Origin of the sequence: Klebsiella sp. 10 (assembly GCF_018223925.1) — a bacterium.
GTDB lineage: Bacteria > Pseudomonadota > Gammaproteobacteria > Enterobacterales > Enterobacteriaceae > Klebsiella > Klebsiella pneumoniae.
In genome coordinates, this window is sequence record NZ_JAGRRB010000004.1 from 113,332 (window position 1) to 171,002 (window position 57,671).

Consider the following 57,671-nt stretch of genomic DNA (forward strand, 5'->3'; position numbering starts at 1 on the left):
CAACATCGATAAGCTGCAGAAACGTCTGCGCCGCAACGTCGGTGAGGCGATTGCCGACTTCAATATGATTGAAGAGGGCGACCGCATTATGGTTTGTCTTTCAGGCGGCAAGGACAGCTATACCATGCTGGAGATCCTGCGCAATCTGCAGAAAAGCGCGCCCATCTCCTTCTCGCTGGTGGCGGTGAACCTCGATCAGAAGCAGCCAGGGTTCCCGGAGCATATTCTGCCGGCGTATCTGGAGCAGCTGGGGGTTGAATACAAAATTGTCGAAGAGAACACCTACGGCATCGTCAAAGAGAAGATCCCGGAAGGAAAAACCACCTGCTCGCTGTGCTCTCGCCTGCGTCGCGGCATCCTCTATCGTACCGCCACCGAGCTCGGGGCGACCAAGATCGCCCTCGGCCATCATCGCGACGATATCCTGCAGACGCTGTTTTTGAATATGTTCTACGGCGGCAAAATGAAAGGGATGCCGCCGAAGCTGATGAGCGACGACGGCAAACACATCGTCATCCGCCCGCTGGCCTACTGCCGCGAAAAGGACATCGAGCGCTTCTCCCAGGCCAAAGGCTTCCCGATTATTCCGTGCAACCTGTGCGGTTCGCAGCCAAACCTGCAGCGCCAGGTGATCGCCGATATGCTCCGCGACTGGGACAAGCGTTATCCTGGGCGCATTGAAACCATGTTCAGCGCGATGCAGAACGTGGTGCCTTCGCACCTGAGCGACGTCAATCTGTTTGACTTTAAAGGCATCACCCACGGCTCAGAGGTGGTGGATGGTGGCGATCTGGCGTTTGACCGGGAAGATATTCCCCTGCAGCCCGCCGGCTGGCAGCCGGAAGAAGAAGACGCCCGTCTCGATGAGCTGCGTCTGAACGTAGTGGAAGTGAAATAACCCTCACGCGTCTCAGGCAGCCGCCTGAGACGCACTCTCCTGCCCTTACTTCAGCAGTCGTACGCGGCAGGATTTACCTTTGATCTTGCCATTTTGTAACTGCTTATACGCCTTCTGCGCCATATTCTGGCGGATCGCCACATAGACGTGGGCCGGGTGGACGGTAATTTTGCCGATATCGGCACCATCAAAGCCCATATCCCCGGTCAGGGCTCCCAGCACATCTCCCGGGCGCATTTTCGCCTTTTTCCCGCCGTCGATACACAGCGTCGCCATCTCCGCCGTCAGCGGCGCGATGGTGTTGCCCGTCGGCGCAGGCAGCCAGTTCAGGGAAAGCTGCAGCATGTCGGCCAGAATAGTGGCGCGCTGCGCCTCTTCCGGCGCACAGAAGCTGATGGCCAGCCCTTGTTCACCGGCGCGGGCGGTACGGCCGATGCGGTGAACATGCACCTCCGGATCCCAGGCCAGCTCGAAATTCACCACCAGCGCCAGGGATTTGATGTCCAGACCGCGGGCAGCGACGTCGGTCGCCACCAGAACCCGGACGCTGCCGTTAGCGAAGCGCACCAGCGTCTGATCGCGATCGCGCTGCTCAAGGTCACCATGCAGCGACAAGGCGCTCTGCCCGGCGGCGTTGAGCGCATCGCAGACCGCCTGGCAATCGCGTTTGGTATTGCAGAACACCACGCAGGATGCGGGCTGATGCTGGCTGAGCAGGCGCTGCAGCAGGGCAATCTTACCGTGGCGGGAAACCTCAAAGAACTGCTGCTCAATCGCCGGGAGCGCGTCGACAGTGTCGATCTCAATGGTCTGCGGATTGCGCTGCACCCGGCCGCTGATCGCCGCGATTGCCGCCGGCCAGGTAGCAGAGAACAGCAGCGTCTGCCGGTCAGCCGGTGCGAAGCGGATCACCTCATCAATGGCATCGCTAAAGCCCATATCGAGCATGCGGTCCGCTTCGTCCATCACCAGGGTCTGCAGCGCGTCAAGGGAGACCGTTCCCTTCTGCAGATGATCGAGCAGACGGCCCGGGGTGGCGACGATAATATGCGGGGCATGCTGCAGGGAATCTCGCTGGGCGCCAAAGGGCTGCCCGCCGCAGAGCATCAGAATCTTGATGTTCGGCAGGCAGCGCGCCAGGCGGCGCAGCTCGCCGGCGACCTGATCGGCCAGCTCGCGGGTCGGGCACAACACCAGCGACTGGGTCTCGAAGCGCGCCGGATCGATATGCTGCAGCAGACCCAGCCCAAATGCGGCCGTTTTTCCGCTGCCGGTTTGTGCCTGCACGCGCACATCTTTCCCCGCGAGGATCGCCGGCAGGGCGGCGGCCTGAACCGAGGTCATCGACAGATAACCCAGCTCGTTAAGGTTGGCTAATTGGGCGGCAGGTAAAACAGTCAGGGTAGAAAAAGCGGTCACAATGTATTCTCGTATTAAAAGGCAGACAATCTGCAGGCGCGTATCCTCGCAGATCTCCGCGCCTGATGCGACAATTTAATCGGCTCTTCGTCAGGCGGCGGATCGGGCTGGGGCTGCGGACGCGGTCGTGGATCGGGTAAAGGAGCCGGATCGTTCGGCTCGGGCGAGATAGGTATAGACTGGGCTGTCAGCTCTGAAGCGTAATACATAGAGGCCTCCCGGAGAGTGATACGGGCGTACCCGCAGGCGTCAACGGCCAGAAACCGTCGGGTGTCTTAGTAAGGGTAGAAGCTGGTCCGGAGAGCGCAAAAAAAAAGCCGACTCAACAAAGCCGGCGTCGTACGAATCAATTGTGCTATGCAGTAATTCAAAAAAGGAAGTAAGACAATATGGAGCGCAACGCCCATCGCTTGACGTTGCATTCACCTGCGAGAGAGATATTGCCCTGAATGGGTAGATGGTTTATTGATTTCGCTCAAACATTGCCGGGTTTTCCCGGCACTACAGCCGCTAAAAGGCGATTCTTTACAGCCATTTACTGCGATGTAACCACCACGCAACACCACCGATGACAACGACTAACATCAAGCAGAAAAGGCTAAACCCCAGATGCCAGCTGTTGCCAGGGATCCCGCCGAGGTTGACGCCGAACAGGCCGGTTAAAAAGGTGCTGGGTAGAAACACCATCGCCATCAATGACATGGTATAGGTCCGCCGCGCCAGCGACTCCTGCATAATCTGGGCGATCTCGTCGCTCATGATCGCCGTCCGCGCGATACAGCTGTCGATCTCATCCAGACCGCGCCCCAGCCGCTCAGCGATATCCTGCATTCGCCGCCGCTGATCGTCACTCATCCACGGCAGCCGCTCGCTGGCCAGCCGGGCATAAACGTCGCGCTGCGGCGCCATATAGCGGCGCATCACAATCAGCTGCTTACGCAGCAGCGCGAGAAATCCGCGCGGCGGCACCTGCTGATCGAGCAGGTCGTCTTCCAGGTCGATAATGCGATCGTGCAGTTGTTCGATAAACTCGCTGGCATGATCGGTCAACGCATCGCAGACCTCCACCAGCCAGCTGCCGCCGTCCGTCGGGCCATTACCTTCCTTCAGGTCGCCCAGCACATCGTCCAGCGCCAGCACTTTGCGCTGACGAGTGGAGACGATCAGCCGCTCATCCATATACAGGCGCATCGCCACCAGCTGGTCGGGCCGCTCATCAGTACTGCCGTTGATACAGCGCAGGGTGATCAGCGCCCCGTCACCGATCCGCGTCACCCGCGGCCGGGTGCTCTCCCCCGCCAGGGCATCGCGTACGTTATTGGGCAGCAACGGGGTGGCCGCCAGCCAGTCGGCGCTGTCGCTATGGGTATAGTTGAGATGCAGCCAGCAAGGCTTGTCTTTGTCGATAATATCGTCATCGGCGAGCGGCTTAACGCCCCCCTGCCCGTCGAGCACCCACGCGAAGATCGCGTCCGGTATCTGCAACTCCGAGCCTTTAATCGCGTCCACTCAACCTCCGTTAATCCATATCTGCTAAATTACGCGCCTTCTCTATAAGGTACGCGAAAGCGCGCATTCTTGCTTTTAATGACCCGGAAATACAGGCCTAGTCGCTTCATTGAAAAGCGCTTTCGCCCCGGTCGCGGCGCTCCCCTCATTTAACGTTAAAACTTAGTGAAATCAAGTTCTTCACGATTCAACACATACAGAGCGACGTTTTGCCGTTTATTTTGCAACTTCTTGCTGTATTATGCTGTTTATTGCGTTAATTTGCGGAGTCAATGGCCATGCATAAGCTCGCCAGGCAAAAACATATTCTCGACAGGCTTAGCGAAACCGGTCAGCTGAGCATCAGCGAACTGGTTGCAGAGCTGCAGGTGTCGGCCGATACCATTCGCCGCGATCTGAGCGACCTGGAACAACAGGGCGTGCTGCAGAAAAGCCACGGCGGGGCCATCGCCCTTAACGTCCCGGCCATGACGCGCCAGGGCAGAAACGCTCTTCTCACCCAGACCAAGCAGCGCCTGGGTCAGCAGGTCGCCGCGCGCATTCCCTCTGGCTCGACGCTGTTTCTCGACGCCGGAAGCACGCTGTTGGCGGTGGCAGCCCAGCTGAAAGGGCCGTTGACCGTGATCACGGCATCTCTGGATATCGCTCAGCTGTTCAGCGACCGTGCCGATATCCAGCTGATCCTGCTTGGCGGCCAGTGGGATAGTAAACAACGGCTGTTCGCCGGCAGCGCCACCCTGGCGCTGGTCACCCGCTACCGGGCCGATATCGCCATTCTCGGCGCCTGCGCGCTCCATGCCGGGCTGGGGCTGAGCGCCAGCCAGGAAGCTGATGCCGACGTTAAACGCGCCATGCTGGCCGCCAGCGCCGAGCACTGGCTGGTGGCGGACCATACCAAACTCAACCGCTGCGAACCGTGGCGGGTGGCCGGACTCAGCGACATTCACCATCTTTTTCTTGATCGTCCCTGGGCTGAGCTGGGGGATGACCCCGCCCTCTCTGTACATATTGCTGACGCTTAACAACGTGGAGAACCTGATGAGTAACAACACGATAAATATCGCCCTGATTGGCTACGGATTCGTCGGTAAGACCTTCCACGCGCCGCTTATCCGTTCGGTGCCGGGGCTGAACCTGGCGTTCGTCGCTTCCCGCGATGAAGAGAAGGTCAAACGCGACCTGCCGGACGTCACGGTGATCGCCTCCCCGGAAGCTGCGGTCCAGCATCCGGACGTTGACCTGGTGGTCATCGCCTCTCCTAACGCCACGCACGCCCCGCTGGCACGTCTGGCGCTGAACGCCGGCAAACATGTGGTGGTGGATAAGCCCTTTACCCTCGATATGCAGGAGGCCCGGGAGCTGATCGCCCTGGCGGAGGAGAAACAGCGTCTGCTCTCCGTCTTCCATAACCGCCGCTGGGACAGCGACTATCTCGGGATCCGTCAGGTGATTGAGCAAGGCACCCTCGGCGCGGTGAAACATTTCGAGTCGCATTTCGACCGCTTCCGCCCGGAAGTCCGCGTCCGCTGGCGCGAGCAGAACGTCCCGGGCAGCGGCTTGTGGTTCGACCTGGGGCCGCACCTGATCGACCAGGCGCTGCAGCTATTTGGTTTGCCGCAGTCGGTGCAAGGTAACATAGCCACCCTGCGCGACGGGGCGGAGATCAACGACTGGGCGCATGTGGTATTAAACTACCCGGCGCATAAAGTGATCCTGCACTGCAGCATGCTGGTCGCGGGCGGCTCGTCGCGCTTCACCGTGCACGGCGATAAAGGTAGCGTTATCAAAGCGCGGGCCGACCAACAGGAGAGCCAGCTGCTGGCGGGCGTGGTACCGGGCAGCGCCGACTGGGGCCAGGATGACGACCCGCTGGTTATCTATGATGCCTCGCTGCAGGCCCACGCGCAGGCTACCCCGCAGGGCGATCAGCGCCAGTACTATATGCTGATCCGCGATGCGCTGAAGGGCCAGATCGCCAATCCGGTGCCGCCGGTGGAAGCGCTGGCGGTGATGGCCGTTCTGGAAGCGGCGGTGCGCTCTGCTGAAAGTGGTATGGTGCAGACCCTGGACCTGTCCGACGACGAGCGCAACACGCTGCGCTAATCCGCCCTGTTCTCCGGTTACCTGCGCGGCCCGCAGGTAACCGCTACTTTTGCGCCACCTTAGAAAAAATCACTATCTATCCGCAGATTAACATTGCTTTATCCTGCTCCATGGCGCAAAGCACCGCTGGAAATTTCAGCCAATTGGGAGGAGGATAGAATGCAGATCGATCGTAATGAGAAAGAGGTTGCTGACGCTGTGGACGCGGCAACCGTACTACCGGACAGGAGAAGCGCATGTATTACACGTTAGGAGATACCACTCTCCATTTTTATCGCTATCAGTGCAAATTTTACGTCGCCCACTGGGAAGGGGGTAACGTGATGAGCGAAAAATTTAAATCGTTTATCGAACAGATCACTGAGAAGACCGGGCTGGATGCGAAACGCGTCGAGACCGCCGCGCGCGATTATTTTACTAACGTGGATTAACAGGCAGTGCTGTTCGTAAGAGACAAGCTGGTGCGGTAGCCGCGCAGGCTAACCCCACCTTTCACCGCCAGGACGCCTCGCGCCGCCTGGCGGCTTCTCTATTCTGCCAGCATTAAACGGTAGTCAGTTTTGCCAGAATGGCGGCGAAGGCGTCATTAACCTTATCGCCGGCGAGCAGTTTTTTACGCAACGTGAAGCTTCTGCCGCTGGAACGGATCAGCAGCCGGACTTTCGCATCATTATTGCTGCGTTCAACTACGGCAACATCCCGCAAGGGAATAACGTAGGTATCGGCATAAAGCCCCGGCGTAAATATCATCGACTCGCCGCTCACGCCAATCACCACCCGATTTTGCAGACGATAGCCATTGCACAGCGCAACAATACCGGCGGCAATAAATACTCCGCCTATCCCCATGCCAATCATTAAAATAATGATCCCGGCGATGAGCGCCAGCGCCCCTTGGGGATAAAAGCCTGAGGCATTAAAGGTTAATAGCTGCTGGTTATCAGCCTCGCCCACTGCCGTGGTTGATCGCCAGGGCGTAAATCCGGCGTTAATCCGCGTTTGCAAGCTGAACAGACTACCCACCAGAAAGATCACGCTGGCGGGCACCATCACGATGCCGCCAACAAACGCCAGGACGATGGCCAGATAAGGGTAGCGGCCTGACAGCATTATGCTGATCGCCTGAACCACCACGGCAATAAACAGGGCCAGCACCAGCCAGGACCATACGCCGTCCGCCCGACTATGGAAGTTCAGCTGTCCTTCATCAAGTAATAAATTTCGCGCGACAAAACAGATAATAATATTGACGAACAGGCCTATCCAGGCCAGCTTGTGCACATGCTTCATACCCTACTCCATTATGGTTTTTACTATTCCATTTCCAGGCATTATTAAATACAGTCTCAATGCCGGCTGGATAGTAGCAAAGCGGTACGCAAGATCAATAAAAAGCGCGCGGTCTCCTCACATTCTAATTTATATTCAGCGTGATATTGTTAGTTATCATTTATCGTAATTATATAAACCATCCTATATATTGGCGCTATATATTTTCAGCGCAATAATATCGCCCTGCCGCCAGGCAGGGCGTCGCAGATTAACGCTCCTCAAGCGCCGCCACCGGCGCCGGCGCGCTTTTCCTGCGCAGCAGATAGCCTGCAGCAAGGATCAGCAGCCATACCGGGATCAGGCAGACGGAGATGCGGATGTCCGGGGTCAGATACATCACCCCGAGGATCGCGGCGAGAAACAGCAGACACAGCCAGTTTGTCAGGGGATAGGCGAAACTCTGGAAAGCCGTTACCTTCCCCGCCCGCTGCATGGCGCGGCGGAACTTAAGATGAGTGATGCAGATCATCGCCCAGTTGATGACCAGGGCGGCCACCACCAGGGCCATCAGCAGGGCAAAGGCTTTCCCGGGCATCACATAGTTAATCACCACGCAAAGCGCCGTGGCGACGGCGGATACCGCCAGGGCGGTCAATGGGATCCCGCGGTGGTTCACCCGCAGCAGCGCACGCGGGGCGTTGCCCTGCTGAGCCAGGCCGAACAGCATCCGGCTGTTGCAGTAGACGCAGCTGTTGTAGACCGACAGCGCGGCGGTGAGCACCACCAGATTGAGGGCGTTGGCCACAATATTGCTGTCAATGGCGTGAAAGATCAGCACAAAGGGGCTTCCCCCTTCCACGACGTTCCGCCACGGGTAGAGTGACAGCAGGACCGCCAGCGACCCCACGTAAAACAGCAGAATACGGTAGATCACCTGGTTGGTGGCTTTGGGAATGGTTTTATGCGGTTCGTCGGCTTCCGCCGCGGTGATCCCCACCAGCTCAAGCCCGCCGAAGGAGAACATGATCACCGCCATGGCCATCACCAAGCCCGTGATGCCGTTAGGGAAAAATCCCCCGTCCTGCCACAGGTTGGCCACCGTCGCCGCCGGGCCGCCGTGACCGCTAAATAACAGATAGCAGCCAAAGGCGATCATGCTGATGATGGCGGCCACTTTGACAATCGAGAACCAGAACTCCAGCTCGCCATACACTTTGACGTGCGTCAGGTTGATGGCGTTGATCGCCACGAAGAAGATCGCCGCCGACAGCCAGGTGGGTACCTCCGGCCACCAGTACTGAATATAGATCCCCACCGCCGTCAGCTCCGCCATGCTTACCAGCACGTACAACACCCAGTAATTCCAGCCGGACATAAACCCGGCGAAGGGCCCCCAGTAGCGGTTGGCGAAATGGCTGAACGACCCCGCCACCGGCTCCTCTACCACCATTTCGCCAAGCTGACGCATGATAAAGAAAGCGATAACCCCGGCGATGGCGTACCCCAGCAGGACCGACGGGCCTGCCATACGGATCGTTTGCGCGATACCTAAAAACAGTCCGGTGCCGACCGCCCCCCCGAGGGCGATCAACTGGATGTGGCGGTTTTTTAACCCGCGTTTTAACTGATGCTCTTGCTGCGTTGTCATCTCTGACCTGCCCCTGTCTGTAAAAAGTCACGTTCGCCGGTAGCAACTTTCAGGCCAGCGGAGCGCCTTGCAGCGTCAGACAAAAATTAATTAATTGAAATATATTCAAATATTCTTTTTAAATCAGTTCCGGTAGCTGGTCATGTCGGCGCCGACCTGGCGCATCACACGCGAAAACTGGCCAGATAACGCACAGATCATGAGAAAAAGAGCGGATTAATGCATGAACCTGACCCGTTTTGGTGCATCCGGTTTGCCGCCGTCCGCTCAGGCTTCACGCCAGGCAAAAAACTGTTAGGCTGGTAGCCACTTTTACGTTCCGCTAGTGGCCACTATGTACAACATCGACGACTATGATCTGAAAATACTTACCCTGCTGCAGGCCAATGGCCGTTTAACCAATCAGGAGCTGAGCGAGCTTATCGGCCTGTCCGCTTCCCAGTGTTCGCGCCGCCGTATCGCCCTTGAACAGGCACAGCTTATCCTCGGCTACCATGCGCGTCTGGCGCCGGATGCAGCCGGGCAGGAGATGCTTGGCCTGATTGAGGTGCGTCTGCTGAATCACACCCCGCAATGCGTGGAGAGCTTTCATCAGATGCTCAGTGAAGTTGACGCCATTCTGGACGCCTGGAAAACCACCGGCGACGCCGATTATCTGCTGCGGGTAACGGTCCCGGACCTGCCCGGTCTGAGCCATTTGATCAGCCATATTCTGGCGCAAAACAAAGGGGTGGCCCATCTGAAAACCGCCGTCGTGCTCAACCGCCTTAAAGAGAACGGCCAGCTGATGCCGGGCACGACCCCGCTGCGCTGAACCGGGGCACAGTGCCCTGCGCTGGTGCAGACGCGGGGCCAGACAATGCGCGACAAGCGGCAAGTTCGCACAATTCACGCATTCGGAAACCATAAAACGCACGCCCCGTGCAATTTTCTCTTCCTGTCAGAACAACAGGTTAGGCTAAACCACGGGTATTTTTTCCGCAAACGCTCGCCAGGGCACGCTCCTCTGGTGCGATTTTTGCAAACAAGAGCTTATCCTTGTTAACGAAAAGATAGTGCTTATTTATGGATAATATCCTTTCCCCTGAAAAACTGACCCACACCTGGCTGGAGGATACCCTGGCGCTGCTGTTCGGCACGCTGATGATCTCCTTTGGCATTATTTTATTTCGCCAGGCCGGTGCCCTGACCGGCGGAACGGCAGGTATGGCCTTTCTGATCCACTATGCCACCCACCTGCCGTTTGGCGTGGTCTTCTTCGTCATTAACCTGCCATTCTACTGGCTCTCTGTCCGGCGGATGGGCGCCGCCTTCACGCTGAAAACCTTCTGCGCGGTCGGACTGGTGTCCCTGTTCTCTGACCTGCACGGTTACTTTATCCATGTCGATCGCCTGAATCCCTATTACGCCACCCTCTTCGGCAACATCATGGTCGGCATCGGCTTTGTGGTGCTGTTTCGCCATAAAGCGAGCCTCGGCGGCGTTAATATTCTGGCCCTCTATCTGCAGGACAAAAGCGGCATCCGCGCCGGTAAATTCCAGATGGTGGTTGACGCCTGCATCGTCACCGCCTCGCTGTGGGTAGTGAGCTTGCCGATGCTGCTGGTCTCTATCCTCGGCGCCGTGATTTTGAATTCGATTATCGCCATGAACCACCGTCCCGGACGCTACGCGGTGTAATGGCTTCACCTTTGACGGTCATTTCAGGAGTAACCACTGTGTTTCAGAACGTTGACGCCTATGCGGGCGATCCTATCCTGTCGCTGATGGAAGCCTTTCAACAGGATCCCCGGGCAGACAAAGTTAACCTCAGCATCGGGCTGTACTATAACGAGCAGGCCATTATTCCCCAGCTGGAGGCGGTCCGTCAGGCCGCTGACCGGCTGCAGAGTCAGCAGCAAAAGGCCAGCCTTTATCTGCCGATGGAGGGGCTGGCGCCCTATCGCCGCGCGGTCCAGACCCTGCAGTTTGGCGACAATCATCCGGCGTTGCGTGCCGGACGCATCGCCACCATCCAGACACTGGGGGGCTCCGGCGCGCTAAAGGTGGGCGCTGATTTCCTCAAGCGCTACTTCCCCGACTCCGCGGTCTGGGTCAGCGATCCAACCTGGGAGAACCACGTTGCCATCTTTGCCGGCGCCGGCTTTGAGGTACATACCTATCCCTGGTTCGACAGCGCCACCCGCGGGGTGAATTTCCCCGCTATGCTCGCCGCCCTCCAGCAGCTGCCGCCGCGCAGCATTGTGCTGCTTCACCCTTGCTGCCATAACCCGACGGGGGCCGATCTCACCCGCGAGCAGTGGGATCGCGTGATTGAGGTGCTGATCGGCAGGGAGCTGATCCCATTCCTTGATATCGCCTACCAGGGCTTCGGCCGCGGACTGGACGAGGATGCCTATGCCATTCGCGCCATCGCCAGCGCCGGGCTGACGGCGCTGGTCAGCAACTCGTTTTCCAAGATATTTTCGCTGTATGGCGAGCGGGTTGGCGGCCTGTCAGTGGTCTGTGACAATGCCGATATCGCCGGGCGCGTGCTGGGCCAGCTGAAAGCCACCGTGCGGCGCAACTACTCCAGCCCGCCGGGGTTTGGCGCCCAGGTGGTGTCGCAGGTGCTCAACGATCCCGAGCTGAATGCCCTGTGGCAGGAAGAAGTGGAGGCCATGCGCACCCGCATCAGCGCCATGCGCGTCGCGCTGGTGAAGGCCCTGCAGGCAGCCCTGCCGGCGGGGGATTTTTCCTATCTGCTGACCCAGCGCGGCATGTTCAGTTACACCGGCTTTAGCGCCGATCAGGTAGACGTTCTGCGTCAAGAGCATGGCATCTATCTGATCGCCAGCGGTCGGGTCTGCGTGGCCGGGCTCAACCACGGCAATATTGCGCGGGTAGCCAGCGCCTTCGCCGCGGTCTGCGCACGCTAGCCGGGTCAACCCCGGCGCGGTAGAGCGATTAATCGCGACGCAGCCGGCGAGCCAGGCGGGTCCCCAGCGTCTGAATAAGCTGGACAATAACAATCAGCACCAGGGCGGTGGTGAGGGTGGCAAAGGCGTCGAAACGCTGATAGCCGTAGGTGATCGCCAGGTCGCCAATTCCGCCGCCGCCCACCGTTCCTGCCATGGCGGTCGCACCAAGCAGGCCGATGGTCGCCGTGGTAAGGGCCAGAATCAGCGATGCCGCCGCCTCCGGCAGCATAAAGTGCCAGACAGTCTGCAGGGGGGTTGCGCCCATGGCGTCCGCGGCCTCGAGGATCCCCTCATCCACCTCCAGCAACGAGCTCTCCACTAGTCGGGCAATATAGGGGGCGACAAAGACGATCAGCGGCACGATGGCTCCCGCGGTGCCGATAGTGGTGCCCACCAGCAGTCTGGTAAAGGGCAGGATCACAATCAGCAAAATGATAAACGGCAGCGAGCGCAGCACGTTAATCAGCGGATTCAGCGCCTGATGCACCACCGGGTTGGCCACGATGCCGCCGGGACGGCAAACCACCAGCACAATCCCCAGCGGGACGCCGATCAGCGCGCCAAAGCCCAGCGAGACGGCGACCATAATCAGGGTGTCATGCAGCGCCAGCAGAAACTGATCGCCGGTGATGGCGGTATCAATAAGATCAAACATGGGTGATTTTCACTCCTGCATCGGCCAGATGGGTGATGGCGCGGTCGGTTTCGTCAGGCTCGCCGAGGAGTTGCACAATCATAAATCCCAGAATCCGGCCCTGAACTTCAGACATGCTGGCAAACAGGATATTCACCTCGACAGCATACTCGCGGATCAGGTGGTTAATGATCGGCTGCTGCGCCGTCGCGCCGATAAATTCGAGGCGTATAGCCCGGGCGCCGTTATCGCGCTGCAGGAGCGACGCCACCCGCTGCGGCAGACGATCGTGCACCACCGACTGCACGAAACTGGCCGTTACCGGATGCTGCGGCTGGGCAAAGAGGTCGAAAACCGTCCCCTGCTCAACGATACGGCCCGCCTGCATCACCGCCACCTTGTGACAGATTTTCTGGATCACCGACATCTCATGGGTGATCAGTACGATGGTGATGCCATACCGACGATTAATCTCCTGCAAAAGCAGTAAGATCTGCACCGTAGTGTGGGGGTCGAGCGCCGAGGTGGCTTCATCGCACAGAAGGACCGACGGGTTGGTGGCCAGCGCCCGGGCAATACCGACCCGCTGCTTTTGTCCGCCCGACAGCTCATTAGGGTAGCTGTGGATTTTGTCGCTCAGATCGACGAACGCCAGCAGTTCCGCCACCCGCGCCTGGATAAAGGCCTTGTCGCGCCCCTGTAAAATAAGCGGGATGGCGATGTTATGAAAAACGGTTTTCGAATTAAGCAGATTAAAATTCTGAAAGATCATGCCGATATCTTTTTTGATCGCCTGCAGGCGCTGGCCGCTGCAGGCCTGTAGCGGCTCGCCGTTTAACAGTACCTCGCCCTCGCCAGGCGTTTCCAGACGATTAATCAGCCGTAATAAGGTGCTTTTTCCTGCCCCGCTGTAGCCAATAATGCCAAAAATATCGCCTCGCTCAATGCTGAGATTAATATCCTGCAAGGCCAGAACCGGATGTCCTTTCCTGGAAAAGCTTTTACTGACGTGGCGAAATTCTATCATCGCGTTATTCATTTTAAATAGTCAGGCAGCAGGTAACCATCATACTGCGGATGGCTGAGAATATATTTTTTGAACTCGGCCGAGTGGTAGCCATCGATAATATCTTTGGCAAACTGCGCCTTCTGATTTTTACCGGCGACGGTCACGACATTAATAAAATGGCTGGTGGCTGCTTCCAGCTTTAATGCCGAGGTCAGGGACATACCGCTGGAGACGGCAAAATTGCCCTGAATCAGGCCATAGTCGACGTCCGGCAGAGCGCGAACCTGCTGGGCATTATCCATCTCTTTTAGGACAATTTTGTAAGGATTATCTACGATGTTACGCTGCGAAAAAGTGGCCGGATCGCTGTCTGGTTTAATTTTCACCCAGCCAAGGCTCTCCAGCACCAGTACCGCGCGATATTCATTTGACGGCTGGTTTGGTACCGACACGACGGTGCCCGCCGCCGGGGTCCCCAGGGTGGTCAGTTTCCCACCATACAGCCCCATCGGCGGCGTGGGGACCTGCACAATGCCCACGTTATCGATCCCCAGCCGCTCATTAATTGCTTTCAGATATACCGGATGCTGCATAATATTCGCTTCGATATCGCCGCGGGCTACCGCGTCATTCACCTGAATACCGTCGCTGAAATCCTTATATTCGATTTTATACCCTTTACTCAATAAATAGGGCGCGACGCCTTTCTCAAATTGTTCTTTATACGGCCCGGGGTTAAAGCCGACGCGGATAAGATGAGCGTCGGCGGCGGCATAAAAAGAGGTGGCCGACAACAGGGCGAGAGCGATCCCGCGCGCAACTGACTTGTTCATAAGGTATTTCCTGGAGGGTTGGCGATATTGAACGATTAAATCACAGCCGACTGTGGGTTGTAAGCCAGAACGCCGAATTTCCTTTTGCTAATTCCTCATTAACTTTTGCTATACCGACATATCTTAAAAACAAGAATCTTTTGCGTATATTGTTATTTAGCCAGCCGCTATAAATCCCTTAAAGATGGTTAATTATTCGTGATTTAAACCGGGAATGTTATGCCTGATTTTACTGCTTCGCCGCTGGTGGACGCCCTGGAAGAGAATCTGTTCAGCCTGCTGGAAAAACTGGCCGCGGAGGTCAACACCGAAGCGCTGCCGCTGATCGATCTTTCCAGCGGCAGTCCGGATCAACCCACCCCGCCGGAAGTGATCGACTCGCTGCAGAGCGCTATTCATCGTCGTGAAAACCATGGCTACCCGTCGTTCTGGGGCAAACCACAGGTCCGCGAGGCGATCGCCCGGTTCTATCGCCGGCAGTATGATGTGGAACTCGATCCGCACAGCGAAGTCGCCGTGTTTCAGGGGTCGCATATCGGTATAGGCGGCATCCCGCGGGCGCTGCTCAGCCCCGGGCAATACCTCATCTCCACCGATCCCTGCTATCCGATTTACCGCTCGGCGGCGCTGCAGTCCCAGGCGGCGTTTTATGGCCTGCCGCTCAGGGCGGAGAACCATTTCCTGCCGGATTTTAACGATCTTCCCCGGGAAGTCGCTGACAAGGCCGGGCTGGTGGTGCTTAACTATCCGCATAATCCAACCGGCGCCCTCGCCACGCCGGCGCTGTTCGCCAGCGCGCTGCAGTTTGCTCGTCGTCACCAGGTGCCGATCCTCCATGATTTTGCCTATGCGGCCATCGGCAGCGCGGCCAGCGATGCGCCGCTGAGCCTCTTCTCCCAGCCCGACGCGAAAGCATGGGGAGTGGAAACCTATACTTTTTCCAAGACCTTTAATATGGCCGGCTGGCGCTTCGGCTTCGCGGTCGGCAACGCCTCGATTATCCGGGCGTTTAAAAAGCTGCACACCCATAGCTACAGTACGGTGTTTGGCGCGATTCAGGATGCGGCGATCGCTGCGCTCAACCTGCCGGCCGAACGGATTGCGCAGCTGACGGCGGTCTATCATCAACGTCGGGAGTGGGTTCTGCGTCGACTGGCTGCGCTGCGCTGGCCGGCGCGTGACGCACAAGGCACTTTCTTCCTCTGGCTCGGCGTACCGCCCGGCTACCGTTCGCAGGAGTTTGCCCGTCTGCTGCTGCAGGAAGCGCATATTCTGGTGGCGCCGGGCACTGGTTTTGGCGCAGGGGGGGAAGGATTTATTCGCATCAGCCTGACCGCAGGGGACGAGGCGCTGAGCAACGCGCTGGACCGTCTTGCCCGGCTGGCGCTGTTTTAGTCCGCCGCCGGGAGAAGCAAAAACGCAACCCTGGCCGTCGGGGATTACCCGGCTGACGAGTCCATCACCGACAGCACGATTTTGCCCTCAAGATGCCCCTGCGCTGCTCGCTCATGCGCCATCTGCGCCTGCGCAAGGGGGAAAACGCTGTCAATTGCAACCTGGATGACCCCGGCGTCCAGCAGGTCGGCAAGCCGGGCGAGCTGCGCGCCGCTGGAGCGTACCTGGGTGGTTGAGACCGTCACTCCGCGCTGTCGCGCCTCTTCCGCCCCGGCAAAGCCGAGCGGAAAGATCGGGTACAGCGCGCCGCCGGGTCGCAGGGTACGCAAAAAACGGCCGCTGGCCGGCCCGCCCGGCGCATCAATGACCAGGTCCAGGTCACGCACCGTCTCTTCCACTGCGGTGGTTGTATAGTCGATAACGCTATCCGCGCCGAGCTGACGTAAAAAGGCTTCATGGCGGCCCGCGGCGACGGCAATCACCTCGGCGCCCTGCCACTTCGCCAACTGCACGGCGAAATGACCGACTCCCCCTGCCGCGCCGTTGACCAGGACGCGTTTACCCGCCAGCGGCACCGGCCGATGCGGCCCCGGCTGCAGCGGATTCGCCACCTCATGCCCGGGATCGATCATGAACTGCCAGGCGGTCAGGAGCGACATCGGCACCGCGGCAGCCTGCTGATGGCTCAGGGTTAGGGGTTTGCGAGCGAGGTCGCTGACCGGCACGCTAACGTACTCGGCGTAAGCGCGGCTGCCCCCTGCCGCCCCTTCGGGAAAACGCGCCATAGCATACACTTCGTCGCCGACCGCCACCTCCCGGACGTCATCCGCCCGCGCCACCACCACCCCGGAGAGATCGGTCCCGAGGATCAAGGGAAAGCGGACCTCGGGCCGCCACTCCGGGGGCAGCTGTTGATAGCCATCGCGCAGATAGCTGTCCGGCGGGTTCACGCCCACCGCGTGCACCTGTACCAGTACTTCACCGGCCTGCAGCACCGGCATGGGCGCATCCTCATAGCTCAGGACTTCCGGCCCGCCAAAGGCGTGCTGTTGAACAGCCTTCATCATCTGCGTCGACATCGCTTTCTCCTCATATGGAAATGCGTTATATTTAACGGAGCACTGTTCCGAATATATGGAGCAGTGCTCCGATTGTCAAGGAACGCCAATGAGAGCTGATGCCAGAAAAAATTATGATCTGTTGATCGACGTGGCCCGGGAAGTGTTTGTGGAGCAAGGCGCCGAGGCCTCGCTGCGCGATATCGCCCGCCGGGCGGGCGTCGGAATGGGAACCCTCTACCGCCACTTTCCCAACCGCGACAGCCTGCTGGAAGCCCTGCTCCGCAGCCGCTTTGCGGCGCTAACCGCCCGGGCTGAGTCGCTTCTGCGCGCCGCCGATCCTGCCGCGGCGCTGCTGGAGTGGCTGGCCGAGAGCGTGGCGTTTACCCATCAGCATCGCGGGATCATCGCCCCGCTGATGAGCGCCATCGACGATCCTGAATCCGCCCTGCACAGCGCCTGCGTTGCCCTGCGCGCCGCCGGTACGTCGCTACTGACCCGCGCGCAGCAGGCCGGGCAGGCACGACCAGATCTCAGCGGAGACGAACTGTTCGATCTGATCGCCGCGCTTGCCTGGCTGCGGGAGCAACCGTCCCATGCCCCGCGCGCAGAGCGGATTTTAGCGGTGCTGGCCGACGCGATCCTGACTGCCGGCTAGCGGCGGCTGGTCACCGACGAGACAGCGCGCCTGGCGGGTGACCAGAACGCCAGCCTTTAACGATCAAACGCCCAGCTGGCCGCGCTGGTCAGCGCCCGCTCGAAGGCGGGACGGCCGGGGCCTGCCAGCCAGCCGGCGAAGGTGTGCAGCTGCGGGTGCAGCTGGCGCAGGGCGTCGAGGTCGGCGTGCCCCGCCAGCCGCCCGTCGTCCACCAGCCTGGTCAGCTTATGCAGAAAAGGACTGGCGGCCAGCACCTCGTCGGAAAATCGCGAATAGGGGATCGGCCGTCCCGCCGCCGCGGAGAATAACCCCTCCAGCTGACGGCCGGTCACGCTGTCGCTGGCGATCTCGAACGTCTTGCCGGCAAACCGCGCCGGCGCGGCAAAAACCGCCGCGACAAGATGGCCGATATCCTCCACCGCCAGCACCTGCATTCTCCCCTCCGGCAGCATAAAAAATTGAAAACGACCTTCATCAAGGCCAAAACCGGGCATCACCAGCAGCTCCATAAAGGTGGCGGGCCGCACGATGGTCGCCGCCAGCGGCAGGCGGCGAATATGCCGTTCAATTTCCGCTTTGGTGTCATAATGCGCTACGCCGGTCGGCGTCTCCCCCGTCGCGCTGCCGGAGCTGTACACCAGATGCTTCACCCCGCACTCGACGGCGAGATCGGCGATGGTTATCCCGTAGCGTACCTCCTGCTCATCGGTCACCGTCCCTCCCGGCGAACTGGGCTGGACGCTGAAGACGCCGTCGACCCCGGCCATCGCCGACCGCATTGCCGCCCGGTCTTCAAAGGTTCCCACGACCAGCTCGGCTCCCCGCGCCGCCAGCGCAGCGGCCCCGGCGGAGAAAGGATCCCTGACCAGCGCCCGAACCCGCCAGCCGCGGTGCAGCAGCGCCCGCGCCACCGAGCCGCCCTGCTGACCGGTGGCGCCAAAAACCAACACGGTTTGCGCATTATTCATCACTGTTCCCCTTATCTGCAGCCTGTTTCCCGGCCTCTCGCCAGCGATAGTCACCTTGCTTATCCTTCTCCAGCCAGCCGCAGGAAGGCCCGGCAAAATGCCCGGTGAACCATTGAGCATGATGGCTTGCCCCCCACGCCATCATCTCCCGTCGCGAGACTTCCGCCTGCCGGGGATCGCCGCAGAACGCTGAATTCCACTGCGGATGGGCAAACTGGATCGGGGAATGCAGAAGATCGCCGGAGAAACAGGCGTAGTCATCTCCGGCGGCGAGGACCAGCGCGGCATGGTCCGGACTGTGGCCGGGGGTGGGAATAAAGTCGATCCGTCCGCCGACCCGCGGCCGGGTCGCCACATCGACGGTCTCCAGCTGGCCGGCCTCAATCACCGGCAGCAGGCTGTCAAGCCACAGCGCCCGGTAGCGTTCGCTGTTTTTCACCCGCGACAGCTCTTTTGCCGAGCACAGATAGCGGGCGTTGGGAAACAGCGGCACCCAGCGATCGTCCTGCCAGACGGTATTCCATCCGACATGGTCGGTATGCAGGTGAGTCAGTAGCACCAGGGTCACGTCCTCCGGGTTCACTCCTGCGGCGCGGAGATTCTCCAGATACGGCGTGTTAAGTTGATGATAGAGCGGATTGCCGCCGCGCTCCCGACCATTGCCGGTGGCGGTATCGATAACAATCAGATCGTGGGGGGTCTGCACCACCCAGCTGTGGATTGACAGCGCAATCGGCTGAATAACGGCCTCCGCCTCCGCTACCGGGAACGCCTCTGGATAGAGCGCTGCCGGCTGCAGGGAAATCTCGCGCTCCGGCACTTTGAAAATCAGGCTATCGCCTGTCTGGTAAGTTTGCATCACTCCCTCCGCGCGCATTGCGCTGGTTGATTTATCGGGGTGATATTCACTATGCTGCCGGGATAACCCACATTCAAATTGATTATCATAATGAACAAAATCATTGAAAATGATTTTAGTCGTATCGATCTGAATCTGTTGACAGTCTTGATGGTGCTGTACCGCGAAGGGAGCGTCACCCGCACCGCAGAGGTGCTGCATCTTGGCCAGCCGGCTATCAGCGGGGCGCTGAAACGGCTGCGAGAGATGTTTGACGACCCGCTGTTCGTGCGCAGCGCCAGAGGCATGCTGCCGACGCCGCGGGCGCAAGCGCTGATGACCGACCTGCAGCCGCTGATGGAAAACCTACATTCGGCGATGTTTGGCGCCGGAGAGTTCGTCCCGGCGCGCGCGCAGCAGCTTTTTCGCATCGGCCTCAGCGACTGGAGCGAACACTGGCTGATGCCCCCGCTGTTACCCGGGCTGATGCAGGAGGCGCCCGGAGTCTCACTGCAGTCGATAGCCGCCGACCCCTTCCAGGTTCGCCAGTTGCTGGAGGAGGAGCGCATTGATGTCGCGGTGTCTGTCAACAAACAGAGCCGTGGGGAGATCGTCAGCGAGCCGGTGATGTCCATGGGAGTCACCACCCTGTGGTCGCCGCAGCAGATCCCCTGCCGCGGTCCGCTGTCGGTGAGCGACTTTGTCGCCTGGGAACATGTGATGGTGGCCTATCGCGAAACCGGCCACGGTGAAATTGACCGCCAGCTCGCCAGCCAGGGGCTCGCGCGGCGCGTGCGCTTTGCCACGCAGAATTTCTCCACCTTTCCCCTGCTGCTGACCACCCTGCCGCTGTTCGCCACCGTCCCGCAGGGGCTGGCGCAGCGCTGGCAGGCGCAGTATGCGCTGCGCGCGGACGCTCCGCCGGTAGCGTATCCGGAATTTACGCTGTGCATTTTGCGGCACAAACGGCGGGCGCAGGATCCGGCGCTGAACTGGCTGGTGACGAAGTTAAAACAGGCCATGCGCGGCCAATAACCGGGCCGATGCCCCGGCATAGGCCTCGCTGTGCGGGGGTTGCAGCACACGCCTGCTCCAGTCATAAAACGCGCGCACCGCCGGCGGCAGATAGCGGTTTTGCGGATAGACCAGCGACAAGGGAAGATCAGAAGCGGCCTGCTCCAGACAGGCGACCAGCGCCCCGCTCTGCAGATAAGGTTGCGCCAGATAGCTGGCGACGCGGATCAGGCCCAGCCCCTGAATGCCGGCCTGAATGTAGGCATCGGTATCGTCGACCACCAGCGTCTCCCGCATGCGGATCGCGCAGTCGCCTTCATCGAGGGAGAAAAGCCAGTCGATGGTCCGCCCGGTACGGTGATTCAGGTAGCCCACCGCCCGATGCTGGTGCAGTTCGTCGATGCTCTGCGGCCGGCCGTGGGCCGCGAGCCAGGCCGGCGAGGCGAGGACCATCCAGCGGTAGCGGGCCAGAGGACGCGCCACCAGGGTGGTGGAATCTTCGATCCGCCCGGTACGGATCACGCAGTCGAATCCCTCCTGAATAATATCTTCCACGTTGTCGCTTGAGCAGAGGATCAGCTCCAGGTCGGGATACTGCTGCAAAAACTCGCCGATCCTCGGCAGAATGCAGTGGCGGGCAAGGGATTGCGGCATCCCTACCTTGAACCGCCCGGCGGGCTGAGCCGAGCGCCCGGGAAAGGAGGCTTCCATCGCCGCCATCTCGGCCAGCAGCCTTTTACACTCCTCATAATACCGGCGACCCTCCGCCGTCACGCTGAGCTTGCGGGTGGTGCGCTGGAGAAGCTGCGCCCCGAGCCAGGCTTCCAGCTCCTTCACCACCCGCGATACCGTGGAGCGCGGCTGCCCGAGCACCTCCGCCGCGCGGGCGAAGCTGTGGGCATCCACGACCGCAACATAGACCTGCATGGCATCCAGTTTGTCCATTTCGTTACCTCCCCCCCCCGGCGCTCATTATCCCAATATTACGAACAGTCTAACCCGAAACGCTGTACTTATCGAATGTCGACCGTCCCCCTACACTGAGCCTGTAGCCCGTCAACACAAGGCTTAACTGAGCAAGGAGTTAAAATGAAAACTGATAATTTTAATCATGCGGAAAAGGTATTGGTGCTGGGAGCGGGACAACTGGGCGCCGCCGTTCTTGATGCGCTGGTGCCTGCGGTAATCGAGCGCCAGGGCACGGTCTCGGTCATCGTCTCGCCGGCGGCCTGGGATGAAGCCGGCCAGCTGCGGTCGGCAAACCATCAGGCGCTGGCCGACGCCGGAGCCACCTTCCTCGCCGTAGACATCGCCGGTAGCGCCATGGAGACGCTGGCCGATCAGTTTCGCGGATTCACCACCGTGATTAACTGCATGGGGTTTGTCGCCGGTCCGGGGACACAGCTGAAAATTACCCGCGCGGTGCTGGCGGCCGGGGTACCCCGCTATTTTCCCTGGCAGTTTGGCGTCAATTACGATGTGGTAGGCAAAGGCAGCGGTCAGCCGGTCTGGGACGAGCAGTACGATGTCCGGACCCTGCTGCGCGCGCAGCGGGCCACGGAGTGGGTCATTGTCTCCACCGGGATGTTTACCAGCTTTCTCTTCGAACCAGACTTCGATGTAGTGAATTTATCCAACCGAACCCTTCACGCCCTTGGCAGCTGGGATACCCAGGTGACCGTCACCTCACCGGCGGATATTGGCCGCCTGACCACGGCGATTTATCTGCATCAGCCGCGGATCGTCAACGAGGTGGTGTTTGTTGCCGGCGAAACGACCTCTTACCGGCAGTTGGCGGATACCGTGGAGCGCGTAACGCAGCAGACGTTCAGCAAAGCCGTCCACACCCTGCCCGCCCTGCTGGAGCAGCTGCGGACAAACCCGGATGACGCCATGCTGCGCTATCGCGCCGCCTTCGCCCGGGGGGATGGCGTGTGGTGGCCGATGGGCGACACCTGGAATGCCCGCCACCAGCTGCCGACCCAGGACATTGCCGGCTGGCTGCAGACCGCGCGCTGATTTTCTCTCACAGGACAGAATGACGATGAACAAGTTAATTCCACTGATCGTATTGAGTTGTCTGCTGCCCCTGGCGGCAAATGCCAGAACCATCACCGCCACCGGCGATACCCTGGACCATGCGGAGAGCAAAATCCGCCAGCAGGCCGCCCGCGAGGGCGCGACTACCTATCGCATCACTGAAGCGCGAATGGGCAACAAAGTGCATATCACGGCGAAAATCGCGGACTAAAGCACCGGCGTCAGGCTCAGGGATGAGCTGCCGGCAGCCCGCGCGCCAGGTCAGGCGCTCATTTTTTCCCGTCGACGATCGCGGCCCGGCGGCGCGCCATACAGGCGAGCGTATTCCCGGGTGAACTGCGACACGCTGATATAGCCCACCTCCCCGGCAGCCTGCGCAATACTCATCCCTTCCGCCAGCATCAGGCGGCGGGCGTGGATCAGGCGTAACTGCTTCTGAAACTGCAGCGGCGACAGCGTGGTCATGGCGCGGAAATGACGGTGAAAGACAGAGACGCTCATCCCGGCGGCGTCGGCCAGCGCGTCGACGCTGACTGGCTGCATAAAATCCCGGCGCAGCATCGCCACCGCCCGGCGGATCCGCGCCGAATGGCTGTCTACGGCGCCCAGCGCCCGGATGGCCGGCCCATGGACACTCTGCAACAGCCAGTAATGCAGCTCCCGCCGCAGACCTTCCCCCAGCACCGCCAGCGCCCCCGGTTGATCAAACAGCCTTGCCAGCCGGTAAGCGGCATCCGTCACATCGGCGTTCATCGGTTCGATACCAACGCGGGGCGCCTCATCCGGCCCTGACGGCCCGGCCTCCTGCAGCTCGCGCAGGATAGCCAGGTCCAGCTCCAGCACCAGCGCGTAATAGGGAAAACGCTGACTGGCCTCGGTGATCTGGCTGGTAGTGGGAACATCCGCGGCAATCACCATCGCCTCGCCCGGACCATAGTCAAAGCTTGCCAGGCCGGTGGTCACGCTCTTACGCCCCTGGAGCAGCATGGCCACCAGCGGCCTGGCGATAGCCGCCTGCAGGTCACCAGGATGCAGGGCCCGCACCAGAGTAATACCGGGAACCGGGGTAACTGCCACCCCGCTGCTATCGACATGAGCATCGGCAAACCGGCGGCAGAGATCGAACAGGGCGTTGCGCATAAGATCCTTTCAGGCAAGTTTTAAAGCCTGAGTATGCGCTATTTCCCGGCAAAAGGGAGCGAACGGAGAGAAATGGGCAAAAAATAACAAGGATTGGGCAACCCGGCCCGGTGAGCCTCCCCTATTGTAAGGACTCCACACACCAGAGAGGACCGAACATGACTAAAATTGCACTTATTACCGGCGCCAACCGCGGCCTTGGCCGTCAGACCGCACTGGATATCGCCCGCCAGGGTGGGGATGTCATCGTCACCTACCGCGGCAGTCTCGAACAGGCGGAAGCGGTGGTCGCCGACATCCGCGCCCTGGGCCGCAAGGCCATCGCCCTGCCGCTGGATATGGCGCAAACCGCCAGCTTCCCGGCCTTCGCCGACAGCCTCGGCAGCGCGCTGGCCAGCGTCTGGGGGCGGGCCACTTTCGACCACCTGATCAATAACGCAGGGCACGGCGAATTCGCCCCGCTGGCCGAAACGCGCGAAGCGCAGTTCGACGGGCTGTTTAACGTCCACGTTAAAGGGGTATTTTTCCTCGTACAAACCCTGCTGCCGCTGCTGGCAGACGGCGGGCGGATCGTTAACTTTTCCTCCGGGCTGACCCGCGTATCCTATCCTGGCTTCTCCGCCTACGCCGCCGCCAAAGCGGCTGTGGAGATGCTGAGCGTGTACATGGCCCGCGAGCTGGGCGGGCGCGGCATCACCGTCAATACCATCGCCCCCGGCGCTATCGCCACCGATTTTGGCGGTGGGCTGGTGCGGGACGACGCAGAGGTAAACGCGCAGTTTGCCGCCATGACGGCGCTGGGACGGGTGGGCGTTCCCGAGGATATTGGGCCGATGATCGCCAGCCTGCTACGCGACGATAACCGCTGGGTAACCGCCCAGCGGATCGAGGTGTCGGGCGGACAAACCATCTGACGACTCAGGCTGGCAGGATGCGCTCCAGCGCCAGGCCTGCCAGCCGCACGGTCTCCAGAAGACGCGGCAGACTATCCCCTTCCCGCGCTTTCGCCGACAGGCCAAGCATCAGCGTATCCATATAGTCAGTCACCCGCAGCGCGTCCTGCGGGCGATGGCGGGCAATATACTGCTGGATTTTGGCTCTTGCCGCAGCATGCCATTCGCCTGCCGCCACCCGGGCATCAGCATCCTGACAATGTACCCCCTCCAGCACCAGGCAGCCGGCGGCGGCCGGATCGGCCACATAGCGGCGAGCCGCCTCCTGCAGTACGGCGATGAGCGACGCCGCCACCGGCTGGTCGTCTCGCAGCAGGGCATCGATGGGAATGGCCCCGGTCTGGCTGTAGCGCTGCAGGACGCGGGTATACAGCCCGAGCTTGCTGCCAAAAGCGGCATAAAAGCTCGGGGGGTTGATGCCGAAAGCCTGGGTCAGATCGGCCACGCTCACCGCGTCGTATCCTCGCGCGTGGAAGAGGCGTTGCGCCGTTTCAATGGCCTGTTCCGCATCAAACTGGCGGGGACGTCCCGGAGTACGCCCTGGTTTTGTAGTGGTCACTATATTAATCCTTGACAGCCTGTTTAGCCGCAGCATATTGTAATCATCACTACAATATCATGAGGTGCGGGATATGACAGCGTTTCACAACAAATCAGTGCTGGTTTTAGGCGGGAGTCGGGGAATTGGCGCGGCGATCGTCAGGCGTTTTGTCGCCGATGGCGCGTCGGTGGTGTTTAGCTATTCCGGTTCGCCGGAAGCGGCCGAGCGGCTGGCGGCAGAGACCGGCAGCACGGCGGTGCAGGCGGACAGCGCCGATCGCGATGCGGTGATAAGCCTGGTCCGCGACAGCGGCCCGCTGGACGTGTTAGTGGTCAATGCCGGGATCGCGCTTTTCGGTGACGCTCTCGAGCAGGACAGCGATGCCATCGATCGCCTGTTCCGCATCAATATTCACGCCCCCTACCATGCCTCCGTCGAAGCGGCGCGCCGCATGCCGGAAGGCGGGCGCATTATTGTCATCGGCTCGGTCAATGGCGATCGCATGCCAGTGCCGGGAATGGCGGCCTATGCGCTCAGCAAATCGGCCCTGCAGGGGCTGGCGCGCGGCCTGGCGCGGGATTTTGGCCCGCGCGGCATCACGGTCAACGTCGTCCAGCCCGGCCCAATTGATACCGACGCCAACCCGGAGAACGGCCCGATGAAAGAGCTGATGCACAGCTTTATGGCCATTAAGCGCCATGGCCGTCCGGAAGAGGTGGCGGGAATGGTGGCGTGGCTGGCCGGTCCGGAGGCGTCGTTTGTCACTGGCGCCATGCACACCATCGACGGAGCGTTTGGCGCCTGATACCCCAGGGCGGCGATGCGCGCTTTGCACCGCCGCCGCGGGAACGTCATCGCCTGTCAGGGATCATCAGGCCAGGCTATCGACCGCCATAAAAAAGCGATCTTCGGTAAGCATAAGCCGCGCTTCCGGGGACTGGTGCGCCTTGCGGATCATCCAGCCCTCCTCCGGGGCCAGGCTCAGATAAAACACCTCCCGGGATCCCGCGCCGTCGGGCGCCTCAAGACTCAGGGTCACGATCCCCATTTCCACGCCATCCAACAGCTGCTGCGGCACGATATTGACGCTGCGCTCGCCGTTTTGCAGACGAATGGCCGGGATATCGTAGCGGCAGATGCCGCTGTTGAGGCTGTAGCCAAGGGTACTCAGGTCGTGGAGATGGCGGGTCGAAATCACCACCTCAATACCGGTTCCATCAAACCACTGACTTATCTGCTGTGCCAGCGCCGCCATCTGCTGACGAAACCTGGCGATATCCGCGGCGGCCGACCCGTCGAGGGCCGCTGTCCGCCGCGGATTTTGCTGTTGCTGCAGTTTCTTAAAAAAACGTTCCCTCGCTGTCACGTTATCCCCCTGTGCTGTGATGAAACCGGTTGGGCTGGATGAAGATGGTTATCGCCCGTTCGCTGGTTACGAAGATTGAGGGCGAACTGGCGCGATGGCCCCGCCGCAAATGTTTGTTTTTTTTACGTTACTTCGCCGCTTCAGGCCTGAGCCGTAGCTGGTTGTGTTCGGCGGCGAAAATGCGCGGCTTGTCCGGATCCAATTCCTCACGCGCCAGCACCTGCTTCCAGGTATTTCTTTGTGTGTCCGGATGGCGGAACAGGCCGACAACCGCCACGAACGTCGCCTCCGCTTCCAGCGGCATATTCAGACTGGCGTCCCCTCCGGGACCGATCACCACATCGCGACTGGCGAGGAGATCGGCGGCGAGCAGAATATCCCCCTCCTCCAGCAGCTGCTGGTAAACCAGCCGGTCAAAGGTCTGGCGATCTTTAAGCTGATAGATGCGCACCACCACCGGTTCAGAGAGCGAGTGATTCTCTCTGGCATCGGTGTTGAGCGCTTCGCGCGCGGTAAAGTCCAGATGCAGCGTATTAATTTTCTTATAAAAAACGGCGTTGAAGGCAGACTTTGTTCCCTCCGAGACGCGCTGGGTGAGTCCGCATCCGCTCAGGCAAAGCGCAAGCAGGGGCAGCAGACAGGCGGTTTTAGTCAAACTTATACGTAACACGTCGGTTTCCTTGTAGAAAGGTGGCAGGCTGCAGGCCCGTATAGGTACCCAGCTCGGTGGTAAAGGTCTGAGGAATATCGTCCTCACTCTCGCCCTCACCCACGCCCAACACGCCGTTCATACCGAGCCAGAACGGCTCGTCCCCCAGCGGCGGGACAGCCAGCAGTCGGGTCGGCGCGGTCAGGGTGATGTTGGCCCGGAATCGCCAGCCGAGGTATACCCGCAGCAGGATGAGAAAGTCCCGAAACAGCGGGCCGTCAGGCTTCCAGCCCTGCGCCTCCGCGGGATTGTCGGTGGTAAGGGCGACGAGGAGCTGGCTGCTGGCATCCATCGCTTCGTCACCCAGCGGCGTATTGCCGTCCAGGAAGAAGTCGTCATCGCCGTAAAACCCCAGCGGCTGGCTGATCGCCACCGGACGCAGGCTGTACGGGCTCACCCTGACGGTGGTCTCCGGGGCCAGCAGGGTGACCAGCGCCTGGATCCCCTGCTGGGTTTTGCCCGGCTGACGCAGCACGCCGGTTAGCGCCAGAAAGCGCGACGCCGGCGAGGCGATATGCTGCGTCGTGCCGGGGATGCCCAGCCCCGCCAGGCCCAGTAGCGACTGCGAGAGACGATCGGTGCCGCCGGGCTCAAAGGTGGCGGGCCAGGAGTATTTCCGCCAGATGCGGTAAAACTGCGTCATGATCCGGTGGCTGAAGATATCCAGTAAGCCCTGCAGCGCTTCATGCCCTTCCCTGTGCTGGGCGATATCATCGAGATATGCCGTCGGGAGCGGCGAATCGACACCGTACAACCCCATAAAGGTGGTGCGAATGACCGGCGGCCTGCTGTCATCGGCCTCATCGTATTCCACGGCTTTCAGTTCGCTGGCGGGAAATCCCATTCCCGGATGCGGGTAAAAACGCACCGGATCGTCAGCCGGATGGCTGGTTCCCCCCATCAGCGGTTGGCCGGGACGCCGTTTTTCCAGAAGCTGGCAGAAGCGGTAAAAATTGATCCGCGGCAGGTCGGCCTCCAGTCGCGGGGTCAGCCGGGAATGCGGCGGCTGTGCTTCTCTTCCCATTCCAGTCGTTCTCCGGTTGGTTGCAGAATGATAATCAGGCGGTTGAACAAGTAGATGTCGGTGTAGAGCGCGAAGAAGCGGCTAAGCATCTCGCCAAACAGGCATATATCGCCTCGTCCGGCAAAGCCGTGACTGTCGAGGGTGACTTCAATCTGCACACCGCGCACCAGATGGCCCTGTGCAAAGCACTCTGTTGCGCGGTGCTTCACGTCGAGGATGGCTTCCAGACGCCGACGATTCATCTCGCTGTCGGTCCATTCATACAGCGCCAGGGTGCCGCGCAGGACCTCCGCGTTATCCATCAGGGAAAGAAAACTGCTGCCCAGATGGCTCAGCACCCGCCAGTGAAAACGGTCCTGGGCGGGGGGATAGCACGGCAGCGTCGGCGCGCAGAGGTTACGCACTGCAATACTGGCGGAAGTGGTTTTCATCACCGTATCGAGCACGGTGCTCTGCAGCGCGCGACGCGGCAGCTGGCCGTTGGTTCCGGTGAGGGTCAGCGACAGGCTTTCATCTTCCGGTACGGTATGATTATCAAAGGCTTCTCCGCCGACGATAAGCCAGGTGTTGTACAGCCCGGAGGGGCCACGGCGCACCCGGGTATGATAGTAATAGTCCGCCGCGTCATGACGCATCATTCCGCCTTTGTGGCGAAAACTTGAGAACGGCGCGTAAACCTGCTGGTGTGAGGAGATCACGGAATCGACGGTGTAAATTTCGGTGTGGCCGTCCTGCACGCGCATCGGGCGCAGCGGGTATTCGGTCTGCAGGGAATTGATGGTCAGCGGATCGGACTCCAGCGGAAACAGGTTGATCACTGGCACGCAGTGCAGGCGCAGCTGCTTTTCGCTGAAGCGGAAGTCATGTTCCCAGCGTTCCGCCAGCACGACGTCGATTTCAAACCACGCCAGTCCGGCCGGAAAAGCCACCGTCTCCAGCCCGCGCAGATCGATGAACATGAACTTTTCGCGGAAGGTAAAATACTCCAGCAGCAGCTGGTAACCGCGAAAACTGCGGCCATCTTCAGGCCAGAGGCCGTCATCCTCGCCAAATCCCAGCGCGCTGAAATACCCGTCCAGCGGCCTTCTGTCCACCTCATCGGGCATGCGCAGCCACATCCGGGCCACATTGAGGGTAAAGGCCTCGTGCATGGCGCAGGCCAGCGGCGCATCGGCGTTGCAGTACAGCGGGATATGACTGAGATCGACCCGGCGCCAGTCCGTCAGCTGGCTGCAGGTAAAGCGCAGCGTGATCACCGACCGGCCATCCGTATCGGTGGCCAGCTGGACGCGTTCCAGGGATAACGGCTGCAGAGCGATCGCTTTGGTGGTGGTGTACCGGCAGCGCGTGCCCTTTTCACCGATCGGCCGGGAAAGCACTTCAAAGCCTTTGGCCATCGTCATCGGCTCTTTCATTTCCGGCCAGTCGGGGGTGAACTCCACGACCGACATCGAGGGAATGGTACGTAAATAATGTGGCCACAGCAGACTGACCACGCCTTCGGTCAGCTCAGGCAGATCGTCATCGAGTTTCTCGCGCATGCGGCCCATCAGGAAGGCAAAACCTTCAAACAGGCGCTCGACAAAGGGGTCGCGGGCGCCCGCTTTGTCGAGATTGAGCATTGCCGCCTGCTCAGGATGAGCGCGGGCAAACTCTTCACCCGCTTCCAGCAGGTAGCGCATTTCAGCGTCGTAATAACGCAAGGTTAAATCGTCCATAAATCACCAGTATGAGTAATAGCTTTCAGATATGCAGAGAACCGCAGGTGCAGGGAGTGCAATGTGAATGATGCGTGAATTATGCGCACAGCACCGCGGCGCGAGCAGGATCCAGAGCGATGAGCCCGGCAAGCAATGACTCCATTTCTGGCAGCAAGCGATTTTTTTCTGCCTCACTGCGCCCGGCCTTGCCTCTGAGCAGCCGGAGTCGGCGGGCTTTGACCTCAAAGATAAGCTCCGGCTTCCATTGTTCGAGCGTCATTTCCCGGGCGCGGCTGTCGAGTTCCGCCAGCAGATGCAGCGCCATTTCATTTTTTCCGTACTGCTCGCTGACCCGCGCCATCAGTAAGCGCATCAGCCACCGATTGCGGCTGGTGGTATAGCCCGGCTGCGCCTGTAACCAGTTCAGCGCCGACTCAATACCTTCATCGTCCGCGCGGGTGAGCACTTCTGGCTCCAGCGACAGCACCTCATCAGCGCTGGTCGCCGCCATTACCGGCTCATCTTGCCATCCGGCCATCTCATCCAGGACACGTTCGTTAAGCCAGTTGAGCGTCACTTCATCGGCGAATGGCGTACCATCGTTAAACGCCAGGGTTTCCAGCCCCGGCAGACGAGCCAGCAGCCCTTTCATATCCCGGCACAGGATATCGGCCCGTACACTGTCAGCATCCAGTTTCAGCAACGCCTGCCAGGCGTACCACTGCACATCCAGCCACAGATGGTTGACGCCTTGCGCCAACAGCGTGTCCGTATGCTCCAGCAGTTCCGACCAGCTTTTCTGTAAATACAAACGCTTAAGATGGGCTTTACTCTCAGGCTTGGGAGGCAATAGCCGTGTCCGGCCGGAGGCATCCAGCGGCGGTAACTCCGTTAACGTATCCCAACGCACACTCTTCATCAGATGATGACCTGCCAGCCATCCGCCGGGACACTCACGCAGATATTTCGCCAGCACCTTAGCCTGATCGAGCAAATCACGACCTGACGTGACGGTATGCATTACCGGTGCGGTGTCCGTATGTTGGGGTAGCAGATCGTGTTCTTCGCGGCTGGTCTGCGGCACCAGACTGTGGGCTCCGCCGCTTTGCACCAGGCGGTTCTCCAGTATCTGATATAGCCCGGAAAGATCGGGGCGAGATGCTTCAGCCAAGCCGGAAAAAGTGGCTTCCGCCAGCAATAACGCCCCGATAATGACCTGCATAGTGGTCATGTCGACTTCCGGATAAAGAGACAGGCTGTCCGACATCCGGCGACTGCCAAGCCATTCCAGCGCTGATTTACAGCTACGTTCACGCTGGGGATGGAGCATAGCCCCAAACCGCTCAAGCATTGCCGCCAGCAGCGTAACGCCCTCCGCCAGACCGGTTTCGCCATCCTGCTGCAGACGCGCCCACACGTAAAAGGTGATCACGCGCAGATCCTTGCAGGTCTGAGTCAGCAGTTTTTCTGCCAGCTGGCAAATCAGTACGGTATCGACACCGGAGATCTTATTGACCTCCTCGCGGATACGCTGAAAATCATCGTCATAGCCCGGATCGCTCCCGGTGGGCTGGCTATCACTGATTGGCGAAAGCCAGGATTGCCACTGCGCCTGACGTGACCGGGCCTGCTGGCGCAGTACGCTTTCATCCAACTGACTGGCGGCAACCAAATTTTGTAAAATACTCATAATTCCATCTCATCCATGTCACTATTCCCTAACCCCGTCGTCAGGGCCTGTGCGCTCTCAGCCGCATCGACAGTGAAAATCTGATCCGGCAGGGTCAATCCGCGCAGCGCCAGAAGCGCCAACGGGCCGCTCCCAAGCTGGGAGCGCAATACCCACTGCAGGGTGCGGCCATCCGGGGCGGTGAAGCTCATCATCCACTGGCTGCGATCCAGCGGATGGCGTTTACCCTGCTCCAGCCAGCGAATAAAGCCCCAGGTACCGCTGTAGTCACCGAACAGACGCGTGCCCGCATTGACGGTGGTCCAGGTCAGCAGAGTGCCGGGTTTATACGTCTCCCCCGGCCAGCGGAAAGTCTGCCAGTCGGCCATCTGATTGAAATAGCGCAGCTTTTGGCCGTCTATCGTCAGCTGTGTCTCGACAACCTCCGGGGCAGGCCTGGCCTGTAACTCAAAGCTGATCCCCTGGCTGCCGTCGGTGAAAAGAATGTCGGACAGCTGGCTTAGCTGGTTGATCGCGCGCAGAAAGGCCGGATTAAAGACCAGGCCGTGACTGTTGACCTTATCCGGCACCCAGTGACTGCCTTCTTTATGCAGGACACCGTTCAGCTCCGTCGTGAGAAAACGTTCGATTCGCCCGCTGTCTTTGCGCACAAACTCAGCCAGCATCGGCAGGGAGGCGTCGCTTTTGCTGGCGGCAAACGGAAAGCGTCCGTCAAAGGCGGTGTGCCAGTTGGCGACCACCGAACGGCGCCATTTATCATTCAGACTGGTCGCCGATGGCAGAAGCACGGTTTCCCAGGCCTGAGTCAGCGGCTGCACAAACAGAGTATTACCGAAGCCACTCCACTCTTCGCCAAGGCTTGCCGAAATCAGGCTACCGTACTGTTGCGTGTCGGTCAGGTCGACGCTTTTCCCCTGGAAGACGGTCTGCGCCAGGACCTGCATCATTTCCTGCGGATCGGAGGCATTCGCAACCTGCTGCAGGCGCAGGCGCACGCGGGTGATACGGGTCAGATAGGTTTGCAGGCTCAGGGTGCTATCGGCCGACATGACGTTGCTGCCCGTGTTTTTCCCCATCAGCTGGAGCAGTGGGCCGAACGTGTCATCCAGAGGCCCCTGCGGGCCGGCTGCCGACTGGTCGATGACCGGCTTGTCTTTCCCGCCCACCAGATCTTTGGCCGATTTAATAAGGCTGTCCGACAGCCCCTCCCTTTGTTGCCCCGCCTGCCCCTGCCAGGCAAGGGTATTCATCAGTGCAATCAGCGGCGACTGGCGGACATCGCTTATCAGCGTGAGCTGGTCGGTAACATCGGCAATGGTGGTCGCCGGGTTGAGTCGCAGACTGTTGAGAAAATTCAGCCAGCTGCCGGCGAAATCGGTGAAGTAGCGTCGGGTCAGACGCGCTTTCAGCGCCTCCGGCGACAGGTCTGTCGACATCGTTTTGCGCGAATCGCTCAGCACCCAGTCGATTTCCTCCCGGCGCGAGCTGGCTGCCTTATCAATGGCCTGCTGAATGCCGCCTTCCCATGCCTGGCGGGTAAACATCCCCGGGACCACTTCATTGGTGGTAAACAGCCGGCGCGCGTCGGTGCCACTGGTCATGTCTTCAAGCGACACATCGGCAAAATTACGACGCACGGATTTGAGCATGTTCTCATATAAGGTGCTTTCGGCATTGCGGCGACCTAGCTGCTGCAACAGAACCTGACGGCTCTGACTCACCCGTTGCGCATCCGGGATGATCTTCCACTCTGGCCGCTCGGGCAGCAGGGAGAGATAAAAGGCCCACAAATCCGGCGCCAGACTTTGCCACAGACCGGTCGAGATCCCCATTCGCGTCGGCTGGACCGTTTTCATGGTCTGCGCGAAAAATGCGCCATCGGCTTTATCCGGACGAGCCATCATCAGCCAGGCTTTCAGCTGGTCATAGCCCGGTTTCGCCAGCCTGGCTCGTTGGTCGCTATTGGGGGCGGAGTTGACCAGCGCGTTGAGCGCCTGCTGCAACGCGGCATTGGCCGGGTCACGTATCAGGCGATGATTTGCCACACCGTACCAGGGTAGGACGGCGTTTAATAGTTGCTGATGATGGTCCAGACCAAAGCGCCGATACCAGGGTGCTCCCTTCTGCCCATCGTGCACGAGACGGCCGGCCTCATTGCGCAGGGCATGGAGGGCCGTCAGTTGATAGTCAGAAACGGAGGGGTGGGCCACCAGGTCGCGGGCTTTTCCCGCTACCGAAGCAATCTGACTGTAATTGAGGGCAAAGGAGAGCAGCAATCCCGCCGCCCACAGGCCGAGGATCGCCAGCAGACCGCACGCCAGGCCCCGCTCCCACGCCATTCCCACGTGATGCCCGCGTAAACGGCGGCAGTCATCGACGATCCCCTGCCAGGTCGCGGGCAGCGTCAGGAGATGAGGCTGGCTCGCAGGCGAGGTATCAGCTTCCTGATACGGATCCACGGCGCGAGGTTCTGGCAGGCTAAACATCAGGCCTCGCAGCGCAAGCCGCTGCCGCGAGGTGGTCAGCCACGGCGCCAGCTGCCGGCGCCATTGTGCGATCTCCCCGTCGATAAGCTGCTGCCCCAGACGCAGCAGGAAGTCGTGGCGGCTCTCCTCCGCGATCTGGTGCATCCCCTGCTCCCGCAGCGTGGGCAGCATTTGCGCAAGCTGACGGGCGACATCGTCCTCAGTGGCGCGCAACGGGAAGCTAACCCCTACCGCCTGCACCGCGCGGTCAGCCTGCGGCCACTCACTGTCGCACAGTTTCCATAACCAGACCGGGGCGGCATAGCCCAGCAGTTCGCTGATTTTTTCCAGCCCGTGCAGGTCGCTCTCGCTTATCTGCGGCGTCAGGGTCAGAGACGACGGCATCACCCGCACAATCCCGTCCAGAGGACGGCCACGGCGCAGCTTGCGCAGCGCGGCGTATTTTTCTTGGTCGGGCTCTGTGATCAGGTTACCGCCGTAAATCAGCACAGTGCGGTTACCTTCAAGCCACTGCTGCTGACGCAGACCAGGCGCCAGTTGTTCGATTTCTGCCTCGTCGCCGGTAACCAGCAGCAGGCGGACTTTGCGCCGCCAGCGCAGGCGGTAACGTGCGTGAAGGTGCTTTTTCAGCGGGGCATAAAGGGCTTCGCGCCCGGCGGGCCTGGTGGGTTGCCGCACAGGCGCTGCTGAAGGCTTAACCTTATCTTTTATCAGCAGTCGAAAGGCCATAAACCCCAGTACCAGCAGGCTGAGTGCCATCCCCCAGATAATAAAGCCCGTGGCGATAAGCGGGCGCAGCGTTTCCCACTGCGTGGCACGATCCATCGCCCATAGCCACCATGCCAGCCCGCCCAGGAGCACCAGAAGCGTGACCGCAGCAATACAGACGATAACCGTAGCCGCCACAGAGATAGCTGCAGGTTTATTGACGTTGTCCATCAGGTTTTACAATTCCAATTGCGAGGGTATTCAAGGGATCGCGGGCTAGCCAGCCACACGGTTGTTGGTAGTGCGCGGCGTAGATCGCCGCCAGCGACAGGACGGTCAAGCCTTCCATCTCGCCGATGTCTCCCCAACAGGCATCCTGGCGATACAGGTTGATATCCCAACCGCTGTGCGCCAGCGCTTCCAGCCCCGGCTGAAAAAACAGCGCACAGGCTTCCGGGGGGCCGCTCAGTTCGTTCTGCTCCAGCACACGAGCGGCTACAGCAGTCAGGGCCTCCCCTTTTTCTGCGCAATAGGTTTCCCCCCTGGTCAGGTGCACCGGACCGTCTCGTCCGGCGAGCCACAGTACCGCAGACTCTCCGGCGGGTTGCACCGCCCCCGTCTGGGCGACAACCACCTGACATCCGGCGATAAGCACAGTGTCATGGGGGTCAGCTTCCGCCAGAGCGTGTGCTATCTCCGCGAGGCTGGCCTCCCCACGCCAGGCATGCGGGCGTGAGGGTAGTGTCATCTGCGCAACAGTGAGGGTCATCTGTGCACGAAACGCCTGCCAGGCGAGCTCCGTTCCCTGCCAGTAGCAACGCAGCGGCGGCGTAAGCGTTCTTTCACTGCGCTGTCGTTGCCATTCCATCACCAGTAGTTCCGCCAGCCGTTTTTCGCGGGCGATAGCCTCAGAAACTGAAAGGTATGGCGCTCGCAGCGCCCTGCCGCCGCCCTCGTTCTCTTCCTCTGGCGGACGCTGGTGACGGCTTAGCACCCGCAGCCAGTCAGTGGTCGTTTTGCCCATGGGCCCCAGCAACAGACCTTCCTGTAACCCGATCGGCTGCCGATGCTCCGCCCACCATTGCTGTTGTTCGTATGCCACCAGTTGGTCATAGAACTTGGCGTTATGCACGCTCATGCGGTAGTACAGCAGCCGGATCAACCAGCCGGTACCTGCCAGCACCAGAGCCAACAGGATCCCGGTGGCGGCCAGGGCGCTTTTCCCTTCTGACGAGGCAAGTAAAGCGCTGACCCCGCCGCTAAGCAGGACCAGCAGGGCCGAAGCCGATAGCCACCTGGCCGTACCAGGCGGTCGCGCGTCTCCGTACGGGGGATACTCCGGTACCGGCCTCACTGATCAACCCCGCAGTCTGGGTTAGAGCTGACCAGCGTGCAGCCGCAGGCGCAGCGATGACCGTGCAGCGCAACCGGCTGGCCATCAATCGTGGTTCGTGCGCTGCCTTCAGCAATGGTCGTCATACCGTGTTTGTTACACTTGACCGGGTCGCCCTTGCAGGCGAATCCCAGACCAAAACACTGATAATGCCCCATCAGCACCCTGCCCCCATACTCCCGCAGGGTATCGCCTTTGCGAATGACTTTATTCATCGGATCCTCCTTATCCGCGTTCAGACCGTTGTCGTCAGAACGTCCTCCAGCCAGCTGGCCGGCAGCGCGGCTTGCCCCCGCGCCAGCTGCTCTTCCGCTTTCCGCGCCTTTTGCTGTGCGACAACGGTTCCCGGCTCGTGGGTAAATGCCCGCAGCTGCGCCCCTCCGGGCAGCTCCGGCAGCGCTTCCCCGGTTATCTTGTCCAGCACCGCCACCTCCAGCGAGCGCACGGCGCCTGTCGCAGCCAGCCCGGCCAGCTTGCCGGTCAGGCGCTTTTGCCGGAAACTGAGCACGACACCCGCGGTCACGGTCGCAAAACCCACCAGGTCTCCGGCGAGCACCAGCGGCGAGAGCGGTTTACTGCAGCGCTCGCTGAAGTAAATCATCCGGTAGCGGAAGTAACCGGTCCACATCTCGCGCGTGCCGAGCGCGGCATACATAAACCAGGCGCGTGAGTCATGTATCTGGTCATCAAACAGCGCCCTCACCAGCCCGGCAGGCTGTTCCGCGTTGCTGGCCTCCCCGGCCTCTGGGAACAGGACGGCCACCCGGGCCTCTCCGTCACGCTTCATGCGCCGGTATTCCTGCGCTTCATCATCGGTATTGAGAACGAAAATCACCGGCTGCAGCACGGTATCCAGCACCAGCTGCGCCAGGTTATCCGGAATACGGTAACCGTCGTGGTAATCCTTACCGAACTCCTTCGCCGCGTCGAACAGCTGGGTTTGATCCATCTTTGGGTCAAAATCCTTCACGCCCGGCTGCAAAACCAGCTCATCCATCCTGTCAGGGGGCTGGTTTGCTATCTGGTTCTGGCGAGCCCTGAGCACCGCCGCCTGTTTTTCATCACGAACCTCTTCTGCCGCCTTACGCGCGGCAGGCAGCGCTTCGGTATTCTTGGCGCGCTGATAGAAGGGCGTTTTCAGCATCGAGCCTCTGGCATAGCGGTCGATGCGCCAGGCGGTGATCCAGGCCATCTGCTCAGCAATGACGGTTTCCAGACTGCCGCCGGCGGCAGGTGGTTCGTAGTGAGAGGCTGCTTCGGGATCGAACGTTTTCGGCGTGGTTTGGCCCAGAGTAAGTTCGCGCCAGGCGTTGAAGCGGTTGACTAAAGGAATATCGGTATCAAATTGTTTTATGAGATCAGGGTGCATAGCACGCCATGCATCTTTTTTAAGATCAACAGGCAGCGTGTCGACAGGTACTTTCAGAGGGGCCCCAGCCTGGAAGCTCGCAGAATAAAGATCGTTTAAAACTACCTGAGATAGCAATAAACTGTCATTCTCACCATTCGCTTTCCCCTGATCCCCCGGTGGATATCCTCCACCAATATCCGAGTGCATCCCCGGGTAAACCACCTCAGTGGCACAGGGCGGGTATTTGCCGTTTGCCCGGCGCACTGAGTCCAGCGGAAAGCAGAGACGCTGCTCATGCCCGGAGACCAGGTGAACACATTTTTTTATCAGCCCGCCATAGGTTTCATCATCCGGCAGCTCCATCGTGCCGTCTGCCCAGGACATATGCCCGTCGGCAACCGGCACCACATGCGCCACCCCGACGGAGGCCACCGTATCCAGCAGCCCGAGAAACTCCACGCTGACGGGCAGCTGCATCCCGCCTGTCTGCAGGCACTGCGGCGGTTTTTCACCCTCCGCTGCCGGCGGGGGCAGCAGTTCGCTCAGCCAGCGCACAAAGGTGCGCGCCGCTGCCGCGCCGCGGGAAAAACCATAGACATACAGCTTGATGCCTGTCAGTTTCGGCTTGCCCGGCTCAGGCTGAATAATCAGGGGCTTCAAATCAGAGGCCAAATCATTCAGCAAACGAGTGAACTCTTCATAGCGGTTATGGCTGCCGCCAAATCCCAGCTGGTTCCAGCTGGTGCTCATTTCTTTCAGTGAACGACGACTCTCTGTGGTGGTCAGCCATTTTTCGGTGGCACTAAACATCAGCACATCGATTATGCGCAGCAGCGCCCAGTTAATCCGATCCTCCCCCTTAAATGCCCCCACCAGACCCATGGTGGAATAGTCCGGGTCATTCACTTCCGGGAAGGGGGTGCCCACGCCGGGCATATAGAATTTAAAATATTTCCCGTCTCCCCCGCCGTCATCATCAAACAGCTTGCTCTGATCGTCAGACGGCACCCCGCCAGCCGTTCCCGTTCCAATAGTCGCCCGAAACAGCCGGGCGATATTGGTCGGATGTTTCGGGTTCGCGATAAAAAAGTCATGATTTAAGTTATTGCCGGTACCGTCGAAAAACAGACTGATGTGCAGCGTTTTGCAGCACGGCGGCTCCACGCGCCGTCCGGCAGCCAGGCACAGTTCCTGGTGATAGCGCCGCTCGTCGCTGTTCTGCTGATGGCAGTTCTGCCCAACCTGCAGCGCCCGGCCCGGCAGACGTCCCTGCGGCGGAAACGGCGGCGGGACCCAGGCGGCATGGTTTTCGGTTATTTCGGACATACGGCGGGCTCCTTCATCCTGACGGGCTCTTTTATCGGATAGTTCGCATTTCTCGGTGACCAGCAGCTGGTGGTCACCTTCACGTCATCGCAGGGTAAAAAGTGCACCGTAATGCCGCACACATCCTGGCCGTTATAGTCGGGCAGCGGAACGGTTTGGCTGTGCTGGCGTTTTTGGGCATCAATGTCTGCTATCCAGGCTTTGTATTTAGCCCTGTCGGCAAACCCCGGGAAACCCGCGGATGAACCCTGCCCGGTTTCCCATTCAACGCGCACCGTCATACCCGGCGTCCAGCGGGCGGGCACGCTGAAGCAGCAGCCGCCACCGCCCCCCTGAAACGGGCCTATTGAATCGATACCTGACTGGCCATTGATACTGAAGTGGTTAATTGCCCATTTTGTGTGGTTGATGGCTTTTATTGTTCCACCACCGCCGCCTCCGGCCTGTGCGGCAGGCTGCGCGCAGCCGGTTAACAGCAGCAGACCCGCCAGCAGCGGGCTGATTAATGCAGATTTCATCGGACTCTCCCTGTCGGTTTGAGGGTGATTAAGTGAGGGTGATGTCACCCTGAATAAACAAAGGCGGGCTACTTCGGACAGACGGCCGGCTCCTTCATCCTGACGGGCTCTTTTATCGGGTACGACGGACTGCCGTAGGTGTAACAGCTGGTGGTCACCTTCACGTCATCGCAGGGTAAAAAGTGCATCGTAATGCCGCACACATCCTGGCCGTTATAGTCGGGCAACGGGACGGTTTTACTGTGCTGACGGTTGTTTTGTTTTAAATTATCTCTCCACTCTCTGTATTTTTTTGAATCAGCAAATCCAGGAAAACCTTCAGTCGATGCCTCACCACTTTCCCAGTCAACGCGCACCGTCATACCCGGCGTCCAGCGGGCGGGCACGCTGAAGCAGCAGCCGCCACCGCCCCCCTGAAACGGACCTATAATGTCGATGCCCGACTGACCGTTGATACTGAAGTGGTTGATCGCCCATTTTGTGTGGTTGATGGCGTCAATGGTGCCGCCACCGCCGCCTCCGGCCTGTGCGGCAGGCTGTGCGCAGCCGGTTAACAGCAGCAGCCCCGCCAGCAGCGGGCTGATTAATGCAGATTTCATTGGACTCTCCCTGTCGGTTTGAGGGTAATGAAGAGAGGGGTGTACTCAGCCAGACCAGGCTTTTCATTCTGAAGGTCTCTCACTGGTTTTTACGTCGGCAAGCCACTTCTTCATTACCCAGTCTTCACGAGCGTCATCCAGAAGAAGACCCTGGCGTGTCGCCTCCACCATGCCCTGGTAACAGGCCGAAAACAGTGACTGTCTTGAGTCAAACATGCCCGCAGGCGGAGCACAGTGCGACAACATGACGATGACATCGCTGATACACATCAGATGCTCAAGCTGGAGATCGCTGAGTTCTATTTTTGGCGCCTTTTCATCGCGTTCCGGCGGGAGACCACTGCCCTTGATGCCTTTCGCCTGGCCGTCAAGATCCTGCCACGCCCAAAACAGGGCCGGACGCATCAATGGCTCTTGCTGCTCGTCACTGAGAATGTGCGTAAACAACAGCGGAAATACCCGGGTATCGTAAAAGCGTAAAAGTCCGCTGCGCCCTTCCTGCAGAATATCCATACACTGCGTGAGCCAGTTCGCTAGCGCCGAAAAGGGCCAATATGCGCAGAACAGGAGCAGCGGCGCCTGGATGGCAAGTTGCTGGCTGATATCCTGTAACCAGCGCATTTGCTCAAGATCATCAAGCGTAAAGCGCGCCACCAGCGGAGCATCATCGACAATAAATGCTTCCGGAAGTCCATGAAAAAGCGACTGCCACTCAACTGATAGCGAATTCAGCGCCGGAATAACGGAAAAATCCACCCCCGCCTGATCGATAATGACATGCAGATAATCCGTTCCGAAAGCCCGACAGGTTCCGGCGACCTCCTCAATCCATTGTCTGGTCATCTATGCCTCCCGCGGCACGAAGCCCTGCGCCAGCGCCTGGGCTTTTTTAAGGCACTCTTTACACACCGATGCCGGTAGCTCAGGCAAGGGAAACGCCTCGCTGACTGGCCCCTGCAAATCATGCTGCCCCTTAAGGCTAATCACCCCCGGTCCGTGGATCTGTACCTCTCCCTGCGGGGTAAGACGGATATATGCGCCGCCGCAACCCAGGGTGATGCCATTTTTAGCCGTCAACTGCAGATGCCCCTGGGTTGACTGGACGGTGATATCTTTTAGCGCGGTCAGCGACAGAATATCGCCGTGCGACTCTACTACCAACGGGCCTTTGGCGGAGACCAGCCGCATTCCTTCCTGTTGCGCCAGCAGTGAAATAGCCTGGCTGGCATTCAGTGAACAGCGCTGTGCCGTGGTGATGTTGACCTCTCCCAGGCTCTGCAGATACAGCCCGTTACCGCTGTGTAGTAGGGTCGTTTCCGGCGTGACTGCGGCAATCCCCATCGGCGCCGACATCAGCAATGTCGGCTGTTTAAGATCGCTGGCGCCTGCGGTCAGTGCGCTTAATGGGCCGGTGTCTGGGACAACATTGTGATGGGTTTGCGTAATACTTCCCCATTCCGTGACCTGATTCACCGCACCTTTCAGCAAACTGACCGCCGGCTCCATCGCCAGCACCTGCCCCTGAGCCTGCACCTGTCCGTCCGCGCTGATAAATATCCCTTTCTGTGCCCGGATAGCTCCCCAGCTGTCGGTTCTCAGCTCAAAGCCTTCGCCGCGCGGCTGCCTGTCACTGTCCACCAGGTGCCCCAGGTTCAGCTGGCTTTTACCGCCGTACTCCGTGCTGACCTTGATATGTTCTTTCCCGCGCTCATCGTCGAGGCGGATTTTGTTGTTGGCCGGGGTGCGCAGGACGTTACGTTTGTCATTGCGGATAGTGACGTGGTCGCCGTGCGCCGAGTCGTGCAGCACGCCCGCGATATACGGCCGGTCAGGGTTACCATCCTCAAAGCCAATCGCCACCTCCGTCCCGGCCAGCAGCGGCAGGTGCAGGCCGTAGGTGTCTCCGGCATACGGCCGCGACTGGCGGACCCACAGGCTCTCGAACCCGGTTTCCCAGCGCGCGCGGTCAAACAGCATATTCACCCGGTAGCGTCCGTGTTTGTCGATATGCCCGTAGGTGTCGTTTTCCCGGGTGCTGGTCACGCGGGCCGGCAGCGTCCCGGCCATCACCGGACGCGCGCCGGGCTCAGGCCGGTAGCCGACGTCCGGGCTGTCCGGTATGCCGGCAAACTCCACCGCAAAGTCGGCATCGCGCCGGGCGTGGCTGTGCATCGCCGTGATGAGCACGCCATCAGCAAACTCCCCGGCCATCTCCTCTCCGCCGGTGACCTTCAGCACCTGTCCCGGGCAGAGCGTCGGGCAGCTGGTGGTGGCCTGCATCCGGGTCTGGCCGTTAAGATAACGCTCATGCCGAAGCCGGGCGTAAAACGCCCCGGACTCCGGCGCCGGATGGCGGTCATGGGCATTCCCCGCGGTCAGGTAGTTATCTCCCCAGTGGTAAGCCTCACCAAAGGTAGTGGTCTCCCCGCGGGTGACATCCACCTGCGCGTTCATGTCCGCCGTCGCCTCGCGGTAGTTGTAGTCGCGGGTACTGACCTGCTGCTCCACAACGCGGTGGCGACATGCCATCTCCCACACCGCGTCCACCCCGGCCGACTGCTGCCCTGACGGCGGGACCGAAGGCAACGTCAGCCCCTTCTCATAGCCCTGCTGACTGTCGCAGAACACAGCGACGTCGATGTGCAGCCGCGTGTCGGCGGTAAAGCGAAACCAGATCCCCACCTCACCCAGCAGACGGGTGATAAAGCGCAGGTCATCCTCGCCGTACTGCATCACCTGCTCGCGTCGCGGATACGTTTTTGTCAGCGAGAACAGAAAATCCTGACCACGCAGGCCGTGGCGCTCGCGGAGGATTTTTTCCACAATCTGCGGAACGGACTGGTCCTGGTAAATGGCGTTCTGGTGCGAGCGGTTAAGCAGCGCCAGGCGCGGCTGAAGCGTCAGCGCGTAGTGCGTTTCATCCCTGGAGGTACTGAGCCGTTCAAACCCCGTCACCACGCCCTGGATCACCCGCACGGGTTGCTGAACATTGATGCCGAAGCCCTGAGCCACCGGCGCCTGCAGCGTCAGGGAGGCTGCCTTCATCAGCATCATCTCTTTGCTGATGGCATGGTCTGCGCTGGTGAATTCAATACGGTAGCGGAACGGCTGGCTCAGGGCTTCATCGCCCTCGAAGGCCAGCACATCAAGCCCGGCTTCACATCCCTTCACCGAAAGCAGGTGGTGGTTATGGCTGAACAACAACGATTTCACGCTACTCATCGGATATTGTCCCCTCGTCAAACGCCATCACGACGCCTTCCTCTTCGTGATACCCCAGCGTCACCTGGCGCGGTTTCTGCCCCGCCGCCATATGGCTCAATAGCTGCTGACTCAGCGCCGGCAGGATCTGCTGATTCAGCAGACTGTCGACGTTGCGGGCGCCGGTATCCGGCAGCAGGCAGGCCTCGGTCAGCGCGTCGAACAGGCTCTCGCTGAGGGTGGTGGTGATTCCGTAATGGCAAGCCAGACGCTGACTTACCTGCCCGAGCTTCATGCCGACAATGGCGCGCAGCGCTGCCGCCGGCAGCGGACGGTAAATCACCGTCTGGAAGCGGGCCAGCAGCGCCGGCTGGAAGTGGCCGCGCAGCACCGGGCGCAGCAGCTCGTGCAGGTCTGATTCGCTGGCCTCCGGCTGTTCATCCAGCAGCTGCATCAGGAGGTCGCTACCGAGGTTGGCGGTCATCAGGATCACGGTGTTGCGAAAGTCGATTTCACGCCCCTCGCCGTCGCGCATTACCCCCCGGTCGAAGACCTGGTAGAACAGGTTCATCACATCGCGATGGGCCTTTTCCACCTCATCGAGCAGCACCACGCTGTAGGGGCGTTTGCGCACCGCCTCGGTCAGGATCCCGCCCTGGCCGTAGCCGACGTAGCCCGGCGGAGAACCCTTCAGCTGGCTGACGGTGTGCGGCTCCTGGTACTCGGAGAGATTGATGGTGATCAGCGCTTTCTCGCCGCCGAACAGCGCATCGGCCAGGGTGAGCGCCGTTTCCGTTTTGCCGGTGCCGCTCGGCCCGACCAGCAGGAACACCCCCTGCGGACCGTTCTCCGGCGTCAGGCCGGTTTTCGCGGCGCGCAGGCGCCGGGCAATAGCGCTCAGGGCCGCCTCCTGGCCAACCACCCGTTTGCCGAGACTCTCTTCCAGGCTCAGCAGCTCCGTCTGCTCATCTTTCATAAGCGAGGAGAGCGGCACGCCGGTCCAGTCGGCAATCACCGTCGCCACGGTGCGGACCTCGACGTCCAGCCCGAGCAGCGGATTGCCCTGCTGGACGGCGATAAGCGCGGTTTGCAGGTCGTTAATTTCCGCCTGGCGGGAGATATCGCGGCGACAGGCGAGCAGCGCTTCCGTCAGCTGCAGCTCCTGACCATACTGAGTTTCAAGGGTATCCAGCGCCAGAATAAGGCGGATCTCCTCCTGCTCAATGGCCGCCAGCCGATCGCCGCGGGCGCTGTTGCCCAGCGCAATATCTTCCAGCAGCGCCTGCTTCTCCATTGCCAGCGCGGTGAGCTGCGCCTTCATGCGGGTCAGCGGCTCAGGCACGGTATCCAAACTCATACGCAGGCGGGCGGAAGCGGTGTCGAGTAAATCCACTGCCTTGTCCGGCAGCTGGCGACCGGTGAGATAGCGTCGTGACAGCGTCACGGCGGCGCGCACCGCATCATCCGTGATATGCACGCCGTGGTGGTCGGCATAGCGGGACTTCAGGCCGCGCAGCATCAGGCAGGCGGTGTCGTCGTCCGGCTCATCCACCTTGACCATCTGAAAGCGGCGCTCCAGCGCGGCGTCGCGCTCGAAGTACTGCTTGTATTCACTCCAGGTGGTGGCGGCGATAGTCCGCAGTTCGCCCCGGGCCAGCGCCGGCTTCAGCAGGTTGGCGGCATCCGCGCCGCCCGCCTGATTACCCGCGCCGATGATCGTGTGCGCCTCGTCGATAAACAGCAGCACCGGCGAAGGCGACTGCTGTACCGCCTCAATGATATTTTTCAGCCGCTGCTCGAACTCGCCTTTGACCCCGGCGCCGGCCTGCAGCAGACCGAGGTCAAGGGTGCGCACCGACACCGGCTTCAGCGCGTCGGGGACGTTGCCTTCGGCAATGCGCAGCGCCAGGCCTTCCACCAGAGCGGTCTTGCCCACGCCCGGCTCACCGACGAGGATCGGGTTGTTTTTTCGCCGACGGGAGAGAATATCCACCATCTGGCGGATTTCCGTGTCGCGTCCGAACACCGGGTCAATCTGGCCGTCTCTGGCTTTGGCGGTGACGTCGAGAGTGAATTTGTCCAGCGCGTTCTGCAGCGCCGGGTTGAGCCCATCCGCATTCAGTTCGCTGCCCGCAGGACGCCCCACAAATTCCACGTCCCCACCATGGAGCTGCGCAAGCGCCGCTTCCTGCTGCGCTGGCGGACGTTCGTCGGACTGGGCATCCAGCAAGGGGCGCAGGCGTTCCAGCTGACGCTGGCCCAGCGTTAACAGCGGCCACAGGCCATCGCACTGGATCAGATTCTGTTTTTCAACCAGCGCCATCAGCAGGTGAACACTGCGGATCTGCGCTTCGCCGCTGAGAGAGGCAATCAGCCAGGCCTCCTGCATCAGCCTCAGGGTATGGTCAGAGAGCTGGGGACGATGACGTACCGAGCGCGGCTGTTTATCCAGCCAGCTCAGCAGATCCTGCCACAGCGCATCCATATCCCATTCATAGCGCCGCGCCAGCACCGTCAGATCGCCTTCCCCCTGTTCCAGCAGCTTAAGCAGCCAGTGCTCGGGCAGGATCTCGGCATGCGCCCGGGTCTGGCACAGGGAGGCCGCCCCCTCCATTGCGCGGGCACAGCAGGGATTAAGACGGCGTAACAGGCTGGCTGGATTTTCCATGAGATCCTCTCTTATTGTTTCCGGACACGCTACCGCCCGTCGCTGTTCCTGAACAGGAACCCCAAGCGCACAAGGTCAGGCAGACAGATTGTGTTTTTCTTTGCTGAGAACCCGTATCTCAGGCGCTCAGCAAAAAACGGCGGGCAGAGAAACGCTGCCCGCATCAGGCGATCGCCCGCAATAATCCCCGGCCGCAGAGATAACGATGCGGCCGGGATGAGCGAACGTCGCCTGCGCGCCAGCGGCGCGAAATATGACGGGCAATTACGCGGTGGCGCGTTCGTTCCAGCTATCGGAGTGAATGATGTTGCCGTCTTTATAGGTCCAGGTGATCTTCTCGTAGCGCAGCTCAATCTGTTCCAGATGGTTGTGCTTCTCGTAGGCGGGGTTTTTGATGTCGTGCATCAGGGGATTCACTTTCACCACCTTGACGTTCTCAAGTTTGGTATTGAAATACTCCACTTCCTGGCCGGCATCGTTGATTCGGTACCACTTAAACTCGGCGGACTTCAGGGTCTGACCGGTGGTCACCGCCTTGTACAGGTAGGGGCTGGAGGAGTCGATCTCCTTGGTGAACAGGAACGGCGTATGAATACGCGTGCCGGTCAGTTTGCCGGTGTTGTTATCGGTCGGGATGTACAGGTTATGCTCCTGAGCCACCACTTCGATACTGCCTTCACGATCCTGAACGTCGACAGACCCTTTAATGTCCGCGCCGCCGTCGTCTTTCAGCCAAAGATAAACAGGAATTGCCATGGAATTACTCTCCATTGTGTAGTGAAGCGCCATCATCCTGGGATGACGCAGAGGGTTGGTCCGGTAACCGGCAGGCGTCTACCTGCGGCACCAGACTGATTTCGACACGACGGTTCAGCGCACGGCCTTCCGGCGTATCGTTTGTTGCAATTGGTCGGCTTTCGCCATAGCCCTGAACGGCAAAGCAGCTGTCCGGCACGTCGCCGGTATCGCGCATCCAGTCGCGGACCGATTCCGCACGTTTCAGCGACAATAGCTGGTTGGCTTTTTCCTCACCCACGCTGTCGGTGTGACCCGCCACCACGATCAGCCACCCGGGCCTGGCCTTAATGTCCATCAGCGAGTTGACCAGCCGCTTTGTCGAACCAGGCTTCAGTACCCATTTCCCGGTATCGAATAGCGACATGCTGTCAAGGCGGATGACGTTCGGGGCAACGCGCTGCACCGGCCTGGGCGGAGGCGGAGGCGGCACGTAACCGCGAATCGCCTCCAGCAACGGCAGGCGAATCTGCTCCCCGTGATATAAGCCCAGACTCAGGCGCAGCGGGACGCCGTTACGCGCCCAGCTATCAAGCAGCGCGGCATCTTCACGCAGCACCCTGACAGCGCTGGCTTTTGGTCGATAATCATCCATCGCAATCCGCTCATAACGCGCAATATCGACGCCAACGCGCTGCAGCAGTTGTCGATTGTTCCAGCCACTGCTGAGCAGCGCGGCGACAGCCGCGAGGGTGAAAATCGCGAGCGCCGCGCGCCAGGCCCTGCCTCGTGGCGTGAGTCCCCGTCCCGCCGGTAACTGCGGCAGGATGAATTCCGGCAAAGCTGAAGCGTCCCCGGTGTCGCTCTCATCTGGCTGCCAGCCAGCTACCCGCGACAGGCCGCTATGTCGGGATAACCACGTCGTCCAGGCCGACGATGCCAGACTTCCGGGCAGCGAGGGCCCGAGGCCCCACAGCACGGCCGCAGGGGTCAGAGGTGGCAGGTCGGTATTCTCTTCCGTCAACACGGCATGGACGTGCTGTTCAGACCAGTCCATCAGGCTGTTCATCAGCACCTGCTGCTCCAGCGCGGCCGCCCCGCCGGCGCGTACCCAGGCCGGTACGGAGCAGGGGGCGCAGGAGGGCTGCCAGACTTTCACCGCTTCACCCGGTATCGCCGCCTGCCACAACAGGTCGCGACTCATCGCGCTGCCCACCTGCCCCTGCAGCGCCAGCGGTACGGCATACCCCGTCTGCTGGCGCAGCTGGCTGAGTTGCCAGCGCAGGGCCAGCAGAGCGCTGGTCAGCGCATCGCTTTGCGCATGCCGCTGCGGGCAGACGCAGAGCAGCACCGACAGCTGAGGCCCCCATTCCGGCCGCTGGCTCAATACCTGGCGCGCGACCTGCTGCAGCTCCTCCGTCTTTTTCACGCGGATCCAGCAGCCCTGTTTGACCACTCGCACCGGTGACGCTGGCGGCCAGACACACGGCAGGTCGCCGCAAACGAGGACCACCGGCTGGCGATAAGCGCCCTCCGGGAGAGGGGCCTGGGTTGATGCGACGTTACGTCCGGTACGACGACTGGCGATGCGCCAGATCCCGATGATCAGGGCCAGCGTGACCAGCAGAATGAGCCACGCCCCCCAGCGGGGAACCGGCAAAAATAGCAGGCACACCAGCGCACTCAGCAGACTGGCCCACAGCGCCAGCCCACGCTGCTGCGCGGGGCTCATTTCACCTCCCCCGGTAACAAGGTCAGCAGCAGGTGATCGAGCCAGTGGTTGAGCCCCCACCACAGGGCGAGTACCACTACCACGCTCAGGCCAATACGTACCGGCCATGGGGCCAGCCAGCCGCTTATCCCCAGACCGGCGCGACTCTCTACCAGTACGGGAGCGGTAGCCGGGCACTGAAAAGGAGGAACACGCTCACCGAGCGCGTTGACCAGCTTCAGGCGCTCGGGGTCGTGGAGGGAGCGAAAGCTGCCAATAAAACCCAGCAGCATCACCCGCTGAAAACAGGTGACCACGGCCAGGTTGGGCGCCGGTTCACGCAACACATCACGCATCCGCTCGCACAGGGTGTCGCCGGCGTCCATGGTGCCGAGGAAGTGCCCCTGCAGCGGAATGTCATACCACTGCAGGCAGGCCTCATCCTCCACGCCGCGACCTTTCACGGCTTCATCGAGCAGCGCGCACTGGGCGGTGAGAATATGCTGACAGCTGGCGTCATCAAGCCCGCTCGCCTTCAGCTCATGTTGCACGCGCTCGACATCAGCGATACAGCGCTGCCATAGCGTGTACCCTTCCTCATCGCGGAACTGCGGGCCGTGGCGCAGGCTGATAACCTGCAGCCAGGTGTTCTGCAGCAGCACATCAATATCAATGGACGCGGCGTTGCCGCGTTTAGGCTCATTCACGTTCGTAGTACCGCAAAAAGTTCAAGTTCAGGCTCACCGAGCATCCCCGGGACGTAAAACATACAGGTGCCGCTCTGCAGCATTTCCGTCGCCAGAGGGTGGGACACATCGAGGCTGAAATACTGATTTTCCAGACGCAGCGGGATCGCCGCCGGCACATGACGCAATGGCGTGAGGGGCACCCCTGTCCGCGAGGAGTTGACGATGGCTTTGACATGATCCGGACTGCCCACTTTGCACTGTCGCGGAAACTGCTCCTGCAGTTGGGCGACCGGTACCGACGAACGAACCGACAGGTAGTAATCAGCCCCTTCCCGCAGCCGGGCATCGTGCAGACGCGCCTGCCAGAAGTGCAGCCGGGCATCATGCTCCAGGGCAATCGCCACCACCCGCGATGGCAGGCTCGCCTCCAGCAGGTCGCTCAGTAAATCAAACAGCGGCGGAAAAACCGCGTTCAGCTGGTCATGCTGATAGATCGGGACGGCATTCGCCTGATGGGTGAGCGAAAAGGTCAGCAGGCTACCAGCCAGGCGCGCCAGCTCCGGGTAGAGGCGTTCCGGCGGGCTTTGCCGGTAACGCAGAAAGTACCCCAGCACCGGCTCGGCGCTGTTCAGCGCATTCAGCAACCAGAACAGAGAGACATCGGCTACGGCAAAATCAGCCATCCGTTCATTGCTTTCGCGACGCATGGCCATCAGGCGCGTCAGACGAGCCCGGAGCTGGATGAGCAGCTGTTCAAGCTGCGTCGCCAGCCAGCGGCTGCCCTGGATCTGCAGCAGCGGCGGGAGAAACGTCTCGTCGATAAGCCAGGCCCCCTGCGAGTCCCGCTGCAGGCGAACAAGCGGACAGGTCAGGTAATCGCTGTTGTCCTGGTGGGCGAAGCGGAGGGTCAGCTCCGGCTGTATGACGGCAATCTGCCGGGTATCATCCCCAAACTGGTTACGGACATCGCGCCAGCGCTGCCGGAAGCGCGCCGGCCTTTCGGCCACCTCCTCCGGCTTCAGACAGTTGCCGCCATTCGCCTGCATCAGGGGCAGCGCCAGCACGATCACCGCCTCGCCGGACGCGCCGTCCAGCGACAGCGCGGACGGCAGCGCATCGGCATTGTCCGTATCAATCATCGTGCCATCCTGGAACCGGACCTGCAGCCTGTGAGCCTGCAGGCGGCCCAGTTTGAGCATCTCTGGTTCGAAGGTCGCCTCAACCACTCCCCAGGGGTGGTTAAGACCCATCCGGGCAATCACTTCCGCAGTCCAGGCTGCATACGCAGCCTGCTGTTGAAAATGCTGAGGCGACACCATAATGCCCCGGCCCCACAACGGACGTTCCGTTTTCATCATCGTCCGAACCTACGCCTTCGCCTTTGGCATCTGGCTAACCAGCGACAGATTGACGTCCATCCCCTCGACCTGGAAGTGCGGCACCGCGTACAGCTTCACGCGGAAGAAGCCCGGGTTATCCTCGATATCTTCCACCACCACGCTGGCATCGCGCAGCGGATGGGAGGCCTGCAGCTCGTCGCCGGGGTCGGTCATTTCTGTCACCAGGCTCCGCACCCAGGTGTTCAGCTCCAGCTCCAGCAGACGCCGGTCCTTGGTGGTGCCGATATTCTCGCGCTGGATCATCTTCAGGTAGTGCGCGATGCGCGACAGCAGGAAGATATAAGGCAGACGCGCGTTGATACGGCTGTTGGCGGTGGCGTCGGCGGTATCGTACAGCGCCGGTTTCTGCGCGGAGTTGGCCGAGAAGAAGCAGGCGTAATCGCGATTTTTGTAGTACGACAGCGGGATAAAGCCCAGGCTGGCGAACTCAAACTCCCGCGTTTCCGGGATCATCACCTCGGAAGGAATTTTCACCTGGTTGCCGGTGCCCAGATCGTACAGATGGATGGGCAGATCTTTCACCGCGCCGCCGGCCTGCGGACCGCGAATTTGCACGCACCAGCCGTTATTGACAAAGCTCTTCACCATATTGGAAGCGAAGGAGAACGCCGCGCTGGTCCAGAGATACTTTTCGTGGTCCGGACCTTTCACCTGCTCGACATAGTTGAAGCTGCGCACCGGCACGGTGTCCGGACCGTACGGCAGACGACCCAGCACGCGCGGCATCACCAGACCGATGTAGCGGGCATCGTCGGTTTCGCGAAACGCCTTCCAGCGGATATATTCCGCACGATCGAAGTAGTTGCCGATATCCTTAATGGCAGCCACCTCTTCCATGGTCTCTTTCAGGAAGAAGGCCGGGCCGACTGCGCCGATAAACGGCATATGGGCGGCCGCAGAGACGCGGGAGATATTGCGCAGCAGCGCCACATCCTGCGGGCTGGCGTCGAACTCATAGGCCGAGATCACCGAGCCGATCGGCTCGCCGCCGGGAGTGTCATACTCCGCGGTATAGGTGTGCCAGTAGAGGCCGCTCTGGATAAGCTCCGGCGCGTCCTCAAAGTCCTGGCGCAGATCGTCTTTGGCGACGTCGAGGATCTCCGTTTTGACGTTCTGCCGATAGTCGGTGTTGTCCACCAGCTGTTTGAGGCCGCGCCACAGGGATTCGACCTGCTGAAACTCCTGATGGTGCATCACCGCGTCCAGCTGACGGCTTATCTGGAAATCCAGCTCGGCGATATGGTGGTCGATCAGCGTTTTGTCGAGCTTTTCCACCCGCTGGCCGGACTGACGGATGCGTTCCATAAACACCTGCATCGCCGCGGTGAGACGTTCCGCCGCCGGCGCCTCGGAGAGCGCGGCATCGTCCAGAAAGTCGTTGATATCCCCGAGGCGAGACGCCGGGGTGAGATTAATTTTTTCAAACAGCGAGGCGTAAACGCCCTCGCCCGCGCTGTTTTCCTGCAGCGTGGTTTGCCCCTGAACAGGGGCGTTTTCTGTGGTAACAGACATTAGCATTTTCCCGGTTAATCCATTAACAGACTTGCCCCGCACTTATTTCGGGGCAAGCGCACTCATTTCGTCGCGTAATTCCTGGGACAGCGCCGGATCTTTCAGGATTGCCTCAAGCTCTTTTCTGAAAGTGGCGTTATCAAGCAGATTGGATTTGAGTTCGCGTAATAAATTACGCATCGCCAGCATGGCGCGGAGTTGCGGAATTTGCCGGGCAACCTGCTCCGGTTCAAAATCTTTGATGTCGGTAAAACGCAGTCTGACGTTCTCCTCTTCGCCATTGCCGGCCAGCGTATTCGGCACCGAGAGGTTAACTTCCGGGCTAAATTCCGAAAGTACGCTGTTAAAATTATTTTTATTGACGTTGATTTTTTCTCTTTCCGATAAAGGCCGGTTTTCCTTCCCATGACTAAAATCGCCAATGGTAAGCAGCTTCAGCGGCAGTTCGACCTTCTTTTGCGCGCCGCCGGTATGAAGAGATAATTTGAGATTAATGCGCGCCCTGGGGACTTCATTCTGGAACGTATCAGCCATAGCAGTTCCTTTCCTTAAGGAATAATTATTGAAGATATATTGATGTGAAACGTGACGATGATAAAGCAAAAATGGATTACCGATCAACTTAACCACCTAATAATTATATTTATTCATAAACACCCCCTTTCACCACGAAAATAAAAGCACCATGAATATCAATATTTGAAATGTGTAACAACAGCCAATGATAAATTCAATAAATAATGCACCAAAGGAATGTTTGCAATGGATACTATAAGGCGTACTAAAACATTAAGCGGATGAATAAAGGAAACCATAGAGACGACCGGGGCAATATAATTCGCTCATTATGCAAATTTAGCGTAACAACGCAATAAATTACTCAGAGGGATAATATCTGGCTTCCATCCGATTGCCCCTTCGCGGCGGACGCTTAATAGTGCAGGCGCGAAATCTAAACGGTAACAATATTCTTCTGCTACCCTTACTCCCCACAAACCGATTTTTTGCGGATAACGAGCCACAGCGCGATGTCGGACAAAGTTGTCGTTAGCAAAAAAACATGAGCCCGGTTACAAGACGCACATGACACCGTCGTCGGCATCCTGAACGGTTCGCATTCTGCAAGTCGCCAGGCTATATCTAAGACACCTTTCGCCCACAACGAGACACAAAGATGAGCAAGAAAATCCTAATGCTGGTCGGCGATTATGCCGAAGATTACGAAACGATGGTTCCTTTTCAGGCGCTGCAGATGATTGGCCACCAGGTCGATGCCGTCTGCCCGGATAAAACCGCTGGCGACTATGTCATGACCGCAATCCATGACTTTGACGGCGCCCAGACTTATAGCGAAAAGCCGGGCCATCGCTTCACGCTGAACGCTGACTTCGCCGCAGTAAAGGCCGAGAACTACGATGCGCTAGTGATCCCCGGCGGCCGGGCGCCGGAGTATCTGCGCCTGTACGAGGAGGTTATTAAACTGGTACAGGCATTCGACGCCGCGCGTAAACCTATCGCCGCCGTCTGCCACGGCCCGCAGCTGCTGGCCGCCGCCGGTATTCTGCAGGGACGGACCTGCAGCGCCTATCCCGCCTGCGCTCCGGAAGTGCGCCTGAGCGGCGGGCACTATGCGGATATTGGTATCGACCAGGCGCATGTGGACGGTAACCTGGTTACCGCCCCCGCCTGGCCGGCTCATCCACAGTGGCTGGCGAAATTCGCCGCCCTGCTGGCGGAATAACCATACTGAGCCGGTGTTTTTGTTGAGCCACCCGCTCCCCTGCGGGAATCTATGCCTCAGCGCGGTGTTTAGTCTCGGGTAAACGCGCTGTTGTATGTTATACCGATGGCGGGGATGCGCCACGATTTACCGCTTATCTTCAGGGGCCGGTTAAAAAACCAGCCCCTGAAAGATTTATCGCTGCCCTGACGGGCATCATCAATTCAGCAACGCGATCTGCTTGACCACTATTTCATTGATTTTATAGATTATTTCAGGAGTTACGCGTTCTTTGATATCGCGGTCAACAAATACCCGAATGCAATATTTGATGATTTGATACTGATTTAACTTATCACCACATTCAATTAACGGTTTTATTTCGTAGCGGTTCTTAAGATCTTTCACCAAAAGCTTAACTTCGGTTTTATCCAGGTCTTTAAAGGCGCAGTCGGAGACAATATCAACGGCAAATTCATGTGGTTTGAAATGAGGCTGTAATACAGAAGTCAATAACCCGGTGAGTTGACTCTTCCACGCCTTATTTTCCTTGTCAGCGATGTTAGCTTTATACACAGAGTGTTTGGCCTCATAGACCTTCGACCATGGGTGTCGGTTAATAATGTCATCAAGTATTTTTTTATTAACCGCCTCGGTATCGCTGATATCTATCCATTCACCAACCTTGTCATTCAAAAAATAATCATCACTGCACGCCAAATAAAAATCCTTCAGCGCGTCGATGAAGCTTTCATCGCTATGGTCAACGATACGGTCGGTAACGTCAGCGATAATGACATTTTGTGGATCCTTGCTTTGCATAATCTCACATAATGTGCTCAACATCGTCGCAAAGGCGCGGTTTGTTTTATGGTAATACACCTGCGAGAAAAGGCTGGAGCGCGCCCCAATAAACTCAGCGATCGAATCAATCCCACTCTCTTTGTAAGCAAGGTACAATTTTCCCTGTTCCTCGACCGGGACAATTGACATAAACAAGCGATTGTAATCGTAGATGCCACACTTGACGCCGGAGAAATAGCCATCTCTGAGCAAGTAATCCATCCGGTCGGCATCGATCGGACAGGAAGAGATGATCGAGGTCATTAACGGCAGGATATCTGTTGCCTTTCCATTAATTTCCTCAATGATCTGTTGGTCACCGTATCTTTTTTCGATGATTTTTAACACATTTTCGATATTTATTTCGTCATCGACCTTACCTTGTTTTCTCAGATCATGATAAATCATCAGACTGAACAACAGCGAAAGCTGTTCATGTTCAACTTTCTGTTCTGGCTTGCTTAATACATCAATGATTGAATGGTAGGCTGTGGGGAGAACATCGGAGAATTCGTGCTTACCAGGCATAAAACTCTCAAACTGGTGGGATACCGGCCCGTGCCCGATGTCATGCATCAGGGCAGCGAGTCTCAACTCCTGAATGTTGTGTTTTGGTATCTGATCGATATGACCAAACACATGGCCATCATCATATTTCTTTTGATACCGTATCGCATTCAGGCGTAAATTATTGAGTATTTCACTTGATAAATGCAGCACCCCGAGAGAGTGTTCGAAGCGGCTGTGCACCGCAGAGGGAAACACCTTATATAAAAAAGAGTTCTGTTTAATGTTGCGTAAGCGCTGGAACAGGGGGTGATTGATAAAGGCAATCTCGAGTGTCGTCAAACGAATAGTGCCGTGAATGGGATCAAGGATCTTACTGGTCAATTCATTTTCAAAATCCATATCTTAAATCCTTTCATACGTGCATTAAATATATTTAGCATATTGACTGTTTATTCAACAATAATCTTGCGCATTCAGGCAATAAGGTCAATCACTAATATTTAACGAGCAACGCGGCAGATCATTATTTCCTTATCTCTCCACAGCGTCGCGCTATATCGGCATCCACTGACATATCGATTGACTACGGATGAAAACAGCCCCGGTTTTCTTCGCTCAGATGCGCATTCCCCCTGAAACCTCAATGCGCTGGGCATTCACCCAGCGATGATCATCGGATAACAGCGAGGCGATCATCGGCCCGATATCCTCTGGCAGGCCAGGTCGGCCCAGCGCCGTCATGTTCGCTACCGCCTGAGCGACCTGCGGGTTATCCCGCACCACCCCGCCGCTGAAATCGGTGGCGATGGCGCCGGGCGCCACGCAGTTCACCGTGATCCCGCGACTGCCCAGCTCAAACGCCATATAGCGAGTCAGGGTTTCCACCGCGGATTTCATGATCGCATAGGGCGCCCGGTTCGCCATCACGATGCGGGTGAGGCCGGACGAGACATTCACTATTCGCCCGCCATCGGCCAGCAGCGGCAATAGTTTTTGACTGAGGAAAAAAACGCTCTTCACGTGGATGCGATACAGCGCATCGAATTCCGCTTCCGTGGCGTTAAGAAATCCCATGCCGCTGGCGTTGCCGGCATTATTGACCAGATAATCAAATTTATCGGCGTCCAGCTCCGTCAGCGCGCCCTGAAAAGCGCTAACAAATGCGTCAAAGGTGTCGATTTCGCCAGCGCTGAAAGGCAACGCGATCGCCCGGGCGCCCAGTGCTTCAACCCGTGTAACCACCTCGTTCGCCTCGGCAAGACGCGTTTTGTAGGTCAGTACTACATTTACGCCGCGCTGTGCCAGCGCTTCGACGGTCGCGCGTCCCAGGCCGCGGCTGCCGCCTGTCACCAGGGCGATTTTTGCGCTATTGTTCATGTTTTCTCCTTTTCTCTCTGCTGAAAACATGAGCGATTATAAGCCCCTGAATGCCGACGATAAGACCGCGTTGGGCGACAGGATAGTTTTGCCAGCTGGAACAATGTCATGGATAAACTGGATACTCTGACCTTGTTTGTGCGCATCGTCGAACGGGGCTCATTCAGTGCCGCCGCCGCGGATCTGGGGGTTTCCCGGCCAGTAGCGACCGCGGCTATTAAAGCGTTGGAGGTCAGTCTCGGGGCGCGGCTGCTACATCGTACCACCCGGCACGTACGGCCGACGGCAGAAGGCTCGCTGTATTATCAGCGCTGCGTGTCCATTCTGGCGGCCCTTGAGGAGGCCAACCGCAGCGCCGGGGGGAGCATCTCCGGCACCATTCGGGTAGACGTGGCGGGCAACCTGGCGCGGACCCTGCTGCTGCCCGCGCTGCCGCAGTTTCTCGCCCGCTACCCGGACATTACGCTGCAGATCGGCGAAAGCGAGCGTGACGTCGATCTGGTTCGCGAGGGAGTCGACTGCGTCATTCGCGGCGGCCATCTCCCCGACAGCGAGATGATCTGCCGGCCGCTCGCCGGGTTGCAGGAGATCACCTGCGCCAGCCCGACCTATCTCGCCCGGTACGGCACCCCGCATACGATTGAAGGACTGACGGGCCACGTGATGATCGGGTTTGTTTCATCGCGCACGCAACGTACCTTGCCGCTGAGCTTTACCCAGGATGGCCGTCAGAGCGAGGTCAGTTTGCCCTGTCGGTTGCTGACTTCCGATGCCGACGTTGGCGCCGAAGCGGCAAGGCTTGGCTTTGGCCTGTATCAGGCCCCCTTGCCCCGCCTTGAGGCCGATCTGGCGTCGGGCGCGTTAACGGAAGTGCTGGCCGATTTTCGCCCTGCGCCGCTCCCGCTCTCCCTGCTCTATCCCAGTAATCGGCAGCTCTCTGCCCGGGTACAGGTATTTATCGACTGGGTGACGGCGCTGATGAAGCCTCCCCTGGCGCAGCAGGCATCCGGAAGGCTAAAATAACGTTTGCTATTATTCACGGCACGTGCGTTAATCGTTGAGTCGATTTACCAGACAAAAAGTTATTATCTGAGTACGTGTTCTCATCTCCAGGCGTTATCCCTGATACCACCTTCCTTTGAGCAGTCCCGTTAGTAGTTTGCTTTTTCTGTAAACAGGCCCTGTCAGATCCTTGTCGGCTCCTTAAAATGTCCGCCATCTGACCCAAAACCCGGCTTACCACCAACTAAAATCAGCCGCGTTAATTTTCCTGAAACGACCATTGTCTTTTCAACAGAACATCACCCATACAAGGTTTACATTATGATCGAACATATCCATTTTAGATGCCCATGCTGCCATGGCTCCCAGTACAGAACGTCCCAGTTTGACGTCACTGAAAAAAACCCTTTTGGTGCGAAATGCATTTTCTGCAAATCAGCCATGATGACATTAGATACCATCCGTCCTCATCACCTTGGCGTGCACTCCGCTGCCCAGGCACAGCAATAAGATGATGAAGCCGGTGAACGCGGGTGGGGAAAT

53 protein-coding genes (1 of these 53 running past the window's edge) are annotated in these 57,671 nt (G+C 59.5%); 17 read left to right on the forward strand and 36 right to left on the reverse strand.

Annotated features, from left to right (window positions below):
• Nucleotides 1-898, forward strand: the 3' portion of a protein-coding gene (ttcA, locus tag KHQ26_RS04735) for a tRNA 2-thiocytidine(32) synthetase TtcA (protein WP_002902422.1). Its footprint begins 38 nt before the window's first position; 898 of the gene's 936 nt are visible here — the last part of the coding sequence; its start codon lies off the left edge, out of view; its stop codon occupies nt 896-898.
• Between the two features lie 45 nt (nt 899-943).
• On the opposite strand, the gene dbpA is transcribed toward ttcA, so the two are convergent.
• The 3 genes from dbpA to zntB form a co-directional block, all read right to left on the reverse strand.
• Nucleotides 944-2,317, reverse strand: coding sequence for an ATP-dependent RNA helicase DbpA (gene dbpA / locus KHQ26_RS04740; protein ID WP_020803983.1), 1,374 nt, complete (start codon nt 2,315-2,317; stop codon nt 944-946).
• A 14-nt stretch (nt 2,318-2,331) separates the two neighbouring features.
• Entirely contained in the window at nt 2,332-2,508 is a 177-nt protein-coding gene (locus KHQ26_RS26215; protein WP_303632692.1) for a hypothetical protein, read from the reverse strand.
• A 334-nt stretch (nt 2,509-2,842) separates the two neighbouring features.
• A complete protein-coding gene (zntB, locus tag KHQ26_RS04745; RefSeq protein ID WP_004148192.1) occupies nt 2,843-3,826 on the reverse strand; it encodes a zinc transporter ZntB in 984 nt (327 codons plus the stop codon).
• Nucleotides 3,827-4,104: 278 nt separating this feature from the next.
• Between zntB and KHQ26_RS04750 the strand changes: the two genes are divergently transcribed.
• The 3 genes from KHQ26_RS04750 (at nt 4,105) to KHQ26_RS04760 (ending at nt 6,360) form a co-directional block, all read left to right on the forward strand.
• The gene (locus KHQ26_RS04750) at nt 4,105-4,848 is read left to right on the forward strand and encodes a DeoR/GlpR family DNA-binding transcription regulator (RefSeq protein ID WP_004213984.1); all 744 of its coding nucleotides are present in this window, start codon (nt 4,105-4,107) and stop codon (nt 4,846-4,848) included.
• Nucleotides 4,811-5,929 (forward strand): oxidoreductase, encoded by a 1,119-nt coding sequence (locus KHQ26_RS04755; protein ID WP_020803981.1) that lies wholly within the window; start codon nt 4,811-4,813, stop codon nt 5,927-5,929. The genes KHQ26_RS04750 and KHQ26_RS04755 overlap by 38 nt, the downstream gene beginning before the upstream one ends.
• Nucleotides 5,930-6,165: 236 nt before the next feature.
• Nucleotides 6,166-6,360 (forward strand): hypothetical protein, encoded by a 195-nt coding sequence (locus KHQ26_RS04760; RefSeq protein ID WP_004176404.1) that lies wholly within the window; start codon nt 6,166-6,168, stop codon nt 6,358-6,360.
• Between the two features lie 112 nt (nt 6,361-6,472).
• Here KHQ26_RS04760 and KHQ26_RS04765 read toward each other — a convergent pair whose 3' ends face one another.
• A complete protein-coding gene (locus KHQ26_RS04765; protein ID WP_002902411.1) occupies nt 6,473-7,219 on the reverse strand; it encodes a hypothetical protein in 747 nt (248 codons plus the stop codon).
• 250 nt (nt 7,220-7,469) lie between these two features.
• On the reverse strand, nt 7,470-8,849 hold the full coding sequence (locus tag KHQ26_RS04770) for an amino acid permease (RefSeq protein ID WP_002902408.1): 1,380 nt from the start codon (nt 8,847-8,849) through the stop codon (nt 7,470-7,472).
• Nucleotides 8,850-9,183: 334 nt separating this feature from the next.
• Here KHQ26_RS04770 and KHQ26_RS04775 point away from each other — a divergent pair, with 334 nt between their 5' ends.
• The 3 genes from KHQ26_RS04775 (at nt 9,184) to KHQ26_RS04785 (ending at nt 11,767) form a co-directional block, all read left to right on the forward strand.
• The gene (locus tag KHQ26_RS04775; protein ID WP_002902405.1) at nt 9,184-9,663 is read left to right on the forward strand and encodes an Lrp/AsnC family transcriptional regulator; all 480 of its coding nucleotides are present in this window, start codon (nt 9,184-9,186) and stop codon (nt 9,661-9,663) included.
• Between the two features lie 251 nt (nt 9,664-9,914).
• Complete coding sequence (locus KHQ26_RS04780) at nt 9,915-10,529, forward strand: YitT family protein (RefSeq protein ID WP_002902402.1); 615 nt, start codon at nt 9,915-9,917, stop codon at nt 10,527-10,529.
• A gap of 38 nt (nt 10,530-10,567) precedes the next feature.
• Nucleotides 10,568-11,767, forward strand: a complete 1,200-nt coding sequence (locus tag KHQ26_RS04785; RefSeq protein WP_002902399.1) for an aromatic amino acid transaminase — start codon at nt 10,568-10,570, stop codon at nt 11,765-11,767.
• A 28-nt stretch (nt 11,768-11,795) separates the two neighbouring features.
• Here the strand turns inward: KHQ26_RS04785 and KHQ26_RS04790 are convergent, their stop codons facing one another.
• The 3 genes from KHQ26_RS04790 to KHQ26_RS04800 are packed head-to-tail and all read right to left on the reverse strand — an operon-like array spanning nt 11,796 to nt 14,285.
• Nucleotides 11,796-12,464 (reverse strand): methionine ABC transporter permease, encoded by a 669-nt coding sequence (locus KHQ26_RS04790; protein ID WP_002902397.1) that lies wholly within the window; start codon nt 12,462-12,464, stop codon nt 11,796-11,798.
• A complete protein-coding gene (locus KHQ26_RS04795) occupies nt 12,457-13,470 on the reverse strand; it encodes a methionine ABC transporter ATP-binding protein (RefSeq protein WP_008805160.1) in 1,014 nt (337 codons plus the stop codon). Before KHQ26_RS04795 ends, KHQ26_RS04790 begins: the two co-directional genes overlap by 8 nt.
• Before the next feature lie 8 nt (nt 13,471-13,478).
• A complete protein-coding gene (locus tag KHQ26_RS04800; protein ID WP_002902393.1) occupies nt 13,479-14,285 on the reverse strand; it encodes a MetQ/NlpA family ABC transporter substrate-binding protein in 807 nt (268 codons plus the stop codon).
• A gap of 219 nt (nt 14,286-14,504) precedes the next feature.
• Between KHQ26_RS04800 and KHQ26_RS04805 the strand changes: the two genes are divergently transcribed.
• The gene (locus tag KHQ26_RS04805; RefSeq protein WP_004148182.1) at nt 14,505-15,680 is read left to right on the forward strand and encodes an aminotransferase class I/II-fold pyridoxal phosphate-dependent enzyme; all 1,176 of its coding nucleotides are present in this window, start codon (nt 14,505-14,507) and stop codon (nt 15,678-15,680) included.
• Between the two features lie 44 nt (nt 15,681-15,724).
• Here KHQ26_RS04805 and KHQ26_RS04810 read toward each other — a convergent pair whose 3' ends face one another.
• The gene (locus KHQ26_RS04810) at nt 15,725-16,759 is read right to left on the reverse strand and encodes an NADP-dependent oxidoreductase (protein ID WP_020804016.1); all 1,035 of its coding nucleotides are present in this window, start codon (nt 16,757-16,759) and stop codon (nt 15,725-15,727) included.
• 88 nt (nt 16,760-16,847) lie between these two features.
• Here KHQ26_RS04810 and KHQ26_RS04815 point away from each other — a divergent pair, with 88 nt between their 5' ends.
• Nucleotides 16,848-17,396 (forward strand): TetR/AcrR family transcriptional regulator, encoded by a 549-nt coding sequence (locus KHQ26_RS04815; protein ID WP_020803975.1) that lies wholly within the window; start codon nt 16,848-16,850, stop codon nt 17,394-17,396.
• 56 nt (nt 17,397-17,452) lie between these two features.
• On the opposite strand, the gene KHQ26_RS04820 is transcribed toward KHQ26_RS04815, so the two are convergent.
• Both KHQ26_RS04820 and KHQ26_RS04825 read right to left on the reverse strand, forming a co-directional pair.
• Nucleotides 17,453-18,364, reverse strand: coding sequence for an NmrA/HSCARG family protein (locus tag KHQ26_RS04820; RefSeq protein WP_020804006.1), 912 nt, complete (start codon nt 18,362-18,364; stop codon nt 17,453-17,455).
• Nucleotides 18,357-19,226, reverse strand: a complete 870-nt coding sequence (locus tag KHQ26_RS04825) for an MBL fold metallo-hydrolase (protein ID WP_020324664.1) — start codon at nt 19,224-19,226, stop codon at nt 18,357-18,359. The genes KHQ26_RS04820 and KHQ26_RS04825 overlap by 8 nt, the downstream gene beginning before the upstream one ends.
• Before the next feature lie 87 nt (nt 19,227-19,313).
• On the opposite strand from KHQ26_RS04825, the gene KHQ26_RS04830 reads away from it, so the two are divergent.
• Nucleotides 19,314-20,237 carry a LysR family transcriptional regulator gene (locus tag KHQ26_RS04830; protein WP_004151594.1) on the forward strand — a complete coding sequence of 308 codons (924 nt, stop codon included), beginning with the start codon at nt 19,314-19,316 and terminating at the stop codon, nt 20,235-20,237.
• Here the strand turns inward: KHQ26_RS04830 and KHQ26_RS04840 are convergent.
• Nucleotides 20,211-21,161 (reverse strand): LysR family transcriptional regulator, encoded by a 951-nt coding sequence (locus tag KHQ26_RS04840; protein ID WP_049126161.1) that lies wholly within the window; start codon nt 21,159-21,161, stop codon nt 20,211-20,213. The genes KHQ26_RS04830 and KHQ26_RS04840 overlap by 27 nt on opposite strands.
• A gap of 144 nt (nt 21,162-21,305) precedes the next feature.
• Between KHQ26_RS04840 and KHQ26_RS04845 the strand changes: the two genes are divergently transcribed.
• A complete protein-coding gene (locus KHQ26_RS04845; protein WP_002902287.1) occupies nt 21,306-22,235 on the forward strand; it encodes an aromatic alcohol reductase in 930 nt (309 codons plus the stop codon).
• Between the two features lie 25 nt (nt 22,236-22,260).
• Complete coding sequence (locus KHQ26_RS04850) at nt 22,261-22,467, forward strand: DUF1471 domain-containing protein (RefSeq protein WP_004179576.1); 207 nt, start codon at nt 22,261-22,263, stop codon at nt 22,465-22,467.
• 50 nt (nt 22,468-22,517) lie between these two features.
• Here KHQ26_RS04850 and KHQ26_RS04855 read toward each other — a convergent pair whose 3' ends face one another.
• Nucleotides 22,518-23,396 carry an AraC family transcriptional regulator gene (locus KHQ26_RS04855; RefSeq protein WP_020803984.1) on the reverse strand — a complete coding sequence of 293 codons (879 nt, stop codon included), beginning with the start codon at nt 23,394-23,396 and terminating at the stop codon, nt 22,518-22,520.
• A 158-nt stretch (nt 23,397-23,554) separates the two neighbouring features.
• Between KHQ26_RS04855 and KHQ26_RS04860 the strand changes: the two genes are divergently transcribed.
• Nucleotides 23,555-24,310: an SDR family NAD(P)-dependent oxidoreductase gene (locus KHQ26_RS04860; RefSeq protein WP_004151596.1), complete on the forward strand. Its 756-nt coding sequence runs from the start codon at nt 23,555-23,557 to the stop codon at nt 24,308-24,310.
• A gap of 4 nt (nt 24,311-24,314) precedes the next feature.
• Here KHQ26_RS04860 and KHQ26_RS04865 read toward each other — a convergent pair whose 3' ends face one another.
• On the reverse strand, nt 24,315-24,908 hold the full coding sequence (locus KHQ26_RS04865; protein ID WP_015958263.1) for a TetR/AcrR family transcriptional regulator: 594 nt from the start codon (nt 24,906-24,908) through the stop codon (nt 24,315-24,317).
• A 73-nt stretch (nt 24,909-24,981) separates the two neighbouring features.
• Between KHQ26_RS04865 and bdcA the strand changes: the two genes are divergently transcribed.
• Nucleotides 24,982-25,695 (forward strand): SDR family oxidoreductase, encoded by a 714-nt coding sequence (bdcA, locus tag KHQ26_RS04870; protein ID WP_009309031.1) that lies wholly within the window; start codon nt 24,982-24,984, stop codon nt 25,693-25,695.
• A 66-nt stretch (nt 25,696-25,761) separates the two neighbouring features.
• Here the strand turns inward: bdcA and KHQ26_RS04875 are convergent, their stop codons facing one another.
• The 20 genes from KHQ26_RS04875 to tssB form a co-directional block, all read right to left on the reverse strand.
• Nucleotides 25,762-26,256 carry a hypothetical protein gene (locus tag KHQ26_RS04875; protein WP_016947221.1) on the reverse strand — a complete coding sequence of 165 codons (495 nt, stop codon included), beginning with the start codon at nt 26,254-26,256 and terminating at the stop codon, nt 25,762-25,764.
• Between the two features lie 127 nt (nt 26,257-26,383).
• On the reverse strand, nt 26,384-26,926 hold the full coding sequence (gene tssJ, locus KHQ26_RS04880; RefSeq protein ID WP_020803993.1) for a type VI secretion system lipoprotein TssJ: 543 nt from the start codon (nt 26,924-26,926) through the stop codon (nt 26,384-26,386).
• Nucleotides 26,904-27,989 carry a type VI secretion system baseplate subunit TssG gene (tssG, locus tag KHQ26_RS04885; protein WP_004176418.1) on the reverse strand — a complete coding sequence of 362 codons (1,086 nt, stop codon included), beginning with the start codon at nt 27,987-27,989 and terminating at the stop codon, nt 26,904-26,906. The genes tssJ and tssG overlap by 23 nt, the downstream gene beginning before the upstream one ends.
• Nucleotides 27,953-29,707, reverse strand: a complete 1,755-nt coding sequence (gene tssF, locus KHQ26_RS04890) for a type VI secretion system baseplate subunit TssF (protein WP_020803998.1) — start codon at nt 29,705-29,707, stop codon at nt 27,953-27,955. Before tssF ends, tssG begins: the two co-directional genes overlap by 37 nt.
• 79 nt (nt 29,708-29,786) lie before the next feature.
• Complete coding sequence (tssA, locus tag KHQ26_RS04895) at nt 29,787-31,379, reverse strand: type VI secretion system protein TssA (RefSeq protein ID WP_020803979.1); 1,593 nt, start codon at nt 31,377-31,379, stop codon at nt 29,787-29,789.
• Nucleotides 31,376-34,804, reverse strand: coding sequence for an ImcF-related family protein (locus KHQ26_RS04900; protein WP_020804002.1), 3,429 nt, complete (start codon nt 34,802-34,804; stop codon nt 31,376-31,378). Before KHQ26_RS04900 ends, tssA begins: the two co-directional genes overlap by 4 nt.
• Nucleotides 34,788-35,927: a hypothetical protein gene (locus KHQ26_RS04905; protein WP_029497127.1), complete on the reverse strand. Its 1,140-nt coding sequence runs from the start codon at nt 35,925-35,927 to the stop codon at nt 34,788-34,790. The genes KHQ26_RS04900 and KHQ26_RS04905 overlap by 17 nt, the downstream gene beginning before the upstream one ends.
• Complete coding sequence (locus KHQ26_RS04910) at nt 35,924-36,181, reverse strand: PAAR domain-containing protein (protein ID WP_002902252.1); 258 nt, start codon at nt 36,179-36,181, stop codon at nt 35,924-35,926. The genes KHQ26_RS04905 and KHQ26_RS04910 overlap by 4 nt, the downstream gene beginning before the upstream one ends.
• A 20-nt stretch (nt 36,182-36,201) precedes the next feature.
• Nucleotides 36,202-38,643 (reverse strand): T6SS phospholipase effector Tle1-like catalytic domain-containing protein, encoded by a 2,442-nt coding sequence (locus KHQ26_RS04915; protein WP_049125807.1) that lies wholly within the window; start codon nt 38,641-38,643, stop codon nt 36,202-36,204.
• On the reverse strand, nt 38,631-39,161 hold the full coding sequence (gene tli1, locus KHQ26_RS04920; protein ID WP_004224374.1) for a T6SS immunity phospholipase A1-binding lipoprotein Tli1-KP: 531 nt from the start codon (nt 39,159-39,161) through the stop codon (nt 38,631-38,633). Before tli1 (KHQ26_RS04920) ends, KHQ26_RS04915 begins: the two co-directional genes overlap by 13 nt.
• Nucleotides 39,162-39,229: 68 nt before the next feature.
• On the reverse strand, nt 39,230-39,760 hold the full coding sequence (gene tli1, locus KHQ26_RS04925; RefSeq protein ID WP_032436153.1) for a T6SS immunity phospholipase A1-binding lipoprotein Tli1-KP: 531 nt from the start codon (nt 39,758-39,760) through the stop codon (nt 39,230-39,232).
• A 63-nt stretch (nt 39,761-39,823) separates the two neighbouring features.
• Nucleotides 39,824-40,603 (reverse strand): DUF4123 domain-containing protein, encoded by a 780-nt coding sequence (locus KHQ26_RS04930; RefSeq protein WP_032410279.1) that lies wholly within the window; start codon nt 40,601-40,603, stop codon nt 39,824-39,826.
• Nucleotides 40,604-42,973 (reverse strand): type VI secretion system Vgr family protein, encoded by a 2,370-nt coding sequence (locus KHQ26_RS04935; protein ID WP_072159878.1) that lies wholly within the window; start codon nt 42,971-42,973, stop codon nt 40,604-40,606. It abuts the gene before it with no gap.
• Nucleotide 42,974: 1 nt separating this feature from the next.
• Entirely contained in the window at nt 42,975-45,629 is a 2,655-nt protein-coding gene (tssH, locus tag KHQ26_RS04940) for a type VI secretion system ATPase TssH (RefSeq protein WP_020804524.1), read from the reverse strand.
• A gap of 264 nt (nt 45,630-45,893) precedes the next feature.
• Nucleotides 45,894-46,385, reverse strand: a complete 492-nt coding sequence (gene hcp / locus KHQ26_RS04945) for a type VI secretion system effector Hcp (protein WP_002902160.1) — start codon at nt 46,383-46,385, stop codon at nt 45,894-45,896.
• A 4-nt stretch (nt 46,386-46,389) separates the two neighbouring features.
• Nucleotides 46,390-48,096: an OmpA family protein gene (locus tag KHQ26_RS04950; protein WP_049124146.1), complete on the reverse strand. Its 1,707-nt coding sequence runs from the start codon at nt 48,094-48,096 to the stop codon at nt 46,390-46,392.
• Nucleotides 48,093-48,782 carry a type VI secretion system protein TssL, short form gene (gene tssL / locus KHQ26_RS04955; RefSeq protein WP_020804527.1) on the reverse strand — a complete coding sequence of 230 codons (690 nt, stop codon included), beginning with the start codon at nt 48,780-48,782 and terminating at the stop codon, nt 48,093-48,095. Before tssL ends, KHQ26_RS04950 begins: the two co-directional genes overlap by 4 nt.
• Complete coding sequence (gene tssK, locus KHQ26_RS04960) at nt 48,779-50,122, reverse strand: type VI secretion system baseplate subunit TssK (protein WP_004176432.1); 1,344 nt, start codon at nt 50,120-50,122, stop codon at nt 48,779-48,781. Before tssK ends, tssL begins: the two co-directional genes overlap by 4 nt.
• Nucleotides 50,123-50,131: 9 nt before the next feature.
• Nucleotides 50,132-51,676, reverse strand: coding sequence for a type VI secretion system contractile sheath large subunit (gene tssC / locus KHQ26_RS04965; RefSeq protein ID WP_014907727.1), 1,545 nt, complete (start codon nt 51,674-51,676; stop codon nt 50,132-50,134).
• A 42-nt stretch (nt 51,677-51,718) separates the two neighbouring features.
• Complete coding sequence (gene tssB, locus KHQ26_RS04970; RefSeq protein ID WP_049124148.1) at nt 51,719-52,210, reverse strand: type VI secretion system contractile sheath small subunit; 492 nt, start codon at nt 52,208-52,210, stop codon at nt 51,719-51,721.
• Nucleotides 52,211-52,850: 640 nt separating this feature from the next.
• On the opposite strand from tssB, the gene KHQ26_RS04975 reads away from it, so the two are divergent.
• Nucleotides 52,851-53,417, forward strand: coding sequence for a DJ-1/PfpI family protein (locus tag KHQ26_RS04975; protein ID WP_004179538.1), 567 nt, complete (start codon nt 52,851-52,853; stop codon nt 53,415-53,417).
• Nucleotides 53,418-53,615: 198 nt separating this feature from the next.
• Here KHQ26_RS04975 and KHQ26_RS04980 read toward each other — a convergent pair whose 3' ends face one another.
• Nucleotides 53,616-55,148, reverse strand: a complete 1,533-nt coding sequence (locus tag KHQ26_RS04980) for an HD domain-containing protein (protein ID WP_004224331.1) — start codon at nt 55,146-55,148, stop codon at nt 53,616-53,618.
• Between the two features lie 216 nt (nt 55,149-55,364).
• A complete protein-coding gene (locus KHQ26_RS04985; protein WP_019705447.1) occupies nt 55,365-56,126 on the reverse strand; it encodes an SDR family NAD(P)-dependent oxidoreductase in 762 nt (253 codons plus the stop codon).
• Between the two features lie 108 nt (nt 56,127-56,234).
• On the opposite strand from KHQ26_RS04985, the gene KHQ26_RS04990 reads away from it, so the two are divergent.
• Entirely contained in the window at nt 56,235-57,149 is a 915-nt protein-coding gene (locus KHQ26_RS04990) for a LysR family transcriptional regulator (protein WP_004176438.1), read from the forward strand.
• 300 nt (nt 57,150-57,449) lie between these two features.
• A complete protein-coding gene (locus tag KHQ26_RS04995; RefSeq protein WP_004176439.1) occupies nt 57,450-57,638 on the forward strand; it encodes a hypothetical protein in 189 nt (62 codons plus the stop codon).
• Nucleotides 57,639-57,671 lie beyond the last annotated feature (33 nt).

Coding starts and splice junctions, on each gene's coding strand:
- KHQ26_RS04750 (WP_004213984.1), top strand. CDS start 4,105: ATGCATAAGCTCGCCAGGCAAAAACATATTCTCGACAGGCTTAGCGAA.
- KHQ26_RS04755 (WP_020803981.1), top strand. CDS start 4,811: ATGACCCCGCCCTCTCTGTACATATTGCTGACGCTTAACAACGTGGAG.
- KHQ26_RS04760 (WP_004176404.1), top strand. CDS start 6,166: ATGTATTACACGTTAGGAGATACCACTCTCCATTTTTATCGCTATCAG.
- KHQ26_RS04765 (WP_002902411.1), bottom strand. CDS start 7,219: ATGAAGCATGTGCACAAGCTGGCCTGGATAGGCCTGTTCGTCAATATT.
- KHQ26_RS04770 (WP_002902408.1), bottom strand. CDS start 8,849: ATGACAACGCAGCAAGAGCATCAGTTAAAACGCGGGTTAAAAAACCGC.
- KHQ26_RS04775 (WP_002902405.1), top strand. CDS start 9,184: ATGTACAACATCGACGACTATGATCTGAAAATACTTACCCTGCTGCAG.
- KHQ26_RS04780 (WP_002902402.1), top strand. CDS start 9,915: ATGGATAATATCCTTTCCCCTGAAAAACTGACCCACACCTGGCTGGAG.
- KHQ26_RS04790 (WP_002902397.1), bottom strand. CDS start 12,464: ATGTTTGATCTTATTGATACCGCCATCACCGGCGATCAGTTTCTGCTG.
- KHQ26_RS04795 (WP_008805160.1), bottom strand. CDS start 13,470: ATGATAGAATTTCGCCACGTCAGTAAAAGCTTTTCCAGGAAAGGACAT.
- KHQ26_RS04800 (WP_002902393.1), bottom strand. CDS start 14,285: ATGAACAAGTCAGTTGCGCGCGGGATCGCTCTCGCCCTGTTGTCGGCC.
- KHQ26_RS04805 (WP_004148182.1), top strand. CDS start 14,505: ATGCCTGATTTTACTGCTTCGCCGCTGGTGGACGCCCTGGAAGAGAAT.
- KHQ26_RS04810 (WP_020804016.1), bottom strand. CDS start 16,759: ATGTCGACGCAGATGATGAAGGCTGTTCAACAGCACGCCTTTGGCGGG.
- KHQ26_RS04815 (WP_020803975.1), top strand. CDS start 16,848: ATGAGAGCTGATGCCAGAAAAAATTATGATCTGTTGATCGACGTGGCC.
- KHQ26_RS04820 (WP_020804006.1), bottom strand. CDS start 18,364: ATGAATAATGCGCAAACCGTGTTGGTTTTTGGCGCCACCGGTCAGCAG.
- KHQ26_RS04830 (WP_004151594.1), top strand. CDS start 19,314: ATGAACAAAATCATTGAAAATGATTTTAGTCGTATCGATCTGAATCTG.
- KHQ26_RS04840 (WP_049126161.1), bottom strand. CDS start 21,161: ATGGACAAACTGGATGCCATGCAGGTCTATGTTGCGGTCGTGGATGCC.
- KHQ26_RS04845 (WP_002902287.1), top strand. CDS start 21,306: ATGAAAACTGATAATTTTAATCATGCGGAAAAGGTATTGGTGCTGGGA.
- KHQ26_RS04850 (WP_004179576.1), top strand. CDS start 22,261: ATGAACAAGTTAATTCCACTGATCGTATTGAGTTGTCTGCTGCCCCTG.
- KHQ26_RS04855 (WP_020803984.1), bottom strand. CDS start 23,396: ATGCGCAACGCCCTGTTCGATCTCTGCCGCCGGTTTGCCGATGCTCAT.
- KHQ26_RS04860 (WP_004151596.1), top strand. CDS start 23,555: ATGACTAAAATTGCACTTATTACCGGCGCCAACCGCGGCCTTGGCCGT.
- bdcA (WP_009309031.1), top strand. CDS start 24,982: ATGACAGCGTTTCACAACAAATCAGTGCTGGTTTTAGGCGGGAGTCGG.
- tssG (WP_004176418.1), bottom strand. CDS start 27,989: ATGGGAAGAGAAGCACAGCCGCCGCATTCCCGGCTGACCCCGCGACTG.
- tssF (WP_020803998.1), bottom strand. CDS start 29,707: ATGGACGATTTAACCTTGCGTTATTACGACGCTGAAATGCGCTACCTG.
- tssA (WP_020803979.1), bottom strand. CDS start 31,379: ATGAGTATTTTACAAAATTTGGTTGCCGCCAGTCAGTTGGATGAAAGC.
- KHQ26_RS04900 (WP_020804002.1), bottom strand. CDS start 34,804: ATGGACAACGTCAATAAACCTGCAGCTATCTCTGTGGCGGCTACGGTT.
- KHQ26_RS04910 (WP_002902252.1), bottom strand. CDS start 36,181: ATGAATAAAGTCATTCGCAAAGGCGATACCCTGCGGGAGTATGGGGGC.
- KHQ26_RS04915 (WP_049125807.1), bottom strand. CDS start 38,643: ATGTCCGAAATAACCGAAAACCATGCCGCCTGGGTCCCGCCGCCGTTT.
- tli1 (WP_004224374.1), bottom strand. CDS start 39,161: ATGAAATCTGCATTAATCAGCCCGCTGCTGGCGGGTCTGCTGCTGTTA.
- tli1 (WP_032436153.1), bottom strand. CDS start 39,760: ATGAAATCTGCATTAATCAGCCCGCTGCTGGCGGGGCTGCTGCTGTTA.
- KHQ26_RS04930 (WP_032410279.1), bottom strand. CDS start 40,603: ATGACCAGACAATGGATTGAGGAGGTCGCCGGAACCTGTCGGGCTTTC.
- tssH (WP_020804524.1), bottom strand. CDS start 45,629: ATGGAAAATCCAGCCAGCCTGTTACGCCGTCTTAATCCCTGCTGTGCC.
- hcp (WP_002902160.1), bottom strand. CDS start 46,385: ATGGCAATTCCTGTTTATCTTTGGCTGAAAGACGACGGCGGCGCGGAC.
- KHQ26_RS04950 (WP_049124146.1), bottom strand. CDS start 48,096: ATGAGCCCCGCGCAGCAGCGTGGGCTGGCGCTGTGGGCCAGTCTGCTG.
- tssK (WP_004176432.1), bottom strand. CDS start 50,122: ATGATGAAAACGGAACGTCCGTTGTGGGGCCGGGGCATTATGGTGTCG.
- tssC (WP_014907727.1), bottom strand. CDS start 51,676: ATGTCTGTTACCACAGAAAACGCCCCTGTTCAGGGGCAAACCACGCTG.
- tssB (WP_049124148.1), bottom strand. CDS start 52,210: ATGGCTGATACGTTCCAGAATGAAGTCCCCAGGGCGCGCATTAATCTC.
- KHQ26_RS04975 (WP_004179538.1), top strand. CDS start 52,851: ATGAGCAAGAAAATCCTAATGCTGGTCGGCGATTATGCCGAAGATTAC.
- KHQ26_RS04980 (WP_004224331.1), bottom strand. CDS start 55,148: ATGGATTTTGAAAATGAATTGACCAGTAAGATCCTTGATCCCATTCAC.
- KHQ26_RS04985 (WP_019705447.1), bottom strand. CDS start 56,126: ATGAACAATAGCGCAAAAATCGCCCTGGTGACAGGCGGCAGCCGCGGC.
- KHQ26_RS04990 (WP_004176438.1), top strand. CDS start 56,235: ATGGATAAACTGGATACTCTGACCTTGTTTGTGCGCATCGTCGAACGG.
- KHQ26_RS04995 (WP_004176439.1), top strand. CDS start 57,450: ATGATCGAACATATCCATTTTAGATGCCCATGCTGCCATGGCTCCCAG.